The organism is Rugamonas sp. GW822-FHT03B10, assembly GCF_058801745.1.
In genome coordinates this window covers 150,292-205,995 of sequence record NZ_JBXANP010000002.1, presented here as the reverse complement: position 1 = coordinate 205,995, position 55,704 = coordinate 150,292, and the positions used below count along the sequence as shown (strand labels likewise).

At 68.6% G+C, this 55,704-nt stretch carries 54 protein-coding genes (1 of these 54 only partly in view); 23 read left to right on the top strand and 31 right to left on the bottom strand.

Features of this window, described 5'->3' with window-relative positions:
- On the top strand, positions 1–174 hold the 3' end of the coding sequence (locus tag AC1RQG_RS04155; RefSeq protein WP_493128594.1) for a sulfatase family protein. Its footprint begins 2,244 nt before the window's first position; 174 of the gene's 2,418 nt are visible here — the last part of the coding sequence; the start codon falls outside the window, past its left edge; its stop codon occupies positions 172–174.
- Positions 175–247: 73 nt separating this feature from the next.
- Here the strand turns inward: AC1RQG_RS04155 and AC1RQG_RS04150 are convergent, their stop codons facing one another.
- The 4 genes from AC1RQG_RS04150 to AC1RQG_RS04135 all read right to left on the bottom strand — a co-directional run bounded on the left by AC1RQG_RS04150 (position 248) and on the right by AC1RQG_RS04135 (position 5,021).
- On the bottom strand, positions 248–1,948 hold the full coding sequence (locus tag AC1RQG_RS04150) for a lactate permease LctP family transporter (RefSeq protein WP_493128592.1): 1,701 nt from the start codon (positions 1,946–1,948) through the stop codon (positions 248–250).
- Between the two features lie 101 nt (positions 1,949–2,049).
- The gene (locus tag AC1RQG_RS04145) at positions 2,050–3,498 is read right to left on the bottom strand and encodes a LutB/LldF family L-lactate oxidation iron-sulfur protein (protein ID WP_493128590.1); all 1,449 of its coding nucleotides are present in this window, start codon (positions 3,496–3,498) and stop codon (positions 2,050–2,052) included.
- A gap of 4 nt (positions 3,499–3,502) precedes the next feature.
- Complete coding sequence (locus tag AC1RQG_RS04140; RefSeq protein WP_493129279.1) at positions 3,503–4,192, bottom strand: LutC/YkgG family protein; 690 nt, start codon at positions 4,190–4,192, stop codon at positions 3,503–3,505.
- 19 nt (positions 4,193–4,211) lie between these two features.
- Positions 4,212–5,021 carry a (Fe-S)-binding protein gene (locus tag AC1RQG_RS04135; RefSeq protein ID WP_493128588.1) on the bottom strand — a complete coding sequence of 270 codons (810 nt, stop codon included), beginning with the start codon at positions 5,019–5,021 and terminating at the stop codon, positions 4,212–4,214.
- A 121-nt stretch (positions 5,022–5,142) separates the two neighbouring features.
- Between AC1RQG_RS04135 and AC1RQG_RS04130 the strand changes: the two genes are divergently transcribed.
- Positions 5,143–5,856 (top strand): FadR/GntR family transcriptional regulator, encoded by a 714-nt coding sequence (locus AC1RQG_RS04130; RefSeq protein WP_493128586.1) that lies wholly within the window; start codon positions 5,143–5,145, stop codon positions 5,854–5,856.
- Between the two features lie 110 nt (positions 5,857–5,966).
- On the opposite strand, the gene AC1RQG_RS04125 is transcribed toward AC1RQG_RS04130, so the two are convergent.
- Positions 5,967–6,791 carry an AraC family transcriptional regulator gene (locus AC1RQG_RS04125; RefSeq protein WP_493128584.1) on the bottom strand — a complete coding sequence of 275 codons (825 nt, stop codon included), beginning with the start codon at positions 6,789–6,791 and terminating at the stop codon, positions 5,967–5,969.
- A gap of 152 nt (positions 6,792–6,943) precedes the next feature.
- Here AC1RQG_RS04125 and AC1RQG_RS04120 point away from each other — a divergent pair, with 152 nt between their 5' ends.
- From AC1RQG_RS04120 to AC1RQG_RS04100, 5 genes are read left to right on the top strand one after another with little or no spacing between them, the layout of a single operon-like run.
- On the top strand, positions 6,944–7,882 hold the full coding sequence (locus tag AC1RQG_RS04120; protein WP_493128582.1) for a 4-hydroxyproline epimerase: 939 nt from the start codon (positions 6,944–6,946) through the stop codon (positions 7,880–7,882).
- Positions 7,882–9,015, top strand: a complete 1,134-nt coding sequence (locus AC1RQG_RS04115; protein ID WP_493128580.1) for an NAD(P)/FAD-dependent oxidoreductase — start codon at positions 7,882–7,884, stop codon at positions 9,013–9,015. The genes AC1RQG_RS04120 and AC1RQG_RS04115 overlap by 1 nt, the downstream gene beginning before the upstream one ends.
- A complete protein-coding gene (locus AC1RQG_RS04110) occupies positions 9,008–9,271 on the top strand; it encodes a (2Fe-2S)-binding protein (protein ID WP_493128578.1) in 264 nt (87 codons plus the stop codon). The genes AC1RQG_RS04115 and AC1RQG_RS04110 overlap by 8 nt, the downstream gene beginning before the upstream one ends.
- Complete coding sequence (locus AC1RQG_RS04105) at positions 9,268–10,533, top strand: FAD-dependent oxidoreductase (protein WP_493128576.1); 1,266 nt, start codon at positions 9,268–9,270, stop codon at positions 10,531–10,533. The genes AC1RQG_RS04110 and AC1RQG_RS04105 overlap by 4 nt, the downstream gene beginning before the upstream one ends.
- A gap of 46 nt (positions 10,534–10,579) precedes the next feature.
- Positions 10,580–11,491, top strand: coding sequence for a dihydrodipicolinate synthase family protein (locus AC1RQG_RS04100; RefSeq protein WP_493128574.1), 912 nt, complete (start codon positions 10,580–10,582; stop codon positions 11,489–11,491).
- Between the two features lie 18 nt (positions 11,492–11,509).
- Here the strand turns inward: AC1RQG_RS04100 and AC1RQG_RS04095 are convergent, their stop codons facing one another.
- Positions 11,510–11,839 (bottom strand): thioredoxin family protein, encoded by a 330-nt coding sequence (locus AC1RQG_RS04095; protein ID WP_493128572.1) that lies wholly within the window; start codon positions 11,837–11,839, stop codon positions 11,510–11,512.
- 206 nt (positions 11,840–12,045) lie between these two features.
- Between AC1RQG_RS04095 and AC1RQG_RS04090 the strand changes: the two genes are divergently transcribed.
- Positions 12,046–12,423, top strand: a complete 378-nt coding sequence (locus AC1RQG_RS04090) for a hypothetical protein (RefSeq protein WP_493128570.1) — start codon at positions 12,046–12,048, stop codon at positions 12,421–12,423.
- Positions 12,424–12,532: 109 nt separating this feature from the next.
- On the opposite strand, the gene AC1RQG_RS04085 is transcribed toward AC1RQG_RS04090, so the two are convergent.
- On the bottom strand, positions 12,533–12,703 hold the full coding sequence (locus tag AC1RQG_RS04085) for a hypothetical protein (protein WP_493128568.1): 171 nt from the start codon (positions 12,701–12,703) through the stop codon (positions 12,533–12,535).
- A gap of 83 nt (positions 12,704–12,786) precedes the next feature.
- Positions 12,787–14,379, bottom strand: coding sequence for a sensor histidine kinase (locus tag AC1RQG_RS04080; protein WP_493128566.1), 1,593 nt, complete (start codon positions 14,377–14,379; stop codon positions 12,787–12,789).
- Between the two features lie 275 nt (positions 14,380–14,654).
- On the opposite strand from AC1RQG_RS04080, the gene AC1RQG_RS04075 reads away from it, so the two are divergent.
- The gene (locus AC1RQG_RS04075; RefSeq protein ID WP_493128564.1) at positions 14,655–14,996 is read left to right on the top strand and encodes a hypothetical protein; all 342 of its coding nucleotides are present in this window, start codon (positions 14,655–14,657) and stop codon (positions 14,994–14,996) included.
- A complete protein-coding gene (locus AC1RQG_RS04070; RefSeq protein ID WP_493128563.1) occupies positions 14,993–15,838 on the top strand; it encodes an HDOD domain-containing protein in 846 nt (281 codons plus the stop codon). Before AC1RQG_RS04075 ends, AC1RQG_RS04070 begins: the two co-directional genes overlap by 4 nt.
- 140 nt (positions 15,839–15,978) lie before the next feature.
- On the opposite strand, the gene AC1RQG_RS04065 is transcribed toward AC1RQG_RS04070, so the two are convergent.
- Entirely contained in the window at positions 15,979–16,314 is a 336-nt protein-coding gene (locus AC1RQG_RS04065; protein WP_493128562.1) for a hypothetical protein, read from the bottom strand.
- 359 nt (positions 16,315–16,673) lie between these two features.
- On the opposite strand from AC1RQG_RS04065, the gene AC1RQG_RS04060 reads away from it, so the two are divergent.
- The 9 genes from AC1RQG_RS04060 (at position 16,674) to AC1RQG_RS04020 (ending at position 26,239) form a co-directional block, all read left to right on the top strand.
- Positions 16,674–17,720 (top strand): PhoH family protein, encoded by a 1,047-nt coding sequence (locus AC1RQG_RS04060; protein ID WP_493128560.1) that lies wholly within the window; start codon positions 16,674–16,676, stop codon positions 17,718–17,720.
- Positions 17,704–18,171, top strand: coding sequence for an rRNA maturation RNase YbeY (ybeY, locus tag AC1RQG_RS04055; RefSeq protein WP_493128558.1), 468 nt, complete (start codon positions 17,704–17,706; stop codon positions 18,169–18,171). The genes AC1RQG_RS04060 and ybeY overlap by 17 nt, the downstream gene beginning before the upstream one ends.
- A gap of 92 nt (positions 18,172–18,263) precedes the next feature.
- On the top strand, positions 18,264–19,142 hold the full coding sequence (locus AC1RQG_RS04050; protein ID WP_493128556.1) for a CorC family transporter: 879 nt from the start codon (positions 18,264–18,266) through the stop codon (positions 19,140–19,142).
- 1 nt (position 19,143) lies between these two features.
- Positions 19,144–20,739, top strand: coding sequence for an apolipoprotein N-acyltransferase (lnt, locus tag AC1RQG_RS04045; protein WP_493128554.1), 1,596 nt, complete (start codon positions 19,144–19,146; stop codon positions 20,737–20,739).
- Between the two features lie 91 nt (positions 20,740–20,830).
- The gene (glyQ, locus tag AC1RQG_RS04040; protein ID WP_493128552.1) at positions 20,831–21,742 is read left to right on the top strand and encodes a glycine--tRNA ligase subunit alpha; all 912 of its coding nucleotides are present in this window, start codon (positions 20,831–20,833) and stop codon (positions 21,740–21,742) included.
- 22 nt (positions 21,743–21,764) lie between these two features.
- Positions 21,765–23,873: a glycine--tRNA ligase subunit beta gene (gene glyS, locus AC1RQG_RS04035; RefSeq protein ID WP_493128550.1), complete on the top strand. Its 2,109-nt coding sequence runs from the start codon at positions 21,765–21,767 to the stop codon at positions 23,871–23,873.
- On the top strand, positions 23,874–24,452 hold the full coding sequence (gene gmhB, locus AC1RQG_RS04030) for a D-glycero-beta-D-manno-heptose 1,7-bisphosphate 7-phosphatase (RefSeq protein WP_493128548.1): 579 nt from the start codon (positions 23,874–23,876) through the stop codon (positions 24,450–24,452). It begins immediately after the preceding gene.
- A gap of 42 nt (positions 24,453–24,494) precedes the next feature.
- A complete protein-coding gene (locus AC1RQG_RS04025; protein ID WP_493128546.1) occupies positions 24,495–25,235 on the top strand; it encodes a lysophospholipid acyltransferase family protein in 741 nt (246 codons plus the stop codon).
- Positions 25,181–26,239 (top strand): M48 family metallopeptidase, encoded by a 1,059-nt coding sequence (locus AC1RQG_RS04020; RefSeq protein WP_493128544.1) that lies wholly within the window; start codon positions 25,181–25,183, stop codon positions 26,237–26,239. The genes AC1RQG_RS04025 and AC1RQG_RS04020 overlap by 55 nt, the downstream gene beginning before the upstream one ends.
- Positions 26,240–26,358: 119 nt before the next feature.
- On the opposite strand, the gene AC1RQG_RS04015 is transcribed toward AC1RQG_RS04020, so the two are convergent.
- From AC1RQG_RS04015 to rfbB, 10 genes are all read right to left on the bottom strand, one after another.
- Positions 26,359–26,637 carry a type II toxin-antitoxin system RelE/ParE family toxin gene (locus AC1RQG_RS04015; protein ID WP_493128542.1) on the bottom strand — a complete coding sequence of 93 codons (279 nt, stop codon included), beginning with the start codon at positions 26,635–26,637 and terminating at the stop codon, positions 26,359–26,361.
- Entirely contained in the window at positions 26,634–27,080 is a 447-nt protein-coding gene (locus AC1RQG_RS04010; RefSeq protein WP_493128540.1) for a hypothetical protein, read from the bottom strand. The genes AC1RQG_RS04015 and AC1RQG_RS04010 overlap by 4 nt, the downstream gene beginning before the upstream one ends.
- Before the next feature lie 127 nt (positions 27,081–27,207).
- Positions 27,208–28,497: a lipid IV(A) 3-deoxy-D-manno-octulosonic acid transferase gene (gene waaA / locus AC1RQG_RS04005; RefSeq protein WP_493128538.1), complete on the bottom strand. Its 1,290-nt coding sequence runs from the start codon at positions 28,495–28,497 to the stop codon at positions 27,208–27,210.
- Between the two features lie 2 nt (positions 28,498–28,499).
- A complete protein-coding gene (gene waaC / locus AC1RQG_RS04000; protein ID WP_493129277.1) occupies positions 28,500–29,507 on the bottom strand; it encodes a lipopolysaccharide heptosyltransferase I in 1,008 nt (335 codons plus the stop codon).
- 4 nt (positions 29,508–29,511) lie between these two features.
- Positions 29,512–30,894, bottom strand: a complete 1,383-nt coding sequence (locus AC1RQG_RS03995) for a phosphomannomutase/phosphoglucomutase (protein WP_493128536.1) — start codon at positions 30,892–30,894, stop codon at positions 29,512–29,514.
- 65 nt (positions 30,895–30,959) lie between these two features.
- Positions 30,960–32,057, bottom strand: a complete 1,098-nt coding sequence (locus AC1RQG_RS03990; protein ID WP_493128534.1) for an MraY family glycosyltransferase — start codon at positions 32,055–32,057, stop codon at positions 30,960–30,962.
- A gap of 164 nt (positions 32,058–32,221) precedes the next feature.
- Entirely contained in the window at positions 32,222–33,079 is an 858-nt protein-coding gene (rfbD, locus tag AC1RQG_RS03985) for a dTDP-4-dehydrorhamnose reductase (RefSeq protein WP_493128532.1), read from the bottom strand.
- A complete protein-coding gene (rfbC, locus tag AC1RQG_RS03980) occupies positions 33,076–33,621 on the bottom strand; it encodes a dTDP-4-dehydrorhamnose 3,5-epimerase (RefSeq protein ID WP_493128530.1) in 546 nt (181 codons plus the stop codon). The genes rfbD and rfbC overlap by 4 nt, the downstream gene beginning before the upstream one ends.
- Positions 33,618–34,520 carry a glucose-1-phosphate thymidylyltransferase RfbA gene (gene rfbA / locus AC1RQG_RS03975; protein WP_493128528.1) on the bottom strand — a complete coding sequence of 301 codons (903 nt, stop codon included), beginning with the start codon at positions 34,518–34,520 and terminating at the stop codon, positions 33,618–33,620. Before rfbA ends, rfbC begins: the two co-directional genes overlap by 4 nt.
- Positions 34,517–35,590 carry a dTDP-glucose 4,6-dehydratase gene (rfbB, locus tag AC1RQG_RS03970; protein ID WP_493128526.1) on the bottom strand — a complete coding sequence of 358 codons (1,074 nt, stop codon included), beginning with the start codon at positions 35,588–35,590 and terminating at the stop codon, positions 34,517–34,519. The genes rfbA and rfbB overlap by 4 nt, the downstream gene beginning before the upstream one ends.
- A gap of 144 nt (positions 35,591–35,734) precedes the next feature.
- Between rfbB and AC1RQG_RS03965 the strand changes: the two genes are divergently transcribed.
- A complete protein-coding gene (locus AC1RQG_RS03965) occupies positions 35,735–36,589 on the top strand; it encodes a symmetrical bis(5'-nucleosyl)-tetraphosphatase (RefSeq protein WP_493128524.1) in 855 nt (284 codons plus the stop codon).
- Positions 36,590–36,674: 85 nt separating this feature from the next.
- On the opposite strand, the gene AC1RQG_RS03960 is transcribed toward AC1RQG_RS03965, so the two are convergent.
- From AC1RQG_RS03960 to AC1RQG_RS03935, 6 genes are all read right to left on the bottom strand, one after another.
- Entirely contained in the window at positions 36,675–37,463 is a 789-nt protein-coding gene (locus AC1RQG_RS03960; protein WP_493129275.1) for a lysophospholipid acyltransferase family protein, read from the bottom strand.
- Between the two features lie 107 nt (positions 37,464–37,570).
- On the bottom strand, positions 37,571–38,881 hold the full coding sequence (locus AC1RQG_RS03955; protein WP_493128522.1) for a dihydroorotase: 1,311 nt from the start codon (positions 38,879–38,881) through the stop codon (positions 37,571–37,573).
- On the bottom strand, positions 38,878–39,843 hold the full coding sequence (locus AC1RQG_RS03950; protein WP_493129273.1) for an aspartate carbamoyltransferase catalytic subunit: 966 nt from the start codon (positions 39,841–39,843) through the stop codon (positions 38,878–38,880). Before AC1RQG_RS03950 ends, AC1RQG_RS03955 begins: the two co-directional genes overlap by 4 nt.
- Positions 39,836–40,360 (bottom strand): bifunctional pyr operon transcriptional regulator/uracil phosphoribosyltransferase PyrR, encoded by a 525-nt coding sequence (gene pyrR, locus AC1RQG_RS03945; RefSeq protein WP_493128520.1) that lies wholly within the window; start codon positions 40,358–40,360, stop codon positions 39,836–39,838. The genes AC1RQG_RS03950 and pyrR overlap by 8 nt, the downstream gene beginning before the upstream one ends.
- 5 nt (positions 40,361–40,365) lie before the next feature.
- On the bottom strand, positions 40,366–40,695 hold the full coding sequence (ruvX, locus tag AC1RQG_RS03940; protein WP_493129272.1) for a Holliday junction resolvase RuvX: 330 nt from the start codon (positions 40,693–40,695) through the stop codon (positions 40,366–40,368).
- 96 nt (positions 40,696–40,791) lie between these two features.
- Positions 40,792–41,442: a YqgE/AlgH family protein gene (locus AC1RQG_RS03935; RefSeq protein ID WP_493128518.1), complete on the bottom strand. Its 651-nt coding sequence runs from the start codon at positions 41,440–41,442 to the stop codon at positions 40,792–40,794.
- Between the two features lie 192 nt (positions 41,443–41,634).
- Between AC1RQG_RS03935 and AC1RQG_RS03930 the strand changes: the two genes are divergently transcribed.
- On the top strand, positions 41,635–43,143 hold the full coding sequence (locus AC1RQG_RS03930; protein ID WP_493128516.1) for a cryptochrome/photolyase family protein: 1,509 nt from the start codon (positions 41,635–41,637) through the stop codon (positions 43,141–43,143).
- A 55-nt stretch (positions 43,144–43,198) separates the two neighbouring features.
- Here the strand turns inward: AC1RQG_RS03930 and AC1RQG_RS03925 are convergent, their stop codons facing one another.
- The 6 genes from AC1RQG_RS03925 to AC1RQG_RS03900 form a co-directional block, all read right to left on the bottom strand.
- Positions 43,199–49,348 carry a hybrid sensor histidine kinase/response regulator gene (locus AC1RQG_RS03925; protein WP_493128514.1) on the bottom strand — a complete coding sequence of 2,050 codons (6,150 nt, stop codon included), beginning with the start codon at positions 49,346–49,348 and terminating at the stop codon, positions 43,199–43,201.
- A gap of 34 nt (positions 49,349–49,382) precedes the next feature.
- On the bottom strand, positions 49,383–51,722 hold the full coding sequence (locus AC1RQG_RS03920; RefSeq protein ID WP_493128512.1) for a methyl-accepting chemotaxis protein: 2,340 nt from the start codon (positions 51,720–51,722) through the stop codon (positions 49,383–49,385).
- Positions 51,723–51,786: 64 nt separating this feature from the next.
- On the bottom strand, positions 51,787–52,344 hold the full coding sequence (locus AC1RQG_RS03915; RefSeq protein WP_493128510.1) for a chemotaxis protein CheW: 558 nt from the start codon (positions 52,342–52,344) through the stop codon (positions 51,787–51,789).
- A 1-nt stretch (position 52,345) separates the two neighbouring features.
- Entirely contained in the window at positions 52,346–52,711 is a 366-nt protein-coding gene (locus AC1RQG_RS03910) for a response regulator transcription factor (RefSeq protein WP_493128508.1), read from the bottom strand.
- 18 nt (positions 52,712–52,729) lie between these two features.
- Positions 52,730–53,140 (bottom strand): response regulator, encoded by a 411-nt coding sequence (locus AC1RQG_RS03905; RefSeq protein ID WP_493128506.1) that lies wholly within the window; start codon positions 53,138–53,140, stop codon positions 52,730–52,732.
- An 89-nt stretch (positions 53,141–53,229) separates the two neighbouring features.
- Positions 53,230–53,382 (bottom strand): rubredoxin, encoded by a 153-nt coding sequence (locus tag AC1RQG_RS03900; RefSeq protein WP_128143240.1) that lies wholly within the window; start codon positions 53,380–53,382, stop codon positions 53,230–53,232.
- 96 nt (positions 53,383–53,478) lie between these two features.
- Between AC1RQG_RS03900 and thiD the strand changes: the two genes are divergently transcribed.
- On the top strand, positions 53,479–54,336 hold the full coding sequence (thiD, locus tag AC1RQG_RS03895) for a bifunctional hydroxymethylpyrimidine kinase/phosphomethylpyrimidine kinase (protein WP_493128504.1): 858 nt from the start codon (positions 53,479–53,481) through the stop codon (positions 54,334–54,336).
- Between the two features lie 4 nt (positions 54,337–54,340).
- Positions 54,341–55,630 (top strand): glutamate-1-semialdehyde 2,1-aminomutase, encoded by a 1,290-nt coding sequence (gene hemL / locus AC1RQG_RS03890; RefSeq protein WP_493128502.1) that lies wholly within the window; start codon positions 54,341–54,343, stop codon positions 55,628–55,630.
- Positions 55,631–55,704 lie beyond the last annotated feature (74 nt).

Below are 55,704 nucleotides of genomic sequence, written 5' to 3'. Positions count from 1 at the left end.
GCCGAGGTGGCCAGGGGCACGGCGCCCTACACGGCCGCCCTCACCTTCAGCGCCGCCGAGACGCTGGACGTGGGCACCGACCGCGGCTCGCCCGTCTCGCTCGACTACTTCGAGCAGGCGCCGTTCACCTTCCACGGCACCATCAACGACGTGCACATCGCGTATCGCCCATAGGCCGGCCATAAGCCGATCATTAAGCCGATAAGACGGCGGGCCGGCGATCCCGGCCCGCCGCCGAAGTCACCGCTTAGTGCGGGATCATCCCCGCCAGCACATAGGCTTGCAGCGTGGTGATCACCCCCACCACCGCCGCGAACAGCAGGCTATGCTTGAGCGTGAAGCGGAACAGTTCCGACTCCTTGCCCACCAGGCCCGTCGCCGCGCACGCCACCGCGATCGACTGCGGCGAAATCATCTTGCCCGTCACACCGCCGGTCGTGTTGGCCGTCACCAGCAGCGTGTCGGACACGCCGATCTGGTGCGCCGTCGTGTTCTGCAGCGAGCAGAACAGGGCGTTGGACGAGGTGTCCGAGCCGGTCAGGAACACACCGAGCCAGCCGAGGAACGGCGAGAAGAACGGGAACGCGGCGCCCGTGCCGGCCAGCACCAGCGCCAGCGTGGACGACATGCCCGAGTAGTTGGCCACGAAGGCGAACGCCAGCACCAGGCCGATCGACAGGATGGGGCGGCGCAGTTCCAGCACCGTCTGGCCGAAGGCGGCGACGGCGGCGCGCGGCTTCATGCGCAGCAGCGCGGCCGAGATGATGGCCGTCAGCAGGATGGCCGTGCCCACGGCCGACACCAGGTCCAGCTTGAACAACGCCTCATACGCCTTGGGCGCCGTCACGATCGGGGTGGTCTTGATCACCAGCTGGTCCAGGAACGGCACGTGGATCTTGATGATGGTGGACGCCAGCGCGCCCTTGGGGCCGAACATGGCCTTGAACTGCGGCAGGCTCCACACGGTGACGATGGCCGTCAGGATCAGGAACGGGGCCCAGGCGCGTGCGGTCTGGCCCAGCGTGTACGGCGAGGCCGCGCGGCTGGTCTGGCGGGCGCCGCCGGTGGCCACGCCGCCGAAGCCGGTCATGGCGGCGGCGCCGCCGCCCACGCGCACGGTGGCCTTGGCGCTGGCTGGCTGCCACACCTTCAGGAACACGGTCAGCGAGATCAGGCACACCAGGGCCGAGGTGATATCGGGCAGTTCAGGGCCGATGAAGTTGGAGGTGAAGTACTGGGTGAAGGCGAAGCTGCCGCCCGTGACCAGCGCGGCCGGCCACACTTCACGGATGCCGCGCATGCCGTCCATCATGAACACCAGCCAGAACGGCACCAGCAGCGACAGCAGCGGCAGCTGGCGGCCGGCCATGGCGCCGATCAGCATCGGGTCGATGCCCGTCACCTGGCCGGCCACGATGATGGGGATGCCCATGGCGCCGAAGGCCACCGGCGCCGTGTTGGCGATCAGGCACATGCCGGCCGCGTACAGCGGGTTGAAGCCCAGGCCCACCAGCAGCGCGGCCGTGATGGCCACCGGCGCGCCGAAGCCGGCCGCCCCTTCCAGGAAGGCGCCGAAGGCGAAGCCGATCAGCAGCATCTGCAGGCGCTGGTCGTCCGTGATGGACAGCACCGAGGCGCGGATGATGTCGAGCTGGCCCGTCTTGTCGACGATCTTGTACAGGAACACGGCCGTGATGATGATCCACGCCACCGGCCACAGGCCGTAGGCGAAGCCGAAGCCGGCGGCGGCCAGTGCCTGCTGCACCGGCATACCGTAGGCGAAAATGGCGACGGCCAGCGCCAGCAACAGCGTGACGGCGGCCGCGATGTGGCCCTTGATGCGCAGCACAGCCAGCGCGACAAAGAAGAAAATGATGGGGACCGCGGCGACCAGGGCCGACAGGCCCAAGCTGCCTAGCGGCGTGTAGATCTGATTCCAGGCTTGCATGGTGACTCCTCCAAGGTGGTACTCGTTAAAATCTTTTTATGGGTGCTGCGCTGGTGGCCGGCGTGTCCACGCCGGCCTTTGCTGCCCTGCCCTGCTCTGTTCTATTCCGGCTGGCCCTTCGCCTTCAACAAATCGGCCAGGCTGCGCGGCGCCGGCTTGAGCGGCGCGCGGTGCTGGGTCCAGCCCATCTGCTGCGCCGGCGTGAACGCCCGCAAGCGCGTGGCGGCCCAGCGGAAGGCGCGGTAGGCCGTGGGGCTGGCGTAGGCGCCGCTCCAGAAGCGCCACACCATCTTGTCCATGCGGCTGTATTGGGCGCCCTGGCCGCGCAGCGGGTTGTCCACCTGCTGCGCGGGATCGCGGTTCGCCTCCGTGCGCAGCCGGATCAGCAGCTGCGGAATGGGGATGCGCACCGGGCACACCTCGCCGCAGGCCCCGCACAGGCTGGAGGCCGTGGCCAGGTCGGCCGTCGCCTCCAGTCCCAGCAGGTGGGGCGAGATGATCTTGCCGATCGGGCCCGGATAGGTGGTGCCGTAGGCGTGCCCGCCCACGCGCGCGTACACGGGGCAGTGGTTCATGCACGCGCCGCAGCGGATGCACTGCAGGGTGGCGCGCAGCTGCTCGTCCGCGTAGGCCTGGGTGCGGCCGTTGTCGAGCAGGACCAGGTGCACGGCGCGCGGGCCGTCCATTTCACCGGGCCGGCGCGGGCCGGAGATCAGGTTGAAGTAGGTGGTGATGGCCTGGCCCGTGGCCGAGCGCGTGAGCAGGCTGGCCAGCGGCACGATGTGCTCCAGCTTGGCCACCACCTTTTCCATGCCCATGATGGCGATGTGCACGTCCGGCACCGTGGTGCTCAGGCGGCCGTTGCCCTCGTTCTCCACCAGCCACAGGGTGCCCGTGTCGGCGGCCGCGAAGTTCACGCCGGACAGGCCGATGTCGGCGTCCACGAAGGCCTGGCGCATGGCGCGCCGGCCGGTCTGGATCAACTGGTCCACGTCCTCGGTGTACGGCGTGCCGGGGATGTGCTGCTCGAACAGGGCGGCGATATCGGCCTTGGTCTTGTGCACGGCCGGCATCACGATGTGGGACGGCTTCTCGCCGGCCAGCTGGACGATGTATTCGCCCATGTCCGACTCCAGGCAGTGCACGCCCCGCGCTTCCAGGTAGTGATTGAGCTCGATCTCCTCGCTCGCCATCGACTTGCCCTTGATGACGCGCTGGGCCTGGTGCGACTGGGCGATGCGGTGGATGATGGCGTTGGCCTCGTCGGCCGTGGCGGCCCAGTGCACCTGCACGCCGGCCGCCGTCAACCTGGCTTCCAGCTGCACCAGCAGGTCGGGCAGATTGGCCAGCGCGTGCTGGCGGATCGCCTCGCCCAGGTCGCGCATCTGTTCCAGCTCGTCGCCGTCGGGGAACTGGACGCTGCGCTTGGTCTGCAGGAAGTCCATGGCGCCGCGGAAGCTCTTGCGCAGCTTGGGGTCGTCCAGCGCGGCGCGCGCGCGGGCGCGGAAGTCGGCCGACGGCATGAATTGCAGTGGGGCGGTGGTGCTCATGGCTTTACTCCTGCGCCGGGCGGTCGGTGACGATGATGACCCACATCCAGCGCGGACCGTGGGCGCCGTAGGCCAGCGTCTGCTGGATGTCGGAGGTTTTGGACGGGCCGGACGCCAGCACCACGTTGGTGGGCATGCCGTCGCCCCAGCGTTCGGCCTGGGCCGCCGATTGCAGGTCCACGTGCAGCGTGTCCGCGTACACCAGCGCCACGTGCAGCGGCGGCACCAGCGACACGGTGCGCGGCGTGCCGGCGTCCGGCGCCAGCACCAGCGTGCCGGTGGCGGCGATGCCGGAGCGGGCCACGGTGAAACCGGCGTCCACGCTGTCGAACAACTCGGCCTTCCACGCTTCGAGCGGACGGGCGAACGGCAGCGCCTCCACGGCCGCCGGCAGCGATTGCTTGAGGGCCGCGCCCTCGGCGGCGGCAGGGTCCAGCAACAGGCGCCGCACGCCCTGGGTCGCAAGGCGGCCGGCCAGCTGGGCCGGCCATTCGGCGCTGGTGGCGCACCACACGTCGGCGTGGGAGGCCGTCAGCGCGGCCTGCATGGCGGCCACGCGCTCGGCCGGGGTTTGTTCGGCGCGGCGCTGCTCGTAGTGGGCGCGGATGCGCTGATCGAGTTCGTCGGCGTGCAGCTGCGCGGTGGCGGGGGCGGCCGCGCGCAGGCGGCCCAGCATCAGTTCGCGGGCATTCATGGTGCTCATGGGGGATTCCTCAGGCTTGTTTCAACGCCGGTTCCAACGTCGCCGCCTCGTCGCCGCCGGTGCGGCGCCACAGGAAGCTGGCCAGGTGTTCGACCGGCAGCGGCGCGTCCATGTGGCGCGCCGCGTGGCCGATGTTGAGCAGGCAGCCGCAATCGGCCGACACCAGCCGGTCGCAGCCCGTGGCGCAGGCGGCGGCCACCTTGTCGCGCACCATGGCGCCGGAAATGTCGGGATGCTTGAGCGAGAAGGTGCCGCCGAAACCGCAGCACTCGGACTCGTGTTCATGTTCGGCGCGGGTCACGCCGGGCAGCGCGTCCACCATGGCCACGCCGTGGGCGCGGGTGCCCATCTCGCGGCGCGCGCCGCACGAGGTGTGCAGCACCACGCGTTCCGGGGCCTGCCCGGCGGGGGCGGTCGCGGGGATGGCCAGCTTCAGCACATGCAGCAGGAATTCGGTCAGCTCGTAGACGCGGTTGGATAAATCCAGCGCCTTGGCGTGGGCCACCGGGTCGTCCTCGAACAGGGCGGGCCAGTGGTGGCGCATCATGCCGGCGCAGGAGCCGGACGGCACGATCACGGGCCACGGCTGGGCGAACAGGTCGAGCTGGGCCAGCGCCACGGCGCGCGCCTGTTCCGGGTTGCCGCTGCTGTAGGCGGGCTGGCCGCAGCAGCTCTGGCCGCGCGGGAAGTGGACGGTCAGCCCCTCGCGCTCGAGAAGGCGCACCGCATCCAGCCCGGCCTCGGGCATGAACAGGTCGATCACGCAGGTGCCGAACAGGTACACCTGCTCCGGTTTGGCGGGGTAGTCGCGGTCCTTCATGATGTCTCCTCGTTGGCGGCGCGGTTTGCGGTTTGGTTTTATAGCGCCCATAATCCCAGCGACGGCGGGGCTGCACAAATTGGTTGGGCCAGTGCCTGTTTTACGTGCAGAGGAGGCAAACATGCGGGAAAAGCAAACCGGCGGACGGGTGGAAACGGTGCTGCGCAAGCTGGAACAGGCGCTGCTCGACGGCAGCCTGCCGGCCAACGCGCGCCTGCCGGCCGAGCGCGTGCTGGCCGAGCGCTACGACGTGTCGCGCAACACGATACGGGAAGCCATCCAGCGCCTGAGCGCGCGCGGGCTGGTGCGCAGCCGGCCCGGCGCCGGCGTCTATGTGACCGACCAGCTGCGCACCGGCATGTCGTCCTCGCCGTGGGGCCAGCTGGTGGCCGACCACCCGGCCGTGCGCGACGACATCCTGGAGTTCCGGCGCGTGCTGGAAGGGGCCACCGCCTACTTCGCGGCCATGCGGGCCGACCCGCAGGAACGGGCCCGCATCGCCGAGCTGATGACGCAGCTGGAGCAGGCCCGCGCCGTGGACGACAAGGTGGTCGAGGCGGCGGTGGACGCGCAACTGCACGAGCAGATCGCGCTGGCCTCGCACAACTCCATGTTCCTGCACCTGCACACCAGCATCATCAGCATGCTGCGCGAGCACATCACGCTCAACGGCACGGGGCTGCGCGAGCTCAGCCCGGCCACCTCGGACCAGCTGCTGCAACAGCACCGCAGCGTGTGCCTGGCCATCTGCGCCAGCCAGCCGGAGGAGGCCCGCACCGCCATGCAGACCCATATCGACTTCGTGCGCACGCACGTGGCGCAGGGGGCGATCTAAAGGCTGGAATTGGTCGGACCAGTGGTCTGGTGGAGCGCCGCGGCGGCCAGCGCTGACGCGCCGTTACAACAAATTATTTTGCGCCAGGCTTGATATGGCGGTGGTTCCGCTCACGCCCGCAGCATGTGCCGGTACTGGCTGGGCGTGACGCCCACCGTGGCCTTGAACTGGCGCGTGAAGGCGCTGTGGTCGCCGTAGCCGCAGGCCTGGGCGATGTCGGCCACGCTGTCGGGCCCGGCCAGCAGGCGCGAGGCGGCGTCGAGCCGGGTCTTGATGATCATCTGGCGCGGCGTCAGGTGGAAGATGCGTAGGAAGTAACGCTCGATCTGCGCCACCGACATGCGGGCCGTGCGCGCCAGTTCGGGCAGGTGCAGCGGCTGGTCGTAGTGCTCGTGGATCAGGCGCACCGCGTCGGCCACCTTGCCGTAGGCGGGATTCTTCTGGTCGGCCATGGCCAGGTCGCGCGACACGCCCGTCAGGCCGACGATGGCGCCGTCCGCATCGCGCAGCGCCGTCTTGCGGGTCAGGCACCAGCCGGGATCGCGCGTGGGATACAGGTGCAGCTCCAGCTGGTCCTCGATCTGGGCGCCGCCGGCCAGCACCGCCAGATCCTGCGCCAGATAGGTCTGGCCGAACGGATGGGCGAACACCTCGGCCGGCGTGCGCCCGATCAGCGCCGCCTTGTGCTTCACGCCGCAGCGCTGGACCAGCGTCTGGTTGACCACCACGTAACGGCCCGCCACGTCCTTGACGAAGAACACCACGTCCGGCAGCGCGTCGAACAGCGGTTCGGCGAAGAACACATCGGCGATGCGCGCGCCCAGCGCGGCCCGCGCGTCATGGTCCGCGCCGCGCGCCTGTGCTCCCTGTGCTCCCTGTGCTCCCTGTGCTCCCTGTGCTCCCTGTGCTCCCTGTGCTCCCCGCGCTCCATTCATCCGCCGCCTCCCGCGCCGCTTCCCATGCGGCCCAGCCCCGATTGTCGCACAGGCGCAAGCCCGGCGCCGGCCGAACAATTGTGCAGATTTCGTCATCTTCGATGCGCAGCTTGTGCAAGACAACAGCGCGGCCCGGGCATAAGATTCGATGCATGAAAACCATCTCCATCATCGACTCCCACACGGGCGGCGAACCGACCCGGCTGGTCACGGCCGGCGGCCCGGAACTGGGCACCGGCCCGCTCAGCGAACGGCTCGCCACGCTGCGCCGCGAACACGACGCCTTCCGCTCCGCCGTGGTCTGCGAACCGCGCGGCTCGGACGTGCTGGTGGGCGCGCTGCTGTGCGCGCCGCACGCTCCCGGTTGTGCGGCGGGCGTCATCTTCTTCAACAACGTCGGCTACCTCGGCATGTGCGGCCACGGCACCATCGGACTGGTGGCCTCGCTGGCCTGGCTGGGCCGCATCGGCGTGGGCCGCCATCGCATCGACACGCCCGTGGGCGTGGTGGAGGCGCAATTGCACGCGGACGGCAGCGTCACCGTCGACAATGTGCCGGCCCACCGCAGCCGCCACGCCGTGACGGTCGACGTGCCGGGCCACGGCCCCGTGACGGGCGACGTGGCCTGGGGCGGCAACTGGTTCTTCCTGGTGGCGGAGCACGGCCAGCAACTGCGCATCGACAACGTGGACCAGCTGACGGCCTACACCGTGGCCGTGCGCGCCGCGCTGGCGCAAGCCGGCGTGACCGGCGACGACGGCGCCGAGATCGACCACATCGAACTTTTCGCCCCCTCGCGCGCGGGCGCCGACAGCCAGAACTTCGTGCTCTGCCCCGGCAAAGCCTACGACCGCTCGCCGTGCGGCACCGGCACCAGCGCCAAGCTGGCCTGCCTGGCGGCCGACGGCAAACTCGCCGAAGGCGCGCTGTGGCGCCAGGAGAGCATCGTCGGCAGCGTGTTCGAAGGCAGCTACCGCCACGCCGCCACGGACGGCCGCGTGCTGCCCAGCATCCGTGGCCAGGCCTGGGTCAACGCCCAGTCCACCCTGATCCTCGATCCCAGCGACCCGCTGGTGTGGGGCATACGCTGATGTCCTCCCCGTCCTGCCAGACCGCCATCGTGATCGGCGCCGGCATCGTCGGCGCGGCCTGCGCCGACGCGCTGGCCGCCCGCGAGCTGCGCGTGACGGTGATCGAGCAGGACGCGATCGGCAGCGGCGCGACCGCCGCCGGCATGGGCCACCTGGTGGTCATGGACGACAACGAGGCCGAACTGGCGCTGACGGCATGGTCGCTGGCGCTGTGGAAGGAACTGGCCGCGGCCGAGCCGCGACGCCACGAATACAGCAACTGCGGCACCATCTGGATCGCCGCCGACGAGGAGGAACTGGCGGCCGCGCGGGCCAAGGCGCACACGCTGGCCAGCCACGGCGTGGCCTGCGAACTGCTGGACCCGGCCGCCCTGTATGCGCGCGAGCCTGCATTGCGCCCCGGCCTGGCGGGCGGCCTGCTGGTGGCCGGCGATGGCCTCGTCTATCCGCCCAAGAGCGCCCGCATCCTGCTCGACCGCGCGCAATCCAATGGCGCCGTGCTGGTGGCCGGCAGCGTGGTCCGCATCGAGGACAACAGCGTGCTGCTGGCCGACGGCAGCCGCCACCAGGCCGACATGGTGGTGCTGGCGGCCGGCTCGCGCTCCACTACCTTGCTGCCGGAACTGCCGGTGCAACCGAAGAAAGGCCATGTGGCCATCACCGACCGCTATCCCGGCTTCATCCGCCACCAGCTGGTGGAACTCGGTTATATCAAGAGCGCCCACGCCGCCAGCGGCGCGTCGGTCGCCTTCAACCTGCAACCCCGTCCAACAGGACAAATCCTGATCGGCTCCTCGCGCCAGTTCGACACCATCGACCTGGCCGTGGAACCAGACATGATGCGGCGTATGCTGCGTCATGCCGCCAGCTTTACCCCCGGGCTGGCCCAACTGAATCTGCTGCGTTGCTGGACCGGCCTGCGCGCCGCCAGCAGCGACGGCCTGCCCCTGATCGGCCCTTGCCCCGCGCGGCGCGGCCTGTGGCTGGCCACCGGCCATGAAGGCCTGGGCATCACCACCTCGCTCGCCACGGCGCAGCTGCTGGCCGACCAGGTGGTGGGCGCCCGCAGCGCCATCGCCTGCCAACCCTATCTGCCCGGCCGCTTCGACCGCCCGGCCCGCGCCCATGCCTGACGCCATCGTCCTCACCATCGACGATCTGCCGGTCCAGGTGGCGCCGGGCACCAGCGTGGCGGCCGCCGTCGCCATGGCGGGCAGCATGGTCACGCGCCGCTCCGTGACGGGCATGGCGCGCGCGCCCCTGTGCGGGATGGGCGTCTGCCAGGAGTGCCGGGTGACGATCGACGGCCGCCCGCACCAGCTGTCGTGCCAGACCCCGTGCGCGCCCGGCATGCAGGTGCGCACCGCGCGCGACGGAGCACAGCCATGAAGCGCAGCTTCGACGTGCTGGTGATCGGCGCCGGCCCGGCCGGCATGGCGGCGGCGCACGCGGCGGCGGCCCATGGCGGCAGCGTGGGCGTGGTGGACGACAACCCGCAAGCGGGCGGCCAGATCTGGCGCGGCGGTCCCGCGCAGCAGGCCGACGCGCGCGCGCGCGACCTGTGGCATACGCTGAGCAACGCCCCCAACGTCACCGTCCTGCACCAGTGCCGCGTGGTCTGTCCGCTGGAGGGCAGGCTGCTGCTGGCGCAAACGCCCGCCGGCGCCATCGAACTGAACTACGGAAAACTGATCATCGCCACCGGCGCGCGCGAACTGCTGCTGCCCTTCCCCGGCTGGACCCTGCCGGGCGTGACGGGCGCCGGCGGCCTGCAGGCGCTGGTCAAGGGCGGCTATCCGGTGGCCGGCAAGCGCGTGATCGTGGCCGGCTCCGGCCCGCTGCTGCTGGCCGCCGCCGCCACGCTCAAACAACAGGGCGCGCACGTCGCCGCCATCATCGAACAAGCGGCGTGGCCACGCCTGGCGCGCTTCGCGCTGGGCCTGGCGGCCACGCCGGCCAAGGTCACACAGGCGCTGCAACTGGCTTGCCGGTTGCGCGATGTGCCCTATCTGCGCGAAAGCTACGTGCTGTCCGCCCACGGCGGCGACGCGCTGCGCGCCGTCGTGCTGCAGCGCGGCGCCCGCACCGAACAGCGGGACTGCGACCTGCTGGCCTGCGGCTATGGCCTGCTGCCGAATGTGGAGCTGGCGCTGGCCCTGGGCTGCGCCGTGGATGGCGGCGGTGCGCAAGCGCCGGCCGTGCGGGTGGACCCGTGGCAGCGCACCAGCGTGGCGGACGTGCTGTGCGCCGGCGAAGGCACGGGCGTGGGCGGCGTGGACCTGGCGCTGGCCGAGGGCCGCATCGCCGGCCTGGCCGCCACAGGCCATACGCAAGCGATGCCGGCGCTGTTCGCCGAACGGGCGCGCTGGCGCAAGTTCGCCGCGCGCCTGGCGCACGCGTTCGCGCCACGCCCCGAACTGGCCCGGCTGGCCGACGACGACACCATCGTCTGCCGCTGCGAGGACGTGCCGCACGGCGCATTAAGACAACACACGGGCTGGCGCAGCGCCAAGCTGCACACGCGCTGCGGCATGGGCCCGTGCCAGGGCCGCGTGTGCGGCGGCGCCACGGGCCTGCTCTACGGCTGGCGGCCAGACGCGGTGCGCGTGCCGCTGTCGCCGGCGCGCATCGACAGCTTCATCGCAAGATAAAGGGACACTTCGTCCGTTTGTAACGCTAGTCACCAAGGAGAACAGCATGGCCGCAGCAAAATGGGAAGGGGTATTCCCCGCCGTCACCACCAAATTCAAACCGAACGAGGAGCTGGACCACGCCGCCATGGAGCGCCACTTCGCGTTCCAGATCGACAGCGGCGTGAACGCCCTGCTGACCTGCGGCTCGCTGGGCGAGGCCAGCACCCTGTCGTTCGAGGAAAAGCTCGACGTGACCCGCACGGCGCTGCGGGTGGCCGCCGGCCGCGTGCCGGTGCTGGTCAACGTGAGCGAGACGCGCACGCTGACGGCCTGCCGCTTCGCCGAGCAGGCGCATGAACTGGGCGTGCAGGGTTTGATGGTGATGCCGTCCGTGCTGTACGCGGCCGACGCGCGCGAGGCGCGCGACAACCTGCGCACCATCGCCCAGGCGGCGCAGCTGCCCATCATGGTCTACAACAATCCCGTGTCGTACAAGGTGGACCTGACGCCGGACGACTTCAAGGAGCTGGCCGATTGCGAATGGATCGTGGCGATCAAGGAATCGACCGACAACGTGCGCCGCATCACCGACCTGCGCAACGCCGTCGGCCATCGCTACCAGCTGTTCATGGGCGTGGACGACCTGTCGTTCGAGGGCCTGGCGGTGGGCGCGGACGGCCTGCTGGCCGGCCTGGTGGTGGCGTTCCCGAAGGAGACGGTGGCCCTGTACAAGCTGATGAAGGCCAAGCGCTGGGACGAGGCGCTGGCCCTGTATCAGTGGTTCATGCCGCTGATGCACCTGGACGTGTCGAACAAGCTGGTGCAGAACCTCAAGCTGGTGGAAACCCTGGCCGGCGTGGGCAACGAGAACGTGCGCCGCCCGCGCCAGCCGCTGCAAGGGGCCGAGCGCGAGCGCGTGACGGCCATCGTGCGGCACGCGCTGGCCAACCGGCCCGACGTCAGCGCCCTGTTCTGACGCGGCGCGGCGCCGGCTTCATGGCGGCGGAGGGGCTATGCGGGCCAGCGCGTCGGCGATCGGCGCGGCCGCCAGCGGCCGCACCAGCCGCTCCACCTCCTGGCCGTCGCGCAGGAAGATCAGCGTCGGCCACAGCTTGACCCGGAACGAGCGGCCCAGCGGGCGCCCCGGTCCATCCTCGACCTTGATATGGGTCAGCGCGCCATGGCCGGCCAGTGCCTGCGCCAGCGGCGCCTGGGCCGCCATGCAATGGCCGCACCAGTTGGCGCCGAATTCAAGCAACACGGCACCCGGCATGGCGTCGATCTGCGCGCGCGTCGGCGCGTCTGTCCGATAGTGTGTTTCCATTGTCACTCCCCGGCCCGCCCCCGGCATAGCCACAACCGCTGGACGGGCGCTGTTGCATAGAAAAAATATATGGTGATATTTTGCAATTTTTAGTGTTATTTTGAAACCGCTTGTGCTTTAATGGTAAACAGAAAAACGCAATCGTGTTTCACATTTGCACCAGCCCATCAGGCAGCGCCGGGCTGGCCCGTTCACCAGGAGCTGACATGAAAATCCATCTGCCCATCCTGCTCGCCATGTTGCTGACTGGCGCGGGCGGTGCCGCGCAGGCGGCCGCCGTGCCGGTGGTGACGATGGAAGCGCCGCAATGCCTCGCCGCCATCAAGGGCGCGCCATGCCGCGCCGCCGACCTGTCGCCGGCGGTCAGCCATGCCGGCGGCGCCCTCGATGGCGGGTTCCAGCAGCCGGGCGACGACCTGCAGGCGCTGGACGATTACGCCCCCACGCCGGTGTCGATGCAAACAGCGGCCACCGACGCCGCGCCGGTGCCCGAACCCGCGCAATTCCTGATGCTGGTGGCCGGCGTGATCTTGCTCGGACTGCGTTCGACCCGGCAGGAAAAGTACGACAAATTCTCCGACTGAGCAGCGCGACCGCCAACCGCATCCCGCCGCGCGCGGGATTTTTTTTATTTGGGGACCTAACACATTTGTCGATTCCAGGAGCCGACCAACATGTCACGTCCCCAATTTCCTAAAGGCCGCAGACGGCGTGGATGTTGGTCAGCGAAACGCCATGCAGCACGGCCCGGCCCATGCAGCTGAGCTTCTGGAGGCCGTCTTCGGTGGCGGCCGTGGCGAAAATGGCCACCGCCAGCAGCACGCCAACGAGGATCAGGATGCCTTTGATGAGGTCTTTGTTCATGGGGCGGACAAGGCCAGGTGGATGCGGGTGGCCATTCTAGCGTGCGCCGGCGCGCGCGCGCAATGGCCGCCACCGCCGCGCCGTCATGCGTGCAGCTGTCCGTCCGGTTGGGCCGGCAGGGCCGGATGGGCGTCGTCCACCGGCGTCACCACCGGGATGCGCAGCACGAAGCTGGCGCCGTGGCCCAAGGTGCTGCTGACGGTGATGGTGCCGCAGAACTGCTTGGCGATCAGGTTGAACACGATGTTGAGCCCCAGCCCAGTGCCGCCCTGCCCGCGCCGCGTGGTGACGAACGGGTCGAACACCTTGTCGATCATGTCGGGCGCGATGCCCTTGCCATTGTCGACCACCTGCATCTCGATCCAGTCGCCGTCCCGCGCCACGTTGATGGCGATGGTGCCTTCCGCGTCCGGCTCGAACGCGTGCTCCACGCAGTTGAGCGTGAGGTTGGTGATGACCTGGGCCAGCGCGCCCGGATAGCTGTCGAGCACAATGTCGGGCGGGCAGGCGATGGTGACGTGGATGTGGGTCTTCTTGAGCTTGGGCTGCAGGCTGGCCACCACCTCGGTGATGTAGTCGCGCAGCTCGAAGCGGCGCCGCGCCTCGCTCACCTGGTCCACCGCGATCTGCTTGAAGCTGTGGATCAGGTGCGCGGCGCGGTAGGCGTTGTTCATGATCAGGCGCGTGCTCTCGCCGGCCGTCTCCACGTAGCGCGTGATGTCGGATTTCTTGATGTTGCCGCCCTCGATGGCCTGGTGCACCTTCTCGGTGGCCTCCAGCAGCACCGAGGCGCTGGTGAGGGCGATGCCGACCGGCGTGTTGATCTCGTGCGCGACCCCGGCCACCAGGCCGCCCAGCGACGCCAGCCGCTCGGCCTGCAGCAGCGATTCCTGGGTGCGGCGCAGGTCGTCGAGCGCCCGGGCCGTCTCCTGGGCCGACTTGCGGGCCTCGTCCTCGGCCTCGCGGATGCGGGCGATGATCGATTTCACGCGGCGCTGGATGGCGTTGAAGCCGCGGATCACCTCGCCCAGCTCGTCGTGGCGGTTGTCGGCCAGTTCCTCGACCTCGTCGCTGCCGCGCGTGGCCAGGTCGAACAGGCCGTCGCGCAACTGCTTGAGCGGCTCGAACACGATGCGCAGCGACATCGCCAGCGCCGCCACCAGGATCAGGTCCAGCAGCAGCACTTCCGTCACCTTGCGCCGCACCTCGGCCGCCAGCGTGGCGTCGATCTGGGCCCGGCTGAAGTTGACCACCACCCGGCCCACGATGACGGGCTTGAGCGAGGCGCCGGCCGCGCCCGAATCGCGGTAGGCCAGGTCGGCCACCACGGGCGCGCCGGCCACGGGGGCGTCGTTCTCGATCGACACCACGCCGCCGGCGTCGTTGCGCAGCTTGCCCGAGAACAGGCCGACCGAGGTGTCGTAGACGCGGATGGCCACCAGTTCCGGCGGCAGCATCTCGGCCGCCACGATGTTGTCGACCTTGGCCTTGTCCAGGTCCCACAGGGCCGATGGCAGGCTGGTCTGGAGCCGCGTCAGCACCCCCTGGCGCAGCCGCTGGTTGCTCACCTCCAGTTCATGACCAAGGCTGTACTGGGCGTAGGTGCCGGAGATGGCCAGCACCAGCGTGACGATGACCACGAACAGCGCCGTCAGCCGACCTTGGATACCAAACATCTACACCCCTCCCCTGAACGCCGCGCTCCGCGCGGGCGGAGCCGGAAACTGGATTTGACGGCAACGCCCCAATGTACGGTATGACATGCGTCTTGGCAAGAACTGCCCGGCGCCAGCCCGGCCGCCGCCCCCGTTTGCCGCCGTTTTTGCGTTGTTCCGGCCCGTTTCGGGCTGTTTTCCGCGCGGCCGGCGCGCGCCGCTCGGCCCGGCGGGCCGGCGGCACACAGCGCCCCGCGACGATGGTAAGATCGGGGCAACAGAATGCCGGAGGCGCCATGACTGCCACTTACCATCACATCCCGCTGGCCCAGGTCGAACCGGGCATGGTCCTGTCGGACGAACTGCTCGATGTGCAGGGCCAGGTGCTGCTGCCGCAGGGCACCGTGCTGACCGAGGCCATGCTCGACCTGATGCCGCGCCACGGCATCGCCGTGCTGCCCATCGCCACGCCGCCCGTGTCGCAGGACGAACTGGCCGCCACCCGCGAACATCACGAACAACGCATCAACCACCTGTTCCGCAAGCACGATCCGGACAACGACGCCGACTGGGCCACCGGCCTGCTGCGCCATTACGTGACGGACTTCCGGTTGGGCATGGAGGACCTCCCCGAATGAGCACGCCCCTGACCTACGACGACATCGTCAAGAACCTGGACGACCTGCCCTCGCTGCCGGCGGTCGTGATGGAGCTGCTCAACAGCATAGACCAGGAGGATGTCGACATCTCCGTGCTGGCGAAAAAAGTGTCGCACGACTCGGCCCTCACGGCCAAGACGCTGCGGCTGGCCAACTCCTCGCTGTACGGCCTGCAGGTCAAGGTGACGACGATCCAGCAGGCGATCACCTTCCTCGGTTTCCAGACCACGCGCAACCTGATCACGGCGGCCGCCGTCACCGGCTGCTTCGCCGAGGGGCGCTGCGAGGGCTTCGACCACAAGCGCTTCTGGCGCCACTCGATCGCCACGGCCGCCTGCGCCAAGGTGCTGGCGCGCCAGATGCGCTTCAACCAGGACTACGCGTTCACGGCCGGCCTGCTGCACGACATCGGCCGGCTGGTGCTGGTGGCCTGCTTCCCGCAACAGTACGCGCAGGCCATCGCGCACCGCGCCGCGCACGACTGCACACTGCTGGAGGCGGAACGGACCGTGCTGGGCATCGACCACGTGGACGCCGGCATGGCGCTGGCCGAACACTGGAATTTCTCGGACACCATGCGCCTCGCCATCGGCGGCCACCACGACCCGGAGACGCCGGGCGCCGGCTTCCTGGCCGCCATCATCCACGTGGCCGACGCCATGGTGCACGCGCTGGACCTGGCGCAGATGCCGGACGGCCTGGTGCCGCCCGTGTCGACCGTGGCCTGGACGGCGCTGGCCCTGAATGAGGAGACGTGCCTGCAGCTGTTCCGCGAGACGGAGCTGCAGTTCGGGGAGATCGCGATGGTGCTGCTGAACTGATGCCAACGTGGCCGGCGGCGTGATGGCCGGCTGTGGCGTGGAATGAGTTGGCGCGACGGCGCGCTGGCGCCGGATCGGCGCGCACGGACCGCCTCAGGCCCGCCGGCGCCGGTCGGGCGCGGCAGGCAGGGGCGGCGCCATCAGTGGCGCGCGTAGCCGCTGGTGGTCACCGGGCGGTCGCCGCGGTCTTCCGGCTTGGGGCGGCCCTGGGCGTCGGACAAACGGTACTTGGTGCGGCGGTCGCCCATCAAGTCGCGCAGGTCGCGGATGCTCATGCCCGTCACCTCGTGCATGCGGATCAGCAGCGAGGCGCCCACCGGCAGCCGGTGGTGGCGGATCTTGCTGATGACGGGCGGCGCCACTTCAAGCAGGCGCGACAATGCGGCGTCGTTCTTCAACTGCATCTTGCCCAGCAAAATGTCGAGCAGATGGTTGGGGTTGTAGCTTTCCTGGGAAGCGAGAGCGTGGTGTGCCATGATGTTCCTCGTCTGTGATGATGATGAAATGGTGCTGCTACGAACTTAAGGCACGCTTAGCGAACCGCAAGTTCCGAAGGCGTCAGACTGCTTGCCTTTCATGCAATATCTTATGCCCAAACTCCAGCATTCCAGCCGCCCGGGGGGGCGCGAAGATTGTTTGACCTCAACCATCGGCCGGAAAACTTAGCAACATGGCCATTTCATCACACAAAGCAAAATTGCGGCGCACGAAAGTTGACAGAAGGATTGACCGCGCGGGCTGCGATGCGCGCCGTGATTTACTGTAAACTAGCGCCTGTATGCCCGGCGCGCCTCCCGGCCCGGTCCGCCATCCCGCCACACGACGAAGCGATCCATTGAAAACCAAGACCCCCGTCCAGCCCTTCTACTTCATCCCCGAGCCGCTCGATAACGTCCGGCTGGCCCACCTGTGCGGCCCGCTCGACGAGAACCTGCGCCAGATCTCGGCCGCGCTGGACGTCACCATCTTCCGCCGCGGCGAGAAGTTCATCGTCAGCGGCAGCAACGCCGAACGGGCCGTGCAGATCCTCGAACAGTTCTACGCCGTCGCCAACAAGGTGGTGCCGATCGAGGAGGTGCAGCTGGCCCTGGTCGAGCAACGGGCCGGCCTGGCCGGTGTGGTGGAGGAGCATCCGGAGGCGCCGTTCGTGGAACCGGACATCGCCAGCCCCGTGCTCAAGACGCGCCGCAGCGACCTGCGCGGGCGCACGCCGCACCAGATTCGCTACCTGCGCAACATCCTCGAACACGACATCAGCTTCGGCATCGGCCCGGCCGGCACCGGCAAGACCTACCTGGCCGTGGCCTGCGCCGTGGACGCGCTCGAACGCGACGCCGTCAAGCGCATCATCCTGACCCGTCCCGCCGTCGAGGCCGGCGAGCGGCTGGGCTTCCTGCCCGGCGACCTGACGCAGAAGGTCGATCCCTACCTGCGCCCGCTGTACGACGCGCTGTACGACCTGCTGGGCTTTGACCGCACGCAGAAGATGTTCGAAAAACAGGTGATCGAGATCGCCCCGCTGGCCTACATGCGCGGCCGCACCCTGAATCACGCCTTCGTGATCCTGGACGAGGCCCAGAACACCACGGTCGAGCAGATGAAGATGTTCCTGACCCGCATCGGCTTCGGCAGCAAGGCCGTGGTCACTGGCGACGTGACCCAGGTCGACCTGCACAAGACCCTCAAGAGCGGCCTGGTGGACGCGGTGCAGGTGCTCAAGGATGTGCGCGGCATCGCCTTCACCCAGTTCACCAGCGAGGACGTGGTGCGCCATCCGCTGGTGGCGCGCATCGTCGACGCCTACGAGACGGCGCACGCGCACCACGCCGAAATCGCCCCCTTACTCAAAGCCACCGCCATTAAAAATGTCCGAAAAAAATAAACTGAGCCTGTCGGTGCAATATCCCGATCCCCGTCTGCAAGAGAGCATCACCCGTCCCAAAGTGCGGCGCTGGGTCCAGGCCGCACTGCTGGCGCCGGCCGAACTGACCATCCGCTTCGTCGACGCCGAGGAGGGCCGCGCCCTGAACCGCGACTACCGGGGCAAGGACTACGCGACCAACGTGCTGACCTTCGCCTACAACGAGGGCGAGGAGGATCTGCCCGACGACGCGCCGACCCAGGCCGACATCATCCTGTGCACGGACGTGCTGGAACGCGAGGCGGCCGAGCAGAAGAAGACGGTGGAGCAGCACACGGCCCACCTGATCGTGCACGGCGTGCTGCACGCCCAGGGTTACGACCACCTGGACGACGAGGAAGCGGCCGAGATGGAGGGGCTGGAAACGGCCATCCTGGCCAGGCTGGGCGTGGCCGATCCCTACGCGGAATAAGCCGGCGCGGGCCGTGCCAAAATGGCAAAATCGGCCCCGCCGGTCCGTTTGGTGTATCCTATATCCCTTCGAAACAACGGCTCACGCCTCCTATGCAAGAGCACTCTAGTGGCGTCAAGTCTGACGCCAAGCCCCATCGGTCACTGTTTGAACGCCTGACCGCCCTCATCTCCCCCGAGCCCGAGAACCGCGCGGAACTGCTCGACGTCCTGCATGACGCCCACGAACGCAACCTGATCGACGCCGACGCCCTGTCGATGATCGAAGGCGTGTTCCAGGTGTCGGACCTGTCGGCGCGCGACATCATGATCCCCCGTTCCCAGATGGACGTGATCGACATCTCCAAACCCATCGAGGAATGGATGCCGGCCGTGCTGCAGACGGCCCACTCGCGCTTCCCCGCCATCGAGGGCGAGCGCGACAAGGTGATCGGCATCCTGCTGGCCAAGGACCTGCTGCGCTACTACGCCGAGGAATCGTTCGACGTGCGCGACATGTTGCGCCCGGCCATCTTCATCCCCGAATCGAAGCGCCTCAATGTGCTGCTGCGCGACTTCCGCGCCAACCACAACCACATGGCGATCGTGGTGGACGAATACAGCGGCGTGGCCGGCCTGATCACCATCGAGGACGTGCTGGAGCAGATCGTCGGCGACATCGAGGACGAATACGATTTCGACGAGGAAGAGGACAACATCCTGTCGATCAAGGAAGGCCAGTTCGGCCCGCGCTGGCGCATCAAGGCGCTGACCGAGATCACCCAGTTCAACGAGGCACTCGACACCGCCCTGCCCGACGACGACGTCGACACCATCGGCGGCCTGGTGGCCAAGCACCTGGCCCGCATGCCGCACAAGGGCGACGTGTTCGACCTGGACGGCCTGCGCTTCGAGGTGCTGCGCGCCGACGCGCGCCAGATCCACGTGCTGCTGGTGGAAAAACTGCCGGCCACGCCGGAGCAAGACGCGTAACATGCGTTTTCGCCGCACCGATCCCAACGCCCCACCCAAACCCCAGCGCAGCACCCGCGGCCGGATGACCATCACGGCCGCCGCCGGCGCGGGCGCCGTGTTCGCGTTCGCCCCGTTCGGCTGGTGGCCGCTCGAAATCATCAGCCTGGCCATCCTGTTCTACCAGGTGCTGCGCAGTTCCAGCGTCAAGGGCGGCGCCCTGATCGGCTGGGCCTACGGCTTCGGCTGGACGGCGGCCGGGGTCTGGTGGCTGTACGTGTCGCTGCACACCTACGGCGGCATGCCCGCGCCGCTGGCCGCCGCCGCCGTGGCGCTGCTGGCTTGGGGCATGGGCGCCTACGTGGCGCTGGCCATGGCCGGCGCCTCGTGGCTGCGCCAGCGCTGGACGCTGCCGCTGCCCGCTTCCAACCTGCTGCTGCTGCCGGCCATGTGGTCGCTGTGCGAATGGCTGCGCGGCTGGCTGTTCACGGGCTTCCCGTGGCTGTCGGCCGGCTACGCCCACAACCACGGCCCGCTGGCCGGCTATGCGCCGGTGGTCGGCGTGTACGGCCTGGGCTGGCTGGCCGCCGTGTGCGCGGGCGCCCTGCTGCTGCTGATGCACCGCAGCCGCTGGCGCGCGCTGGCGCTGGTGGCGGCCATCCTGGCCGGCGGCGGCGCGCTCACCCAACTGCACTGGACCTACGCGCAAGGCAAACCGCTCTCGGTGCGCCTGATCCAGGGCAACGTGCCGCAGGACGAGAAATTCAACGGCGCCCACGTGCTGGCCGCGCTCACGCAATACCGCGACGCCATCATGGCCGCCCCGGCCGACCTGATCGCCACGCCGGAGACGGCGGTCGTGATGCTGCCGCAGCAGCTGCCGCCCGACTACCTGCCCGCCATCAGCCTGTTCCTGCAGCGCACCGGCAGCAGCCTGGCGCTGGGCATCCCCATGGCAGACAGCCAGACCGCCTACTTCAACAGCGTGCTGGGCATGACGCCCGTGCCCAACGCCGCCTACTACCGCTACGACAAGCACCACCTGGTCCCGTACGGCGAATTCATCCCGCTCGGTTTCCGCTGGTTCGTCGATCTGATGAACATTCCGCTGGGCGACCAGACCCGCGGTCCGGCCATCCAGCCGGCGTTCATCGTCAAGGACCAGCGCGTGCTGCCCAACATCTGCTACGAGGACTTGTTCGGCGAGGAGATCGCGGCCCAACTGCACCACCCGGCCGGCGGCCAGGAGCCGGCCACGCTGCTGCTCAACGAATCGAACCTGGCCTGGTTCGGCGACACCATCGCCATCCCGCAGCACCTGCAGATTTCGCAGATGCGCACGCTGGAGACGGGCCGTCCCATGCTGCGCGCCACCAACACCGGCGCCACGGCCGTCATCGACGGGCGTGGCAACGTGGTGGCGCGGCTGGCACCCAACACCACCGGCACGCTGGCCGCCACCGTGCAGGGCATGGCCGGCAGCACGCCCTACATCCTGTGGGGCAACAAGCTGGCGCTGGCGCTGTGGACGCTGGCCCTGGCGGGCGCCTGGCTGTGGGGGCGGCGCGTGACAAATTCGGCAAAAAATCAGCCTAAAGTAGGCCAACCAGCGCCCTAATCTCTACAGCTGCCCCCAAAACCCGCTAAAATTAGCCGCTTTAGCGAAACTGCAACCGTTGCGCCCCGCTGCGCGCCACCGACCAAACACGATGCTCACATTTCAACAAATTATCCTGACCTTGCAAACCTACTGGGACAAGCAAGGCTGCGCCCTGCTCCAGCCCTACGACATGGAAGTGGGTGCCGGCACCTTCCACACCGGGACGTTCCTGCGCGCGATCGGCCCCGAGCCATGGCGCGCGGCCTATGTGCAGCCATCGCGCCGCCCCAAGGATGGCCGCTACGGCGAGAACCCGAACCGCCTGCAGCACTACTACCAGTACCAGGTGGTGCTCAAGCCGGCGCCGGAAAACATCCTCGACCTGTACCTCGGTTCGCTCGAAGCGCTGGGCCTGGACCTGAAGCAGAACGACGTGCGTTTCGTCGAGGATGACTGGGAAAGCCCGACCCTGGGCGCCTGGGGCCTGGGCTGGGAAGTGTGGCTGAACGGCATGGAGGTGACCCAGTTCACCTACTTCCAGCAAGTGGGCGGCCTCGATTGCAAGCCCGTGCTGGGCGAGATCACCTACGGCATCGAGCGCCTGGCCATGTATCTGCAGGGCGTGGAGAACGTCTACGACCTGGTCTGGACCGAGTGGCAAGAGAACGGCGTGACCAAGAAGCTCACCTACGGCGACGTGTTCCACCAGAACGAGGTCGAGCAATCGACCTACAACTTCGAGCACGCCAACACGGAACTGCTGTTCGCCCAATTCGCCAACCACGAGTCGGAAGCCAAGCGCCTGATCGAACTGCAACTGACGCTGCCGGCCTACGAGCAGATCATGAAGGCTTCGCACAGCTTCAACATGCTGGACGCGCGCGGCGCCATTTCCGTGACCGAACGCGCCGCCTACATCGGCCGCGTGCGCACGCTGTCGCGCCTGGTGGCGCAAGCCTACTACGACTCGCGTGAGCGCCTGGGCTTCCCCATGCTGCCCGCCTCCGCCACCGCCGCCTGAGCCGAACCAGAATAGAAACGATATGAACCAGACTCTCTTAATCGAACTGCTGACCGAAGAACTGCCGCCCAAGGCGCTGGCCAAGCTGGGCGCCGCCTTCGCCGCCGGCATCGTCAACGGCCTCAAATCGCGCGACTTCCTGGAAGCCGACAGCGTCGCCACCACCTATGCCACGCCGCGTCGGCTGGCCGTTTCCATCACCGGCGTGCGCGCCACCTCGCCCGATAAATCGATCCGCGAAAAAGTGCTGCCCGTGAGCGTGGCGCTGGACGCCAACGGCAACGGCACGGCGCCGCTGGCCAAGAAACTGGCCGCGCTGGGCTTCCCCGACCTGACCGTGGACCAGCTGGAGCGGGCCCAGGACGGCAAGGCTGAAAGCTTCTTCTACACCTACACCGCCACCGGCAGCGCGCTGCAGGCCGGCCTGCAGGCCGCGCTGGAGGAATCGGCCGCCAAGCTGCCGATCCCCAAGCTGATGAGCTACCAGCGCCCGGACGGCGCCACCGTCAACTTCGTGCGCCCGGCCCACAGCCTGATTGCGCTGCACGGCGCGACCGTCGTGCCGCTCACGCTGCTGGGCCTGACGGCCTCCAACACCACGCTGGGCCACCGCTTCCTGATGGCCGACGGCAGCCGCAGCATCACCATCGCCAACGCCGACAGCTACGCCGCCACCCTGGCCGAACAGGGCAAAGTGATCGCCGGCTTCGACGCGCGCAAGGAACAGATCCGCGCGGCCCTGCTGGCCAAGGCCGGCGCCGACCAGGTGCTGATGCCCGAGGCGCTGCTGGACGAAGTGACGGCGCTGGTCGAATGGCCGGTGGTCTACGAGTGCCATTTCGAGGAACAGTTCCTGGCCGTGCCGCAGGAATGCCTGATCCTGACCATGCAGACCAACCAGAAATATTTCGCGCTGACGGACGCGCAAGGCAAGCTGCGTTCGCGCTTCCTGATCGTCTCCAACATCGCCACCGCCACGCCGGACGCCATCGTTGGCGGCAACGAGCGCGTGGTGCGCCCGCGCCTGTCGGACGCCAAGTTCTTCTTCGAGCAGGACAAGAAGAAGACGCTCGGCTCGCGCCTGCCGCTGCTGAAGAACGTGGTCTACCACAACAAGCTGGGCACCCAGGCCGAGCGCAGCGAGCGCGTCACCGCGCTGGCCGCCGCCATCGCCCGCGCGCTGGGCGCCGACGTCCAGCTGGCCACCCGTGGCGCCCTGCTGGCCAAGGCCGACCTGCTGACCGACATGGTGGGCGAGTTCCCTGAGCTGCAAGGCATCATGGGCACCTACTACGCGCGCCACGACGGCGAGCACGAGGAAGTGGCGCTGGCCGCCTCCGAGCACTACCAGCCGCGCTTCGCCGGCGACGCCCTGCCCACCACCGCCACCGGCACCGCCGTGGCGCTGGCCGACAAGCTCGAAACCCTGGTCGGCATCTGGGCCATCGGCCTGCAGCCGACCGGCGACAAGGACCCGTTCGCGCTGCGCCGCCACGCGCTGGGCGTGCTGCGCATGCTGGTGGAGAAGCGCCTGCCGCTGGCCATCAGCGCCATGCTGGCCGACGCCGCCGCCGAATTCGTGGCCGTCCCCGGCTTCAAGAACCCGGCCGCCGAGGTGACGGCCTTCATGCTCGACCGCCTGCGCGGCATGCTGCGCGAGCGCGGCTTCTCGCCCAACGAGATCGAGGCCGTGGTGGCCCAGAACCCGGACCGCCTGGACGACATCGTGCAGCGCCTGGAGGCCGTGCAGGCCTTCGCCGCGCTGCCGGAGAGCGCCTCGCTGGCCGCCGCCAACAAGCGCATCACCAACATCCTGAAGAAGAACGAGGAGGCGCTGGCGCAAAGCGGCAACGCGGGCGTCAACCCCGCCCTGCTGCAGGACACGGCCGAGAAGAACCTGGCCGCCGCCGTCACCCGCGTGCAGCCCGACGTGGACGCGGCGTTCGCGCGCGGCGACTTCGCCGGCACGCTCAAGACGCTGGCCCAGCTGCGCGACGACGTGGACGCCTTCTTCAACGACGTGATGGTGATGGCCGACGATGTCGCCCTGCGCAACAACCGTCTGGCCCTGCTGTCGTCACTGCACGGCATGATGAACCGCGTGGCCGACATTTCCAAGCTGGCGGCGTAAATGGGAAGCCCGGCACTCAAACTGATCATCCTCGACCGCGACGGCGTGATCAACCATGACTCGCCGGACTTCATCAAGTCGCCGGCCGAGTGGCACGCCATCCCCGGTTCGCTGGAAGCGATCGCCCGCCTGAACCAGGCCGGCTACCGGGTGGTGGTGGCGTCGAACCAGTCGGGCATCGCGCGCGAGTACTTCGACATGACGGTGCTCAACGCCATCCACCAGAAGATGCACATGCTGGCGCAGCAGGTGGGCGCCACCATCGACGCCGTGTTCTTCTGCCCGCACGCGGCGGCCGACAGCTGCGACTGCCGCAAGCCCAAGCCCGGCATGTTCGACGAAATCGCCAAGCGCTACCAGGTGAGCCTGAAGGGCGTGCCGACCGTGGGCGACTCGCTGCGCGACCTGCAGGCCGGCTACGAACGCGGCTGCGTGCCGTTCCTGGTCTTGACCGGCAAGGGCGAGAAGACCCACGGCACGGGCGGCCTGCCGCCCGGCACCCTGGTGTTCCCCGACCTGGCGAGCACCGTCAGCCACCTGCTCAAGACGGCATCGGCCAGCGCGCCGGCCGCCGACTGATCATCACCACATCCATCCAAGTTTCGAGTTCTGGAGACCGCATTGCGTAATACCGTTTTGTTCCTGCGTTCTTTGCTGTTCATGACCATCATGGTCGTTTCGACCATCGTCTGGGCCTGCGTCTGCTTCCTGGTCGCGCCCCTGCCCTACAACAAACGCTTCTGGGTCACGGCGCGCTGGAACGTGTTCATGATCTGGTGCGCCAAGGTGATCTGCGGCATCCGCTACCAGGTCAAGGGCGCCGAGAATTTCCCGGACGCGCCGGCCGTGGTGCTGTCGAAGCACCAGTCGGCATGGGAGACCATCTTCCTGCTGCCGAACATGCCGCGCCCGCTGGTGTTCGTGTTCAAGAAGGAGATCCTCTACATCCCGTTCTTCGGCTGGGCCATGGCGCTGCTGCGCATGATCCCCATCGACCGCAAGAAGGGCAAGAACGCGTTCAAGGATGTGGTAAGGCATGGTAAACGCCGCCTGAAGGACGGCCAATGGATTATCATGTTCCCCGAGGGGACCCGCATCCCGGTCGGCCAGACGGGCAAGTACAAGAGCGGCGGTACGCGCCTGGCCATCGCGACCGGCGCCGTGGTGGTGCCGATCGCGCACAACTCCGGCGAGTGCTGGCCCAAGAACTCGTTTATCAAACGTCCGGGCCTGATCACGGTATCGATCGGCAAGCCGATCTCGCCGGAGGGACAGACGCCGGACAGCATGATGCAACAGGTGGAAAATTGGATAGAATCAGAAATGCGCGTCATTTCGCCCCACGCCTACAGCGCTGGCTAGACGACCTGGCCACCGCCGTCAAACCGGCGCCGCAGGACGCGGCGTCGGACCCGGCGCGCCAGCAGCTGGACCTGTTCGGGCAGGAGGCTGCTTCACAGGCCACCTCGCCGGCTACCACGCCCCACAGCGCCAATCTGCTGCGCACGCCGGAGACGGCCAGCCCGCCCGCGCGCACCGGCGCACCGCCATGGACGCCGCCTGTCACCATCACACCCACCGCATCGCCCACCGCCATCCCCGTCCGGCCGCCCGCGCCACCTCCATCCGAACCGCCCCCCAAGCGCCAGCTGCTGGTCGGCCAGTTCGTGCTCGAATACACGCTGCGCCGCTCCACCCGCCGCTCGATCGGCTTCATGATCGACGACGACGGCCTGCGCGTGACGGCGCCCAAGCGCATCTCCATCACCGAGATCGACAACGCCATCCGCACCAAGCAGCACTGGATACTGAGCAAGCTGCACGAACGGCGCGAACGGCGCGCCGCGCGCCTGGAAAAGCCGCCGATCGAATGGGTGGACGGCGCCCAGCTGCCCTACCTGGGCGGCGACGTCACGCTGCGCCTGCTGGTGGGGGGGCGCAACCGCAGCAGCTACAACCCGGCCACGCGCGAGCTGGCCATGGTGCTGGTCCCGGGCGCCACCGAACTGCTGCTCAAGGAACGGGTGAAGGCGTGGATGCAGCAGGAAGCCAAGTTGTTGTTCGAACAGCGGCTGGACCTGTACGCGGCCCGGCTGGGGGTGCGCTACCACTCGTTCGCGCTGTCCTCGGCCGGCACGCGCTGGGGCTCATGCACGGTGGAGCGCAAGATACGGCTGAACTGGAAGCTGATCCACTTCTCGCTGCCGCTGATCGACTATGTGGTGGCGCACGAACTGTCGCACCTGCTGGAGATGAACCACAGCGCGCGGTTCTGGAACACGGTGGGCTTGATCTACCCGGAATACGAGGAGGCGCGCAACCTGCTGCGCAAGCGCGCGCAGGAGTTGCCGGTGTTGTTCGGGTAAGAAATTAGTTCAAAAATGACCATGACCATGACCATGGCCAGGCATGGCGCCGAAAGCTGTGTGTTTGCACGGCAGGGCGCCATAATGCCACCATGTTTTTTTGGAACGAATTCCAAGCGCTAGGGATAGTTTCGGCGCGTGTGAACCACGCGAATGATTTCAATCATGTTCAACCTTGGACGAATCCGATAAAGCAGTCTGACGTTGCGCGTTACGAGAAACTCCAGTATCTCACCTTCATTCCGGCGATGCCCCAAATAAGGATACTTTTCCAATAGCGCGACAGTTTGCTCGATCTCCATGTCGAGTTCCAATGCCGCTTGAATATTGTGCAGAGCTATATACCGGATCAGTCCGTCCAAGTCGCGCTCAGCGCGTGGACGCCAACTGGCGATCATGATGCCTCTTTTGTCAGCCTCGCCATCAACTCGGCGCGCCGGGCGGCCGAACGTTCCTTAACTTCAGAATTGGGGATGCTTGGGCCGGGATCGTCGAGTGCCTCTTGCACTTGCTGTCGCATCCATTTATCGCGTTCAACTACTTCTCGCGCCTCACGCATTCTGTCCAAGGTCTCTGGATCATTGGCGGACACATCAAGTGCGCTGAGGTCAGTCAAAAAGAACGGGACCGCGATGGAATGGAGGTAGTCCTGTAAGTCCTGTAAGGTTGGAAATATTCGGACAGCGTCATTCTCATCGACCAGGACCAAATCGGTTTTCCCGTTCCGTATGACGATGCGCCACCCACTCTTGCCGGCGCAGGCATGCACCCGTTGACTCCGCTTGGCGGCCAACAGGGCAATCAGTGTCCGTTGAACAATTGGCTGGGATCCGGTGTCCATACAGCTTCAGAAGGGCGATCGTCACAAGGCTTCAAGTATATCAAGAAGCCTCGACCGGCCCCCGATCCGCATCAAGGGTACCACGCGATGCCAGGCGATTATCGCGGGACGAAAGAACCGCCAGCGACTAAACGTGACGTATTGCTGGCAGCAGCGCCAGCGTGCGGGCCGTGGCGCCGCGGTGCTGGTTGGCGAAGGCCAGCGCGTGGGCGCCCATGGTGTCGCGGGCGGCGCGGTCGGCCAGCAGGCGGGCCGCCTGCGCCATCAGCTCGGCCGCGTCGGCCACGCGCGCGGCGCCGCCTGCGGCCAGCGCGTCTTCCGTCACCAGCGCGAAATTGAAGGTATGCGGTCCGATCAGCACGGGCTTGCCCAGCGCGGCCGGCTCGATCAGGTTCTGGCCGCCCAGCGGCAGCAGGCTGCCGCCCACGAACGCGCAGTCGCACGCCGCGTAATAGGCGAACATCTCGCCCATCGAGTCGCCCAGCAGCACGTCCACCGAGGCCGGCAGGCCGTCGTTCCCGCCCAGTTGCAGACGGCTGCGCCGTTGCACTTGCAGGCCGCGCTCGGCGACCAGCTTGTCCACTTCATCGAAGCGCTGCGGATGGCGTGGCACCAGCAGCAGCAGCACGTCGGCCGGCAGCGCGGCGCGCGCCTGCTGGAACGCGTCGAGGATCAGCACTTCCTCGCCCTCGCGCGTGCTCGCGCACAGCAGCACGGGACGCGCGCCGATGTGGGCGCGCAGGGCGGCCCCCGTGTCCAGCGCCGCCTGCGGCACCACCACGTCGAATTTGATGCTGCCCGTGACGGCCACGTTGGCCACGCCCAGCGCGCGCACACGGGCCGCGTCGGCCTCGGTCTGCGCCGCCACCAGCGAGATGCCGCGCGCGGCGTCCACCAGCAGGCTGCCGAAGCGCGAAGCCTTGCGCAGCGACCGTTCCGACAGGCGGGCATTGGCCAGCACCACCGGCACCTGCGCGCGCACGCACTGGCCGATCAGGTTGGGCCACACTTCCGTCTCCATCAGGATGCAGATGCGCGGCTCGAAATGGCGGATGAAACGGCGCACCATGGCGGCCGTGTCGTAGGGCAGATACGATTGCACCAGCCGCGCGCCATGTTTGGCGAACAGCGCCTTGCCGGTGGCGCGGCCGGTCGGGGTCATGTGGGTCAGCACGATGCGGCTGGACGGATACCGCGCCAGCAGCGCATCGACCAGCGGTTCGGCCGCGCGCGTTTCGCCGACCGAGACGGCGTGCACCCAGATCGACAGCGGCGCGTTCCCCTGGCGGGCGCCGTAGAAGCCCAGCCGCTCGCCCCAGTGCTGGCGGTAGCCCGGCTCCTTGCGGCCCCGCAGCCACAGGCGCAGCAGCACCAGCGGCAGCGCCAGCGTCCACATCACGGCATAGAAAATACGCATGGTCAGGCCAGCAGCGTGCGGGCGGCGGCCAGCACCTCGGCCACCGATGGCGGCGCGCCACGGTCGCCCAGGTTGATGATCCGGGGCGACCAGTTACCCTCGGTCTTCCAGCGCGGCGAATCGGCATAGATTTCCACCGTCGGCACCGTGAAGGCGGCGGCGATGTGGGTCAGGCCCGTGTCGACGCCGATCGCCAGCGCCGCGTGGCGCGCCAGCAGCGTGGCGTCGGCCATCGACAGCTTGGGCAGCACGCGCGCGTTGGGCAGGCCGGCGGCCAGGTGTTCCGCTTCCGCCTTCTCCTTGTCCGAACCCCACGGCAGCAGGATGGGCATGGGCGCCAGCTGGCGGCCCAGTTCTATCCAGTTCTGCGGCGCCCATTTCTTGGCGTCGCGCGCGGTGCCGTGGAAGTAGACGGCGTACGGCGTGGCCGGCATCCAGTCCGGCTTCGCTTCGTCGGGCGAGACGGCCGGCAGGCCGAAGTCGGCCGGCGTGTCGACCGGGTAGCCGAGGGCGGCGCCGGCCACGATGCGGCCGCGCGCCACGGCATGGGTGCGCGGGTCGGTCGGAATGCTGTCGGTGTGGAACCAGCGCGAGATGCCCTCGTAGCCGGAGCCTTCGCTGCCGTTGGCCAGGCCGACCTTGTGGCCGCCTTTGACGATGCGCGCCGCGCCCATGATGATGCCGGTCTTGAGCAGGCCCTGGGTGTCGAACACGTAGTCGTACTGTTGCTGGCGCAGCGTGCGGAAGAAGGCGCGGAGCTCGGCCCGCGTCTCGGGCTTGCCCAGGCTCTTGCGCCAGCGCCGCAGCGCGAACGGGATGATGGTGCGCACGCGGGCGTTGAGCCGCACCAGGCTCACATAGCCCTCCTCCACCACCCAGTCGATGTTGGCGTCCGGGTAGTGGCGCGCGATGTCGGCCACCATCGGCAGGTTGTGCAGCACGTCGCCCAGCGACGAGACGCGCACCAGCAGGATGTTCAGCGGCCGCTTGCCGCCCGCTTGCGCGCCCACCACGTCAGAACGGCAGGACCGCGTCCGGCTTGGCGGCCAGGATCACGCTCTTGAACTGGCCCTGGATGCGCACCAGCGCGTCCGGCGTCTCCGCCTCGAAGCGCATCACGATCACGGGCGTGGTGTTGGACGAGCGGGCCAGGCCGAAGCCGTCCGCGTATTCCACGCGCAGGCCGTCGATGGTGATGATCTGCTCGTGGCCGGGGAACACGGCGTCGCTGCGCAGCTTGTCCATCAGCGCCACGTTCTCGCCCTCCTTCAGTTCCAGGTGCAGTTCGGGCGTGCTGTCGGACTGCGGCAGGGAGTTCAGCAGGGCCGACGGATCGGCCTCGCGGGTCAGGATCTCCAGCAGGCGCGCGCCGGCGTACAGGCCGTCGTCGAAACCGTACCAGCGGTCCTTGAAGAAGATGTGGCCGCTCATTTCGCCGCCCAGCGGGGCGCCCGTCTCGCGCAGCTTGGCTTTCACCAGCGAGTGGCCGGTCTTGTACATCAGCGGCTGGCCGCCGCTCTTGGCGATGAACGGCGCCAGGTGGCGCGTGCATTTGACGTCGAACAGGATCTGCTGGCCCGGATGGCGGGTCAGCACGTCGGCCGCGAACAGCATCATCTGGCGGTCCGGATAGATGATCTGGCCGTCCTTGGTGACCACGCCCAGGCGGTCGCCGTCGCCGTCGAAGGCCAGGCCGATCTCGGCGTCCGTCTCCCGCAGGCAGCGGATCAGGTCCTGCAGGTTCTCCGGGTGGGCCGGGTCGGGATGGTGGTTGGGGAAGTTGCCGTCCACCTCGCAGAACAGTTCGATCACTTCGCAGCCCATGCCGCGATACAGGTCGCCCGCGAACGCGCCGGCCACGCCGTTGCCGCAGTCGACGGCGATCTTGATCGGGCGCGCCAGCTTGACGTCGCCGATGATGCGCTCCAGGTAGGCGGCGCGGATGTCGTGGGTGCGGTAGCTGCCCGGCGTGGCGGCGCTGGCGCCGTCATGGTCGACGATGCGCTGGTACAGCGAGGTGATGGCCTCGCCGTGGATGGCCTCGCCGGCCAGCACCATCTTGAAGCCGTTGTAGTCGGGCGGATTGTGGCTGCCCGTGACCATGATGCCCGAGCGCGCGTCGAGCGCGTGGGTGCCGAAATACACCATCGGGGTGGCCACCACGCCCAGGTCGATCACGTCCACCCCGGCCGCCTGCAGGCCCTGGGCCAGCGCGGCCGCCAGTTCCGGGCCGGACAGGCGCCCGTCGCGCCCGATCACCACCGCGCGCTCGCCCTTGGCCAGCGCGGCCTGGCCGAAGGCCTGGCCGATCTGGCGGGCCACGCCCGCATCCAGGGTTTTACCGATGATGCCGCGGATATCGTAAGCTTTGAAAATCGTTTTTGACAGGGAAACCATAGTGTGGGTATGCGTGGTTAGAGGGGGCCGGCAAGGCCGACATGATACCGCAGCCGGGACGGGAGCTAGTGCTTCTTATGCCGTATCATCCAGCGCGGCGCCTTGAAGCGCACGATGCGCACGTAAATCCAGATGTAGCTGGTGACGAACAGGATGCAGAAACACATCAACACCCAGGTGTAACGCCAGAAGATCGTGGCCGGCACCACGGCCATCAGCGAGAACAGCCACAGGTAAGGCGATGTGAGCGAATTGCGGCGCATCAGCGCGCGCGCCTCCTTGCGCCCCACGGCCCATTGCACGATGCGGCGGAAGATCAGGCTGTGCAAATGGATGCCATCGGGCATGGTCGGCGACTTGCCGCGGACGAACAGGCGGCGGTAGGCCGAGAACAGGGTTTCAAACGCCGGATAGATCAGCAGCAGGGCCGCGTACCAGGTCGACACCTGCGGATTGCGCATCACCAGCAGCAGGGCCAGCTCCCCCAGCATGAAACCGATGAAATAGGCGCCGCCGTCACCGAGGAAGATCAGGCCGACCGGATAATTCCACACCAGGAAACCGGCCGTGGCGCCGGCCACCATCAGCGCCGCCACCAGCACGAACATGTCGTTGACCTGCAGCGCCACGTAGCCAAGCGACAGCAGCATGCAGATGGTGACCACGCTGGCCAGGCCGTTGAAGCCGTCGATGATGTTGACGGCGTTGGCGATGCCGGCCACGGCCAGGATCGTCAGCGGCAGGGTCAGCCACATGTAGGGCAAGGGCCAGGCGGCGAAATAGGCCCAGTCGATGCGGTCGATGCGCGCGTCGAGCAGGAAATAGCCCATCAGGGCGGCCGCCATGGTCAGCACCAGGCGCCGCGCGGCGCTCACGCGGCCCGTGTAGTCCTCCGCGATGCCGCCGGCGAAGGCCACGGCCGAGCAACCGAGCAGCGCCAGCAGCCAGTTGCCCATGACGGGCACGCGCCAGATGGAGATGCAGGAACTGAGCGCCACGGCCACGAAAATGGGCAGGCCGCCGATGCGGGCCACCGTATGCGCGTGGACCTTCTGCACGCCGTCGAAATCGGCATCGAGGGCCGGCCCGTGCAACCGGGCCTCTTTAATGACCAGCAGAGTCAACAGCGTGGACGCGATGAAGCTCAGTAAAAAGGAGAACATTAATTTTTTTTATTCGTACGAAAATATCAACGGGGCCACGCGCCCGCTGATCCGGCTGTTATCAGCTCGCCAATCGACGATTGTACCGGATTACCTGCGACGCCCGGAATTCTAGCAAGCGGCGGCCGGCAGGGGGCCGCCGCTTACATCTGGCTACATGGCCGTCATTGTTGCAGGCACAGCCGCAACGCCTCCTGCCATTGCGGCAGGCGGCAATGCGCCATCAGGCGCGCGGACGAGAGGACGGAATGGGTCGGGCGGCGCGCCGGCACCGGATATTCGGCGCTGGAGATCGGCAGCACGCGGCAATCGATGCCGGCCGTCTCCAGGATGGCGCGGGTGAAGTCGTACCAGGTGGTCTGACCCTGGCTGCTCAGGTGGTGGATGCCGCCGTGCTGTTGCCACCACGCGCTGTCGGGCGCGCCGGCCTGGGCCAGCACCAGCGCCGTCGTGTCGGCGATGGTGCGGCTCCACGTGGGCGCGCCGTGCTGGTCGTTCACCACCCGCAACTCGTCGCGCTCGCGTCCCAGGCGCAACATGGTCAGCAGGAAGTTCTTGCCGCGCATGCCGTACACCCAGCTGGTGCGGAAGATCAGATGGGGGATGCCGGCCGCCGCGATGGCTTGCTCGCCGGCCAGCTTGCTGGCGCCGTACACGTTAAGCGGGCCGGTGGCGTCGCCCTCCACGCGCGGCAGCGGATCGCTGCCGTCGAACACGTAATCGGTCGAATAGTGGACCATGGCCGCGCCCAGCAGCTTCGCTTCCTCGGCCATCAAACCGGGCGCCTCGGCGTTGACGCGGTAGGCCAGTTGCGGCTCGCTCTCGGCCTTGTCGACGGCCGTGTAGGCGGCCGGGTTGACGATCAGGCCGGGCCGCACGGCGCGGATCACGCTACGCACCTGGTCCAGGTCGGCCAGATCCATGCGGCCGCGGTCGACCGCCACCACCTCGCCGATGCCCTGCAGGCTGCGCTCGAGCTCGTAGCCGACCTGGCCCGTGCTTCCCGTCAGCAGGATCTTCATGGATAGACTTCCGCGTCGGCCAGCAGCTTGCCGGCCTGGTCCTTGCCCGACAGCAGCGGTTCGCCGTCCAGCGGCCACACGATGCCGACGGCCGGATCGTTCCACAGGATGGCGCGCTCGTGCTCGGGCGCCCAGTAGTCGGTGGTCTTGTAGAGGAATTCGGCGGCCTCGCTGGTGACCACGAAGCCATGCGCGAAGCCGGCCGGGATCCACATCTGGCGCTTGTTCTCGGCCGACAGCTCGGTGCCGTACCACTGGCCGAAGGTGGGCGAGCTCTTGCGCAAGTCCACGGCAACGTCGAACACGGCGCCGGCCGTCACCCGCACCAGCTTGCCCTGCGCCTGCTGGATCTGGTAGTGCAGGCCGCGCAGCACGTTGCGGGCCGAACGCGAATGGTTGTCCTGCACGAACGGGGCCGTCACGCCGGTCAGCTCGGCGAAGCGGCGCGCGTTGAAGCTTTCAAAGAAAAAACCGCGATCGTCGCCGAACACGCGCGGCTCCAGCACCAGCAAGCCTTCGAGCGGAGTGGTAACGACGTTCATCGTGGCACGACCTTGTCTTCGAGGATCTGCAGCAGGTACTGGCCGTACTGGTTCTTCTTCAGCGGTTCGGCCAGGCGGCGCAACTGGTCCGCGTCGATATAGCCCTTGCGGTAGGCGATCTCCTCCGGGCACGCCACCTTCAAGCCCTGGCGGCGTTCGATGGTGGCGATGAACTGCGACGCGTCGAGCAACGATTCATGGGTGCCGGTGTCGAGCCAGGCCATGCCGCGCCCCATCACCTCGACGTCGAGCTGGCCCGCTTCCAGGTAGGCCCGGTTGACGTCCGTGATCTCCAGTTCGCCGCGCGCCGACGGCTTGATCCTGGCCGCGATGTCGCACACCTGGCGGTCGTAGAAATACAGGCCGGTGACGGCGTAGTTGGACTTGGGCTGGAGCGGCTTCTCCTCGATGCTGACGGCGCGCCGCTGGCCATCGAACTCGACCACGCCATAGCGTTCGGGGTCGGTCACGTGGTAGGCGAACACGGTGGCGCCCTCGTCGCGGCTGGCGGCGTGGCGCAGCAGCGCGTCCAGGTCGTTGCCGTAGTAGATGTTGTCGCCCAGGATCAGGGCCGACGGCGAGTCGCCGACGAACTCCTTGCCGATGATGAACGCCTGCGCCAGCCCGTCCGGCGACGGCTGCACCGCGTACTGCAGGCGGATGCCCCACTGGCTGCCGTCGCCCAGCAGGTCCTGGAAGCGCGGCGTGTCCTGCGGCGTGGAGATGATGAGGATGTCGCGCATGCCGGCCAGCATCAGCGTGGTCAGCGGATGGTAGATCATCGGCTTGTCGTAGATGGGCAGCAGTTGCTTCGACACGCTCATCGTGACCGGATAGAGCCGGGTGCCGGAGCCGCCGGCCAGGATGATGCCTTTACGGTTTTGGATCGGATCGCTCATTGGGCGCCTTCGCGGTTGAAGTAATTGGTTTCCACCCAGCTCGCATAGCTGCCGGACTGCACGTCGGCCACCCAGTCCTGATGGTCGAGGTACCACTGCACGGTCTTGGCGATGCCGCTCTGGAAGGTCTCGGCCGGCTTCCAGCCCAGTTCCCGCTCCAGTTTGCGCGCGTCGATCGCGTAGCGGCGGTCGTGGCCGGGACGGTCCTTGACGTAGGTGATCTGGGCCCGGTAGCTGGCGCCGTCCGCGCGCGGCTTGAGTCGGTCGAGCATGTCGCACAGCGTGTGCACCACGTCCAGGTTGGTCATCTCGTTCCAGCCGCCCACGTTGTAGGTCTCGCCCAGGCGGCCGGCGTCCAGCACGCGGCGGATGGCGGCGCAGTGGTCGCTCACATACAGCCAGTCGCGCACCTGCAGGCCGTCGCCGTAGATGGGCAGCGGCTTGCCGGCCTGGGCGTTGGCGATGATCAGCGGGATCAGCTTTTCCGGGAAATGGTAGGGGCCGTAATTGTTGGAGCAATTGGTGGTCAGCGTCGGCAGGCCATAGGTGTGGTGGTAGGAGCGCACCAGATGGTCGGAGGCGGCCTTGGACGCGGAATACGGGCTGTTGGGCGCGTAGGCCGTGGTCTCGCTGAACGGCGCGTCGTCCGGTCCCAGCGTGCCGTACACCTCGTCGGTCGACACGTGCAGGAAGCGGAACGCCGCCTTCTCCTCGCCCTCCAGGCCGCCCCAGTAGGCGCGGGCCGCTTCGAGCAGGCTGAAGGTGCCGTTGATGTTGGTCTGGATGAAGGCGCCGGGGCCGTGGATGGAACGGTCCACATGCGATTCGGCCGCGAAGTGCACGATGGCGCGCGGCCGGTGCTGTTGCAGCAGCGCCTCCACCTGGGCCTGGTCGCAGATGTCGCCGCGCACGAACACGTGGCGGCCGTCCTGCTTGAGCGAGGCCAGGTTGTTGAGGTTGCCCGCGTAGGTCAGCTTGTCATAATTGAGGACGGGCTCATCCGATTGCGCAAGCCAGTCCAGTACGAAGTTCGAGCCGATGAAGCCGGCGCCACCTGTCACAAATATCATCGGGATTCATCCTGTGCTGAGCACCACATTAGTCATGAGCATGATTTTATGTGAAACTCGTGGGTCTCCGGGCAAAATTTACAGGCCCGCCGCGAGAACACAGCATAGTTGACCCCGTACGACAACGATAAGCCAAACACCACCATGAAAACCTATGTCATCGGCGATTTACAAGGCTGCCACGAACAGACCGTGGCCCTGCTCGACCGCATCGCCGGCCGCGAAGCGGACGCGGCCGAATCGCCCGCCATCCTGTTCGCGGGCGACCTGATCAACCGCGGTCCCGACTCGCTGGCCACGCTGCGCCACGTGAAGGCGCTGTGCGAAGCGAGCGACGGCCGCGTCAACAGCGTGCTGGGCAACCACGACCTGCACCTGCTGGCCGTGGCCCACGGCATCCGCCCCGAGCACGGCAGCGACACGCTGCGCCCCATCCTGGAGGCGTCCGACCGCGACGAGCTGATCGCCTGGCTGCGCCGGCGGCCGCTGATGTTGCAGGCCGAGGGCCACCTGCTGGTGCACGCCGGCCTGCTGCCGCAGTGGAGCGCGCGCCAGGCGCTGGAACTGGCCGACGAGGTGGCCGCCATGCTGCGCGGCCCCGACCTGCCGGCCTTCCTGGCCCGGATGTACGGCAACCAGCCCGACCGCTGGGACGACGGCCTGCGCGGCGCCGACCGCCTGCGCTGCGTGATCAACGCCATGACGCGGCTGCGCTTCTGCACGGCCGACGGCGTGATGGATTTCACACTGAAGGAAAGCGGCACGGCCGATCCGGCCTCGGGCCTGATGCCGTGGTTCGAGGTGCCGGGCCGGCGCAGCGCCGACCACACGGTCGTGTTCGGCCACTGGTCGGCGCTCGGCCTGCTGCGGCGGCCGCACCTGATAGGCCTCGACAGCGGCTGCGTGTGGGGCGGCCAGCTGACGGCCATCTGCCTGGACGACCACACCCTGCTGCAAGAGGACTGCCCGTGCTACCAGCAGCACGGCGGCAAGAAGTAAGGTTCAGCACGCCACCGGGGACCGGCCCCGCTTACCGGGGGCAGTGCCGACAATCGTACACGCCCCCATCCATGCATGTGTATGCCTACGGCTGCGCCTGTGTATGAATGTCGGCACTGACCCCGGTTGCTCCCGCCGCCGGCGTAGTCGATACGCCCAGGGCGGCGGCCACGGCCCGGTGGGCCGCCTCGGCCAGCTCGCGCCGGTGGGCGCCCACGCTGGCCAGCGCCGGCAACGGATGCACGCGCGCATGCACGCGCGGCCCTTTGAGGATGGCGATCATGCTGTCCACAAAACTCATCTCGCCCACGAAATCGACGGCGGGGTGGGTCGCGCCGCGCCCGTCGCCATAGGACAGCGCGAACGGCTGCACGTCCACCTTGGCGTCGATGGCCGCCTCGAACAGGTTGGCGTGGAACGGCAGCAGCGTGCCCTGGGCCGCCGTGGTGCCCTCGGGGAAGAAGGCGACCCGTTCACCGGCCTGCAGATTGTGCACCAGCCCCTTGAAGATATGGCGCAGATCGCGCCGGTTGCCGCGCGCGATGAACACGGTGCCGGCCTGGTGCGCCAGCCAGCCGGCCAGCGGCCACGCGCGGATCTCGGCCTTGGCCACGAAGCGGCACGGATAGAGCGCGTTGATGACGAAGATGTCGAGCCACGACACATGGTTGGCCACCACCATCGCCTGCGCCAGCACGGGCGCGCCATCGGCCGCCAGTTCCACCGTCACATTGCACATGGCCAGCAACTGGCGCGACCAGCGCCGGATATGGCCGTTGCGGGCCGCGCCGCCTATCCACGGAAACACCAGCGCGCACGTGGCCATGCCCGCCAGCAGATGAAGCACCACCCGCACCAGGCGGAACACAAGCAGAATGTTCAAATATCACCGCATCATCAAAAGAAATTGCAAAAACCGGGGTCAGGTCATGAATTCATGCAAGTTGCATGACCGCATGACCTGACCCCGGTTTTATCCGGTCAGCGGGCTGGCGCGCGCTGGTAGGCCACGTGGCCGGCCACGATGGTCGCCTGCACCTGGCCGGCCAGCTCGTAGCCGAGGAAGGGCGTGTGCTTGCCCTGGCTGGCCAGGGCGTTGGCGTTCACGGTCCAGCGCGCCGTCGGGTCGAACAGGCACAGGTCGGCCGTGCTGCCCACGCCCAGCGTGCCGCAGTCCAGACCGGCCACGCGGGCCGCGTCGGCCGTCACCTTGGCCACGGCCCGCACCAGCGGCCGCACGCCGCCGTCGGGCTGGCCGGCCGCGTAGTCGTCGGCCCACTTGAGGGCCAGCGACAGCAGCAGTTCCAGGCCGGTGGCGCCGGGCGAGGCTTCGCCGAACGGCAGCAATTTTTCATCGTCGTCGACCGGCGTGTGGTCCGAGCACAGCGCGTCGATGGTGCCGTCGAGCAGGGCGGCGCGGATCGCGTCGCGGTCGCGCTGGCTGCGGAACGGCGGCGTGACGCGCGCGTTCGGATCGAAGAAGCCGATGTCGGCGTCCGTCAGGTGCACGTGGTGCACGCCCACGTCGCAGGTGACGGGCAAGCCTTCGCGCTTGGCGGCGCGCACCAGCTCCAGGCCGGCGGCCGACGACAGCCGGCACAGGTGCACGCGCGCGCCGCTGGCGCGCATCAGTTCGAAGATCGTGTGCAGCGCGATGGTCTCGGCCATCACGGGCACGCCCGACAGGCCCAGGCGCGAGGCCAGCGGGCCGCTGGCGGCGATGCCGCCGCGGCCGATGTGGGCGTCCTGCGGGCGCAGCCACACGGTGTAGCCGAAGGTGTTGGCGTACTGCAGCGCGCGCAGCAGCACGTTGGTGTCGAGGATAGGTTCCTCGGCCTGGGCGAAGCCGATGCAGCCGGACTCCGTCAGCTCGGCCATCTCGGTCAACGCCTCGCCCTTCAGGCCCACCGTCAGCGCGCCCAGCGGGTGCACGTGGGCCTGGTTCAGGGACTTGGCGCGGTGCTTGAGCATCTCCACCAGACCCGGCTCGTCGAGCACGGGGTCGGTGTCGGGCGGGCACACCAGGCTGGTGACGCCGCCCTGCATGGCCGCCTGCAGTTCCGATTCCAGCGTGGCCTTGTATTCGTAGCCGGGCTCGCGCAGGCGGGCCGACAGGTCCACCAGGCCGGGCGCCACCACCAGGCCGGTGGCGTCGATGGTGCGCTCGGCCACGAAGCCGTCCGGCGCTTTGCCCACCGCCACCACCTTGCCGGCGGCGATGTACAGGTCGTTGATGGCGTCGATGCCGTTGGCCGGGTCGATCAGGTGGCCGTTCTTGATATGTAATTTCATGCTTGCGTTCCTGCCAAAATGCTCATCACTGCCATCCGCACGGCGATGCCGAAGGTCACCTGCGGCAGAATCACGGCCTGCGGGCCGTCGGCCACGGCCGAGTCGATCTCGACCCCGCGGTTCATCGGGCCCGGGTGCATGACGATGGCGTCCGGCTTGGCCAGCGCCAGCCGCTCCGGCGTCAGGCCGTAGCTCTTGAAGTATTCCTGGGCCGACGGCAGCAGCGCGCCGCTCATGCGCTCGTTCTGCAGGCGCAGCATGATGATCACGTCCACGCCCTTCAAGCCCTCCTCCATGTTGGTGAAGGTGCGCACGCCCATCTGCTCCAGGCCGCCCGGCAGCAGCGTGTGCGGGCCGATGGCGCGCACTTCCGGCACGCCCAGCGTGGTCAGCGCGTGGATGTCGGAGCGGGCCACGCGGCTGTGCAGGATGTCGCCCACGATGGCCACCGTCAGGTTGGTGAAGTCCTGCTTGTAGTGGCGGATGGTGTACATGTCGAGCAGGCCCTGGGTCGGGTGCGCGTGGCGGCCGTCGCCGGCGTTCACCACGTGCACGTGCGGCTGGCGCGTGTCGATCAGGTGCTTGGCGATCAGGTAGGGCGCGCCCGACTGCGCGTGGCGCACCACGAACATGTCGGCGTGCATGGCCGACAGGTTGTCGATGGTGTCGAGCAAGGACTCGCCCTTGCTGGTCGAGGAGGCCTGGATGTTCAGGTTGATCACGTCGGCCGACAGGCGCTTGGAGGCGATCTCGAACGTGGTGCGGGTGCGCGTGGAGTTTTCAAAGAACAGGTTGAAAACGGATTTGCCGCGCATCAGCGGCACCTTCTTGACGTCGCGGTCGGAGATGCCGACGAAGGAGGAGGCGGTGTCCAGGATGTGGTTGACGATGGACTTGGGCAGGCCCTCGATCGTCAGCAGGTGCTGGAGTTCGCCGTGTTTATTCAGTTGCGGATTAAGCATGGTCGTCATCTATGGTTAGCGTAAATTGTCCGTCGGCGGCGCGCTGCAGCACCAGCGCCTGCTGCGGTGCCAGCGCCACGGTGGTGGCCACGAAGTCGGCCGCCACGGGCAGCTGGCGCCCGCCGCGGTCGGCCAGCGCGGCCAGCATGACGCGCGCCGGGCGGCCGTAGTCGAACAGTTCATTGATGGCCGCGCGCGTGGTGCGGCCCGTGTACAGCACGTCGTCCACCAGCAGGATGGTGGCGCCGTCCACGTCGAACGGGATGCGGGTCGATTTGACGCCCACGTGCAGGCCCTTCTTGGCGTAGTCGTCGCGGTAGAACGAGACGTCGACGAAGCCGAGGCGGGCCGACAGGCCGAGGTCGGCGGCCAGCCGTTCGGCCAGCCAGGCGCCGCCCGAGTAGATGCCGACGATGGCCGGATCGGTGGCGCCGGCCAGGCCGGTTTTCACTTGCTGCAGCAACCTGGCGTACAGCGCTTCCGCATCGAGCTGCGGGGAGTTGGAGGTGGTAGGCATGGTGGTCAGAGAGCGTCGAAATATTGTTGCAGGATGATGGCGGCGGCGCGGTCGTCGATCACCTCGCCGCGTTTGGCGGCGATCACGGCCGACGAATAGCGCTCGTCGACCAGCTCCACGGGCAGGTCGAAGCGCCCGTGCAGCTGGTTGGCGAAGCGGCGGCAGCGGGCCGTCATCTCATGTTCGGCGCCGTCCGGATGGCGGGGCAGCCCCACCACCAGACGCGCCGGCGTCCATTCCGCGATCAGCGCGCCGATGGCGGCGAAGCGGGCCGTGTTGTCGAGCGCGCTGATCACTTTTAAAGGCTGGGCCTGGCAAATCATGGTGTTGCCCATGGCCACGCCGATACGTTTGATGCCGAAGTCGAAAGCGAGGACGGTGACCGCGCTCACAGCACCGGCCCCGCCATGGCGACGGTGGAGCGGCGCAGGTCACGCATGGCCGGCCTCGGAGGTCAGCATCAGCGGGTCGATGCCGAGCAGCTTCATGGCCGCCGTGTAGCGTTCCTCGATGGGCAGGTCGAACAGGATGTGGGCGTCGGCGCCCACGGTCAGCCAGCCGTTGCGGCTGATCTCCTCCTCCAGCTGGCCGGGGCTCCAGCCCGCGTAGCCGATCGACACCAGCATGCGCTGCGGCCCGGTGCCGGCCGCCACCGCCTCCAGCACGTCGATCGAGGTGGTGAAGGCCACCTCGTCGGTCACCGTCAGCGACGACGAGTAGCGCGCGCCCGGCGTGTGCAGCACGAAGCCGCGGTCGTCCTGCACCGGGCCGCCGAACATGATCGGTTCATCGGTGTGGGCGCCGGGGCTGTCCTCCAGCTTGAGGTCGATGCGCTCGAACAGCACCTGCATCGTCATGTCGGTGGGCTTGTTGATGACCACGCCCAGCACGCCGTTCTCGTTGTGCTCGCACACATAGACGACGGTGCCGCCGAACACGGGGTCCTCCATGGCCGGCATTGCTATTAGGAAATGATTCGCCAGGTTCAGTGCGGCGCTGGCGCCGGCCTGGGCCAGCGCATCGGTCGATTCTTGCATCATGCCGGGCAAAGCCAGAGTCTTGCCAATTTTGCTCTTCTTCATACGCGGTGCTCTCTCTGCTGGGCTGCTTGCTGATCATTCAACGCGGTGTTTTGCTGTATTTTTTGCTGTAAGATTCGCACGGATAGCGGATTTGCCTGCTTAGTCTCAGATAGCGATAGTTTACACTGAATTGCCGCCGCGGCCATGCCCGGCCACTTTCCCCGTACACGAACTTGATGGTGGACACGAATTTTGACAGCCGCCCCACGCCCCGGCACGCCCCCGCACTCCCCTGCCGCCCTGGTCTGGTTCCGCCGCGATCTGCGCAGCTTCGACCACGCCGCCCTGCACCACGCGCTGCGCGCCCATGACCGGGTTTATTGTGTTTTTATCTACGACCGCAGCATCCTCGACAACCTGCCCCGCAGCGACCGCCGCGTCGATTTCATCCACGCCAGCGTGGCCGAACTGGCGGCCGACCTGGAGCGGCTGGGCGGCCACCTGACGGCGCTGTATGGCGACCCGGCCGTGGCGATTCCGCAACTGGCGGCGCAGCTGAACGCCACCGACGTCTATTGCAACCATGATTACGAGCCGCAGGCCATCGCCCGCGACGCCACCGTGGCCGCCGCGCTGGCCGGCGCCGGCCGCCGCCTGCACAGTCACAAGGACCAGGTGATTTTCGAGCGCGACGAGGTGCTGTCGCAGGCGGGCAGCCCGTTCTCCGTCTACACGCCGTACAAGAACGCGTGGCTCAAGCGGCTGCGCGAGGAACCGGGCGCGCTGGCGCCCTACCCCGTCGACGAACTGGCGGCGCGGCTGGCGCCGGGCGGGTCCCGCCTGCCCACGCTGGCGCAACTCGGTTTCACGCCCAGCAACCTGGCCGCGCTGGCCATTCCCACCGGCATGACGGGCGCGGCGCGGCTGTTCGACGACTTCCTGCCACGGCTGGCCAACTACGGCGCGGCGCGCGACTTCCCGGCCGTCAAGGGGCCGTCGTACCTGTCGCTGCACCTGCGCTTCGGCACGTTGTCGATCCGCCAGCTGGTGCGCACGGTGTGGGAGCTGATGGCGCGCGGCGCCGGTGGCGAGGGCGCGGCCGTGTGGCTGGCGGAGCTGGTCTGGCGCGAGTTCTACGCCATGATCCTGTTCCACCACCCGCACGTGACGACGCGCGCGTTCAAGCCGGCCTATGACGCCATCGCATGGGAAACGGGGCCGGACGCGGACGCCGCGTTCGCGGCCTGGTGCGCCGGCCGCACCGGCTATCCGCTGGTGGACGCGGCCATGGCGCAGCTGAACCAGACCGGCTACATGCACAACCGCCTGCGCATGGTGACGGCCTGCTTCCTGATCAAGGACCTGGGCATAGACTGGCGCCGCGGCGAGGCCTACTTCGCGCTGCACCTGAACGACTTCGACCTGGCATCGAACAGCGGCGGCTGGCAATGGGCCTCCTCGTCCGGCTGCGACGCGCAGCCTTACTTCCGCATCTTCAATCCCATCACGCAGTCGGAGAAGTTCGATCCGGCCGGGCGTTTCATCCGGCGCTACCTGCCGCAACTGGATGGGCTCGACGACAAGGAGATCCACGCGCCGTGGCTGGTGCCGGCCATGCTGCTGGCGCAGAAAGGCATCACGCTCGGGCGCGACTACCCGGCGCCGCTGGTGCGCCACGACGCGGCGCGCGAACGCACGCTGGCGCGCTACAGCGTGGTGAAAGCGCCTGCCGGAGAAAAAGGAGCCGCCCCCCGGGTCTGACCCTGGTTTTGAACGTCGCCCATTCCACCACCGCCGCCACTGCGCGACGCGAGGATCAGCCTTGCAGCAGGCCTGCGATGGCGTCCAGCAGCACCGGCTCCTGGAACGGCTTGCCGAAGTAAGCGTTCACGCCCAGCTGCAAGGCATAGTTGCGGTGCTTGTCGGCGCTGCGCGAGGTGATCATGATGATGGGGACGGCGCGCGTGCGCTCGTCGCCGCGCACGTTGCGCGTGAGGTCGAAGCCGTCCATGCGCGGCATCTCGATATCGACCAGCATCAGGTCAGGCACCTGGCCCTGCAACTGTTCCAGCGCGTCCACGCCATCCTTGGCCAGCATCACGTGGTAGCCCTCGCGCTCCAGCAGGCGCTGGGTCACGCGGCGCACCGTCATCGAATCGTCCACCACCATGATGACCTTGTCGCGCGCCGCCGCGACGGCCGCGCCCACGGCCGGCGCCGCGTGGCGCGCGCGCGCCTGCGGCTGGTGCGCCAGATGCTGCGCCATCGCCACCGGGTTCAGGATCAACACGATCTCGCCTGAACCGAGCACGGTGGCGCCGGCGATGCCGGCCATGCGCGACAGCTGCGGTCCGATGTTCTTGATCACCACCTCGCGGTTGCCCAGCACCTCATCGACCTGCACCGCCAGCCGCTCGTTGCCGTTCTTGAGCAGCATCACGGGACTGGAGCGCGGCACGGCCGGACGGGCCGCCGCTTCGCCCAGCAATTCAGGCAGATAGTGCAGCGCGGCCTGCTGGCCCAGCATCGTCACGTGGCCGTGGCGGTAGGCTTCGGCCAGCGGCCCCTCCTTCATCTGCAGCACCTGCTCGACGAGGATGGACGGCATGGCGTAGGTGCGCCCGCCCGCGCCCAGCAGCACCACCTGGGTCACGGCCAGCGTCAGCGGCAGACGGATGGTGAAGCGGGCGCCCTTGCCGAGCTCACTCTCCGTGTCGACCCGGCCGCCCAGCGCCTGGGCCTCCGACCGCACGATATCCATGCCCACGCCGCGCCCGGCCAGTTCGGTCAGCCCGTCGGCCGTGGAGAAGCCCGGTTCGAAGATCAGCTCCATGGCCTGGGCGTCGCTCACGTCCTCGTCCTCACCCAGCAGGCCGTTGCTGCGCGCCTTGGCGCGGATGCGCGCCAGGTCCAGCCCGGCGCCATCGTCCGAGAACGCGATCACCACCTCATTGCCTTCCTGCGTCACCTGCACCAGCAGTTCGCCGGTCTCGCTCTTGCCGGCGTCCGCGCGCGCGGCGCGCGGCTCGATGCCGTGCGCGATGGCGTTGCGCAGCAGGTGTTCGAACGGCGCGGCCATGCGTTCCAGCACGCTGCGGTCGATTTCCACGGTGCCGCCCCGGATGTCGAGGTTGACGCGCTTGTCCACTTCCTTGGCGCTCTGGCGCGCCACCCGGAACAGCCGCTCGGAGATGCTGGCGAACGGCACCATGCGCACCCGCATCAGGTCGCGCTGCAGGTCGCGCGTCTGGCGTGCCTGCTGGCCCAGATCGTCGCTGGCGTTGTCCACGCTGCGGGTCAGGGTGTCGTGGAACGAGGCCACGTCGTTGACGCTTTCGGCCATCATGCGCGTCAGCTCCTGCAGGCGCGTGAAGCGGTCGAATTCCAGCGGATCGAATTCGCGCTCGCTGGAGATCGACATGCGCGAGGCGATCTGCGATTCGGCCTGCATCTCCACCTCGCGCAACTGGCGCCGCAGGCGGGTGAGGTTTTCCGAAAAATCGAACAGCGAGGAACGCAGGGTGCCGATCTCGTTCTCCAGCTTGGAGCGCGAGATCGACACTTCGCCGGCCTGGTTGACCAGCCGGTCCAGGATGTCGGCCCGCACCCGCACCAGCGGCGACTTGGCGGCCTGCGCTTCCTCGTCGGCGGCGGTGGCGGGCGCGCTGGGCAAGGCCGGCGCCAGCGGCGCGGCGGATGCGGGGACCGGCGCCGCCGGCGATACGCCCGGCGCGGCAACCGCTTCGGCCACGGCCTCGGGCTGCGCCGGCGCCGCCGCAACGGCCGCCGCTTCCTGCCACGCGGCCGGATTCTGCAATTGCTCGAACAGCAGCAAGGCGTGGTCGTAGTGGGCCAGCAATTCCTCGAACGCGTGGGGCGAGGCCGACCCGGCGTGCACCATGTTCTCGATGTGGGTTTCGATCTCGTGCGCGTGCTGGCCCAGGCGCATGGCGCCGGCCATGCGCGCGCTGCCCTTGACCGTGTGCAGCACGCGCAGCAGGTTCTTGGCGTGGCTGGTGTCGGCCGGCGCATGCTGCCAGGCGCGCAGCGACTGGCCCACCTGCGGCAGCAGATCGGCGCCCTCCTCCAGGAACACGGGCAGCAGGTCGGGGTCCAGCTCGTCGTGGAACACGGCCGGCGCGGTGGCCAGCAATTCCGGTTCAGCCGGCGCCAGCGCGATCACGTCCGCTTGCAGTTCCGGTTCCGCTTCCACTTCAGCTTCAGGGGCCGCCGGCCCGGCGTGCTGCGCTGGCGCGGCTTCCTGTGCGGATTCCGGCGCAGCCTGCGGCGCAGGCTCTGGAGCAGATTCGGGCGCAGATTCGGGGGCAGGTTCGTGCGCCGGCGCGTCGGGCGGCGCGGGCGACAGCAATTCCACTTGCGCCTCGGCCTCGGCTTCCAACGCCATCTCCGCCGCCTCCGCCTCGGCCGCGACACCGGCCAGCGCTTCCGGCGCCAGCGCCATCGCGTCCTCGTCCACGCGCGGCGCAGCGGTCGCGGCTTGCGCGGGTTCAGGTTCCGGTTCGCCCAGCCCGGGCGGCGCCATCTGCGTCAGCGGCGGCTCGGCGAACGTGTCGTCGAAGGCCGCGTTGAACAGGTCGTCGATGTCGTCGGCCTGCGCCTCGTATTTCTTGCGCTTGGGCGGCGGCGGCTCGGCCGCCTCGGGAATGGTGCCGCTCAGGCCATCGTAGGCGTCGCGGAACAACTGGTCCAGCGGCGCCGCGTGGGGCGGCTCGGCCGGCTGCGCCGCGCCACCGCCCCTGGACGGCGCCGTGACGGCGATGTTGTCCAGCGTCTCGGCCAGCAGCGTGTCGAGGCGGGCCTCGATCGCGTCGCTGGCGGCGGGCGGCGTGGCGGCCAGCACCTCGCGCAAGTCATGCAGCGCGGCGATCAGTTCCGGCTGCGCGGACGGCATGTCGCCCTGCGCGAAGCTTTGCAGCATCTGGCGGATGCGTTCGATCGTGAAGTCCAGCAGATCGTGCTGCGCCGGATCCAGGTGGGCCGCCGGCGGCTGCAGCGATTGCAGCGTCATTTCCAGCGCATGGGCCAGTTCGCGCAGCACGGCAAAGCCCACCGTGCCCGAGGTGCCGGTCAGCGTGTGCGCCGCGTGCAGCGCGTCGGGCGAGACGGGCCGGCGTGGCTCGTGGCGCCACTCGCCGAAATCGCGCGCCAGCAGGCGCACCAGTTCGTCCGTCTCGGCCAGGTAGATGTTGTACAGCGGCAGCGGGATATCGACCCCGCCGATGTGCTTCATGTTGTCGTCCGGCGGCACCAGCGGCGCGGCCACGGTGGGGAACTCGATCACGTTGCCCGACACGGACGGACGGCGCGGCGCGGCGCCGGCCTCGCTGCCCGCCAGCGCATCCTTCTGCGCGCCGCTCTGCGCCTCCTTCCGCGCCGCCTCCTGTGCCGCCGCTTTCGCCGCCTCGGCCGCTTGGTTCGCCTCCGCCTCGGCCATGGCGGCCGCCTCGATGGCCGCTGCTGCGGCCGCGTCGGCCGCCTGCGCCGCAGCCGCTTCCGCCGCCGCTTCCTCGCGCGCCTGTTCCGCGTGCGCGTCCGGCGCCAGGCTGGCGGCCGCCTGCTCCTGCGCCGCCGTGTCGTCGGCCAGTTCCGCCGCTTCAATCTGCTCGACCAGGCCGGCCGCTTCCGCCACGGACGCGAACTCCAGCGCCTCCATCGTGTCGTCCGCTTTGGCTGCCGCTTGCTCGGCGTTGGCCGTCGGCGGCTGCGGCCGCGGCTCCGGCTCGGACTCGCCACCCTCGCGCAAACGGTCGGCGGCCGCGATCAGCGCTTCGCCGCCGCCGGCCGGCATGGCGCCGCCGGCCAGCTGGTCGACCCATGCGCCCAGTTCGCGCGCGGCCCGCTCCAGCAGTTCAAACAACGGTTCGGAGGCCGGCCGCAACTCGGCCAGCCACACATTCATCACTTTTTCGATGCTGTGCGCGGCGTCGGCGAAGCGGTTCAAGCCCACCATGCGGCCGCTGCCCTTGAGCGTGTGGAAGCAGCGCCGCAGCATGGTCAGGTTGTCCAGCGTGCCCGCCTCCGCGCGCGGCAGCGCCAGCGTGGTGCCGACGAACTGCAGCACCTCCTGCGCCTCGGCGATGAAGATCTCCAGCAGCTCCGCCTCCACGGCGGCCTCGCTCGGCGGCGGCGCCTCGGCCACCGGCAACGGCGGCGGCGCCGGCGGCGGCATCTCCTCGTCGAGCACGGGGATCGATTCGGCCGCCGCCATCTTGCGGAACGGGACGGCGCGGAAGGTGCCATGCTCGGCGTCGAAGGTGAAGCGTTCGCGCGCGCTGGCCGGGTTCTGCGCCAGCATGTCGACGAAGAAGCCGAGCGCACCCACGTTCTGCGCGATGTCGTCGAGCGCCTTCGGCTCCAGGGCCGGATCGCCGCTGCCGTCTGCCAGCGCGGCGATCGCTTGCTGCACGTGGCCGGCCGCCTCCATCGCGTGGTCCTGGTCGAGGATGGACAGCGCGCCATGCAGCTGGTGCATCACGCCCACCAGCTCCCTGAGCGCGGGCCGCCGGGCCGGGTCGAGGTAGTAGTCGTCGAGCACCTTCTCCACCTGACGCAGGCCGGTCTTCATTTCCATCGCCAGCGCCACCACCGTGTCGTCCTGCTGCATCTGGCGCGCCAGGCCGCCCTGCCATTGGGCCGGCGCCGGCGGCACCTGGCCCGACACCAGCGCCTGCAGGCGCGCGGCGATGGTGTCGGCGTGCGCCGCGAAGTCGCCGGTCAGGTGGCGGATCTGCTGCAGGCCGTGTTCCGCGAACAGCAGCGCCGTCGTCATCTCCAGCGCCAGTTCCTCGCTGCGCCCGGCCGTCACGGCCCGCGCGGCCACGTCGGCCAGCTGGCGCAGCAGCACGCCCAACGCGGGCAGGTTCAGGGCCGCGCTCTCGTCGGCCGCCTGCGTCAACGCGCGGCCGAACGCGGCGTCCAGCGCCGGATCGAGGTCCGCGTTCGACAGCCGGTCCCAGCATCCCTTGGCCTGCGCCATGGCGGCCTTGGCCCGCTCCAGCGCGGCCGCGTCGATCTGGCCATAGCGCGGGGTCTCGTAATCGGGCGGCACCAGGCCGTCGAGCATGAAGATGCGGCGCAGGCGCTGCGCCAGCGGCGGCGCGCTGGCCGCGTCCTGGGCCGCGATGAAGAACAGCGCGTCGCGCAGCATGGCCTCCGGCTGCGCCGCCTCGCCCTGGCTCAGACGGCGGATCTGCTGGTTGATCAGGCCGAACAACTGCTTGACGGGCACGCCGCCGGCCAGCAGGCCGTCGGCCACCAGTTCCGCGAAACTCTGCATGGCCAGCCAGAACGCGCGCGCCCGCGCATCGTGCTGGGCGTCGGCCACCAGCGCCACCGTGTCGCGCAGGACGGCCGCGTGCTCGCGCTGGAGCGCCGGGTCGGCGCTTTTCATGTAGGCCAGCAGCGATTTCTCGTAGCGCTGGCGCCAGGCCGGATAGTCGGCCGGCGGCACGCTGGCCGCCAGCGGCATGGCCGGCTGGTGCGACAGATCGGGGAAGAACAGGTCGGCCGGGTGCACGCGCTCGGCGCCCACCATGCGCAGCAGGTCGCGGTAGTACGGATACAGCCGCAGCGGCTGCGACGGCGCCCCTTCCAGCAGCTCCTCCAGGTATTCGACCAGCGCCTGGTACAGCCGCGCCACCGCCTGCACGTGGTCGGTGCTGCATTTGAGGCTGCCGTCCTTGAAGCGCTCCAGCACCACCTCGGCCAGCGCCGTCAGGCGCGCCACGCCGTCCACGTCCACCATCTGCAGCGCGCCGTGCGCCTGGTGCAGATGGGACTTGGCGTGCTGCAGCTGGATCGCCTGGTCTTCCGCCTCGCGCCCGCCCGCCTCGAACAGGGCGGTGCGGGAACGGGCCAGCGCCTCGCGGATTTCCACCATGACCCAGGACAGGGGGCCGGTGTCCAGTTGCGCCGTCGCCGGGTGCGGAAAATCAGTCATGCTCATATAGCCTTGGCCTTTTCTAGGGGGCGCGCCCGCGTCAATGCGCGATGCGGAAGCGCGACACCGAATTTTTCAGTTCCTGCGCCAGCACCGACAGCTTGTGGATCGACTGCGCCGTCTGCTGGGTGCCGTCCTGGGTCTGCTCCGTCACGGCCAGGATGTGCTGGATGTTCTGCGCCACGCCGGTGGCCGACGTGGCCTGCTGGCCGGTGGCCAGCGAGATCTCGGAGATCAGTTCGGCCAGCCGGTTCGACACCTGCGAGATGTCGTTCAGCGCGGCGCCGGCCGCGTCGGACAGGCGCGCGCCCTCCACCACGCCCTGGGTCGACTTCTCCATCGCCGCCACGGCGTCGTGGGTGTCGGTCTGGATGGTGCGCACCAGCGCGCCGATCTGCTTGGCCGCCTCGGCCGAGCGTTCGGCGAGGCGCTGCACCTCCTCGGCCACCACCGAGAAGCCGCGCCCGGCCTCGCCGGCCGACGCGGCCTGGATGGCCGCGTTCAGCGCCAGCACGTTGGTCTGTTCCGTGATGTCCGAGATCAGCTCCGTGATCTCGCCGATCTCCTGCGACGACTCGCCCAGCCGCTTGATGCGCTTGGAGGTCTCCTGGATCTGCTCGCGGATCTCGTGCATGCCCTTGATGGCGTTCTCCACCGCCGTCGAGCCCTGGCGGGCCGCCGCCACCGACTGGCGCGCCACGTCGGCCGATTCGCTGGCCGAGCGCGACACGTCGGTGATCTCGTGCGCCATCTTGACGACGGTGGCGCTGGCGTCCTGGATCTCGCGCGACTGCTGCTGCGATGCCAGCAGCAGGTCGCTGGAGATGGTCTGGGCGTGGGTCGAGGCGCGCGTGACCTGCTCGGCGGTGGTGGTGACGCGTCCCACCAGCCCGCGCAACTCCTCGACCGTGTAGTTGACCGAGTCGGCGATGGCGCCCGTGATGTCCTCCGACACCGTGGCCTGCACCGTCAGGTCGCCGTCGGCCACCTCCTGCAGCTCGTTCATCAGGCGCAAAATGGCGGCCTGGTTCTGGTCGTTCATGGCCTTGGCCTCCTCCTCCTTGCGCTGGGCCTGCTGGCGCATGGCCTCGGCCTCCTGGCGCCGGCGGTCGGCGCCGCGGGTGCGGTTGTAGGAATCCTGCAGCAGCACGCGGCCGATGGCCGCCGCCGACAGCAGCGTGAGCATGCCGCCGGCCACCATCAGCCAGAACGTCAGGTCGAGCGCGTCCTGGTCCTCGCGGTAGGCCTGCTGCAGCGCGCCCAGGCGCTGGCGCAGCCCCTCGTTGTCGTTGAAGATCAGCTGTTCGGCGCTCTTGGCGGCCGTGAACTTGTCGAGCCGGCCGAGGATGGCGCCGACCAGCTTCTGGAACGCGTCGAACTGGGTTTGCAGGGCCGCCACCTTGTCGCGCAACTCCGCTTCGCGCGCGGCCGGCAGGCCCAGCGCGGCGCTGCCGTTCAACAAGCCGTCCAGCGTGCTGCGGAACACCGTGCTGTCGCGCCCCAGCTGGAACGCCGTCTCCGAGCTGATGCCGCCGGCCGTCATGAACTCGCTCACGCCACGGCTCATGCGCTGGCTCAGCATGGCCAGCCTGCCGATGGCGGCCAGCTCCTTCGCGCTGCCGCCGTGCTGCACCTTGAAGCTGGAGATGTCCTCGGCCTTGGCCAGCAGTTCCGGCGCCATCGCATTGATGGTGCGCAGGGTCTGGTCCACGCCGCTCAGATCGGCCTTCATCTGCAGGATGGTGCCGGCCGCCTTGTCCGACGCGGCCCATTGCTTGCGCGCGGCCGCCACCAGCGGCGCCAGGCCGGAACGGGTGGCGCCGATGTCGCGGCCCTGGTAGCTGCCGCCATCGTTCATCAGGGCGAAGTCGCGGTTCAGCTCATTGCGGCTCTGGTCGAGCTGGCGGAACGCCTCGGCGCTGCCCTGCACGGCGTTGGGCGCGGCCTTGCCGATGCGCTGCGAGTGCATCAGCGCGTCGCTGGCCACCTGGGTGCGGGTCGAGCGGCTGGCGCTGTTGATGGTGTTGAGCGCCACGAACAGCACGCTGACGGCCAGGCTGACGGCCAGCGTGGTGGTCAGGATGCTGAGCTGGCGCTGCGGCGGCAGGTGGCCGATCAGCGGCAGCTTGAACGCGCGGCCGGCGTCGGCCGGCGCCGCGTCGGCGCCGGCGCCCGTGCCCGTGCCCGTGCCACGGCGGCGCAGCGCGTCGCGCAGGCGCAGCGGCGCGCCCGCGTCGGCCTCGGGCGCCGGTGCGCCGGCCGCGCCGGCCGCGCCCACGCCGAGGAACTGCGAATCGCCGGCGTCGGCGAACTCCGAGTTGGGCGCCTGCTCCTTGCCTGCGGCCTTGTTGCGCGCGAAGATACCCATGTTGAATGCCATACCGCCGTCTCCCGATTGCCGAAGTGTGCTGCCAATGATGAGTGAGGTGTTGCCGGCGCGCCCGCTACAAGCCGACTTGCAGGAAGCGCGGATCGCGCACCAGCAGGGCCAGGTCGATGCGGGTCCAGCGCTGGCCCTCGCCGTCCTGGAACTGCTGGCCGCACCAGGGCGGCGCGCCATCGGGCGGCGCGGCCGGCGTCATGTCGGCCAGCTTGCGCAAGCCCAGCACCCGCTCCACCAGCAGCGCGCAGTTGAAGCCCAGCGCCGGCGCGAAGGTGACCATGCGGCTGTCGCCGCCGGCCGCCACCGCCCCCTGGCCACGGAAGCTGGCCAGGTCGATGATGCCCGTCAGGCCGCCGCGGATGCTGGCCAGGCCCAGGTACCAGGGCTGGGCCAGCGGCACCGGCGTGACCGGCTGCAGCGGCGCGATCTCGCTGACCTGGGTCAGGTCCAGCAAACAGGGCTGGCCGCCCAGCAGCACGCCCAGCTCGCGCCCGCCGGCGGCCGCGCCGCTCTTGGCCGCCTGCATGCGCTCGAGCAGCTGCACCTGGTACTGGCGCAGCCGGCTGCGCCGCTCGGCGCCGCCTTCCTGGCTTTCCTGTTCCTGGCCGGGGCGCGCCATGTCAGCCCAGCGCCGCGATCTGGGCCAGCAGTTCGGCCGCGTCCACCGGCTTGACCAGATAGGCCTTGGCGCCCTGGCGCATGCCCCAGATGCGGTCCGTCTCCTGGTTCTTGCTCGAGCAGATGATCACCGGCACGTCCTTCAGTTCGGGGTCGCGCGCGATCGCGCGCGTGACCTGGAAGCCGTTCGCGCCCGGCATCACCACGTCCATCAGGATCAGCTGCGGCTTGTCGGCCTTGATTCTGGCCAGCGCCTCCTCGCCGTTGTCGGCGGTGGAGACGGAAAAGCCGTTCTTGACCAGGATGTCGGTCAGGTAGTAACGCTCGGTGGGCGAGTCGTCGACGATCAGTATGCGTTGTATGGCCATGCTTCCCCCTGCTGCTTGCTAGGTGTTCGATGGGACAGCCGGCGCGCCGCCGGTGTGCTCGCGCACGGCGCTCAGCAGGCTGTCCTTGGTGAATGGTTTGGTCAGATAGGCGGCCGAGCCGACCATGGCGCCGCGCGCGCGGTCGAACAGGCCGTCCTTGGACGACAGCATGAGCACCGGCGTGGCGTGGAATTTGGCGCTCTTCTTGATCAGCGCGCAGGTCTGGTAGCCGTCCAGCCGCGGCATCAGGATGTCGCAGAAGATCAGCGCCGGGTGGTGGTCGTTGATCTTGGCCAGCGCGTCAAAGCCATCCTCGGCCAGCACCACCTGGTAGCCGGCCTGGGTCAGGAAGATCTCGGCGGAGCGGCGTATCGTGCTGCTGTCGTCGATCACCATGATTTTCAATGCGGTAGCTTGCGGCGTCGTCATAGTCGGTTCGCTGAAAAGTTGCTACACGATAACACAGAGCGGGGGATCGTGGCACACCGCGCCGCCGCCGGCCGATTAGAGTGCGCCGTCTACAACGCCACCATCTCGAAATCATCCTTGCGGGCGCCGCATTCGGGGCAGGTCCAGTTCATGGGCACGTCGGCCCAGCGTGTGCCGGGCGCGATGCCCTCATCCGGCAAGCCGGCCGCCTCATCATAAACCCAACCGCAAATGAGGCACATCCAGGTCTGGAACTCCTGCGTTGTTTCATTGCTACTCACGTTCTCTCATCCTTCAATCTAGTAAAATGCTGAATCAGGTATCTTAATCCACCCGTCGTGCAAAACCAAACTTCTCCCCTGATATTAAGCTTCGGCGCCTGCGACCCGGTTGGCGCCATGGGCGTGCAGGCCGACCTGGCCACTTTTTCCGCGCTCTCGTGCACCGGCCTGCCCGTCACCACGGCGTTGCTGATCGGCGACAGCGCCCGCATCGAGGACGTGCAGGAGGTGGACCCGGACTGGGTCTGCGACCAGGCCCGCGTGCTGCTGGAGGACATGACGATGGCCGGCTTCAAGGTCGGCGCGCTGACCAGCGTGGAGCAGGTGGCGGCCATCGCCGAGATCCTGTCGGACTACCCGGACGCGCCGCTGATCCTCGATCCCTTCAGTTCCCGCCTGCCGGCCCAGGGCGACGAGGCCCAGGACGAGCTGCTGACCGTGCTGCGCCAGCTGCTGGTGCCGCAGGCGTCGCTGCTGATGCTGTCGCAGGTGGAGCTGGGCCGGCTGGCCGAGACCTGGCGCGACGGCGAGGACGGCACGCTGGCGGCCGACATCGAACACCTGCTGGCCCTGGGCTGCGAATACGTGCTGGTGACGGGCACCGCCGCCACCGAGGGCCGGGCCGACGGCCACTACGCCAACACCCTGTACGGCGCCGACGGGCGCGTCAGCCACGACAGCTGGCAGCACCTGGCCGGCCCCTTCCTCGGCGCCGGCGGCACGCTGTCGGCCGCCATCGCGGCCCACATGGCGCGCGGCGCCGACGCCGCGCACGCCGTGCGCGCCGCGCAGCGCTACACGCAGGGCGCGCTCGCCCACGCCCAGCGCTACGGCATGGGCAAGCTGGTACCGAACCGATTCTTCGGCCTGGGCGCGGCCCCCTGCGCGCCCGGCCCCAACCCAACCCTGGATTGACACCATGACCATCTCGAACAACGACAAGCTGTTTGCCCGCGCCCAGAAAACCACACCGGGCGGCGTCAACTCGCCGGTGCGCGCGTTCCGCTCGGTGGGCGGCACGCCGCGCTTCATCACGCACGCCGAAGGCCCCTACTTCTGGGACGCCGACGACAAGCGCTACATCGACTACATCGGCTCGTGGGGCCCGGCCATCGTCGGCCACGCCCACCCGGAGGTGGTGCAGGCCGTGCAGCAGGCGGCCGCGCGCGGCCTGTCGTTCGGCGCGCCGACCGAGGCCGAGATCGACATGGCCGAGGAGATCTGCAAGCTGGTGCCGTCGATCGAGCAGGTGCGGCTGGTGTCGTCGGGCACGGAGGCCACCATGAGCGCGCTGCGCCTGGCGCGCGGCGCCACCGGCCGCGACAAGATCGTCAAGTTCGAAGGCTGCTACCACGGCCACGCCGACTCGCTGCTGGTGAAGGCCGGCAGCGGCCTGCTCACGTTCGGCAACCCCACCTCGGCCGGCGTGCCGGAGGACTTCGTCAAGCACACGCTGGTGCTCGACTATAACAACGTCGAACAGCTCGAGAACGCGTTCGCGGAGATGGGCGAGCAGATCGCGTGCGTGATCGTGGAGCCGGTGGCCGGCAACATGAACCTGATCCAGGCAGACCCCGCCTTCCTGCAGGCCATGCGCGCGCTGTGCACCAAGCACGGCGCGATCCTGATCTTCGACGAAGTGATGTGCGGCTTCCGCGTGGCCCTGGGCGGCGCCCAGCAGCTGTACGGCATCAAGCCGGACCTGACGGCGCTGGGCAAGGTGATCGGCGGCGGCCTGCCGGTGGCGGCCTTCGGCGGCAGCGCGGCCCTGATGGGCAAGATGGCGCCGCTGGGCGCCGTGTACCAGGCCGGCACGCTGTCGGGCAATCCGGTGGCCGTGGCGGCCGGCATGACCACGCTCAAGCTGATCCAGCAACCGGGCTTCCACGACAAGCTGAGCGCGACGGCCAAGCGCCTGGCCGACGGCCTGACGGCGGCCGCGCGCGAGGCCGGCGTGACGTTCTGCGCCGACGCCATCGGCGGCATGTTCGGCATGTACTTCAGCGCCACGCCGCCGCGCAACTACGCCGAGATGATGGCCGGCGACCGCGAGCGCTTCAACGTATTCTTCCACGCCATGCTGGACGAAGGCGTGTACTTCGCGCCGGCCGCGTTCGAAGCGGGCTTCGTGTCGGCCCAGCACAGCGACGCCGTGATCGACGAGACCATCGCCGCCGCGCGCCGCGTGTTCGCCAAGCTGGCCGCCTGAGGCCAGCCCGGCCAACGAACCGGGGTCAGGTCATGCCATCCCGCAACATGCCGCTGCATGTTGCGGGATGGCAT

Coding starts and splice junctions, on each gene's coding strand:
- AC1RQG_RS04150 (WP_493128592.1), bottom strand. CDS start 1,948: ATGCAAGCCTGGAATCAGATCTACACGCCGCTAGGCAGCTTGGGCCTG.
- AC1RQG_RS04145 (WP_493128590.1), bottom strand. CDS start 3,498: ATGAGCACCACCGCCCCACTGCAATTCATGCCGTCGGCCGACTTCCGC.
- AC1RQG_RS04140 (WP_493129279.1), bottom strand. CDS start 4,192: ATGAATGCCCGCGAACTGATGCTGGGCCGCCTGCGCGCGGCCGCCCCC.
- AC1RQG_RS04135 (WP_493128588.1), bottom strand. CDS start 5,021: ATGAAGGACCGCGACTACCCCGCCAAACCGGAGCAGGTGTACCTGTTC.
- AC1RQG_RS04130 (WP_493128586.1), top strand. CDS start 5,143: ATGCGGGAAAAGCAAACCGGCGGACGGGTGGAAACGGTGCTGCGCAAG.
- AC1RQG_RS04125 (WP_493128584.1), bottom strand. CDS start 6,791: ATGAATGGAGCGCGGGGAGCACAGGGAGCACAGGGAGCACAGGGAGCA.
- AC1RQG_RS04120 (WP_493128582.1), top strand. CDS start 6,944: ATGAAAACCATCTCCATCATCGACTCCCACACGGGCGGCGAACCGACC.
- AC1RQG_RS04115 (WP_493128580.1), top strand. CDS start 7,882: ATGTCCTCCCCGTCCTGCCAGACCGCCATCGTGATCGGCGCCGGCATC.
- AC1RQG_RS04110 (WP_493128578.1), top strand. CDS start 9,008: ATGCCTGACGCCATCGTCCTCACCATCGACGATCTGCCGGTCCAGGTG.
- AC1RQG_RS04105 (WP_493128576.1), top strand. CDS start 9,268: ATGAAGCGCAGCTTCGACGTGCTGGTGATCGGCGCCGGCCCGGCCGGC.
- AC1RQG_RS04100 (WP_493128574.1), top strand. CDS start 10,580: ATGGCCGCAGCAAAATGGGAAGGGGTATTCCCCGCCGTCACCACCAAA.
- AC1RQG_RS04095 (WP_493128572.1), bottom strand. CDS start 11,839: ATGGAAACACACTATCGGACAGACGCGCCGACGCGCGCGCAGATCGAC.
- AC1RQG_RS04090 (WP_493128570.1), top strand. CDS start 12,046: ATGAAAATCCATCTGCCCATCCTGCTCGCCATGTTGCTGACTGGCGCG.
- AC1RQG_RS04085 (WP_493128568.1), bottom strand. CDS start 12,703: ATGAACAAAGACCTCATCAAAGGCATCCTGATCCTCGTTGGCGTGCTG.
- AC1RQG_RS04080 (WP_493128566.1), bottom strand. CDS start 14,379: ATGTTTGGTATCCAAGGTCGGCTGACGGCGCTGTTCGTGGTCATCGTC.
- AC1RQG_RS04075 (WP_493128564.1), top strand. CDS start 14,655: ATGACTGCCACTTACCATCACATCCCGCTGGCCCAGGTCGAACCGGGC.
- AC1RQG_RS04070 (WP_493128563.1), top strand. CDS start 14,993: ATGAGCACGCCCCTGACCTACGACGACATCGTCAAGAACCTGGACGAC.
- AC1RQG_RS04065 (WP_493128562.1), bottom strand. CDS start 16,314: ATGGCACACCACGCTCTCGCTTCCCAGGAAAGCTACAACCCCAACCAT.
- ybeY (WP_493128558.1), top strand. CDS start 17,704: ATGTCCGAAAAAAATAAACTGAGCCTGTCGGTGCAATATCCCGATCCC.
- AC1RQG_RS04050 (WP_493128556.1), top strand. CDS start 18,264: ATGCAAGAGCACTCTAGTGGCGTCAAGTCTGACGCCAAGCCCCATCGG.
- lnt (WP_493128554.1), top strand. CDS start 19,144: ATGCGTTTTCGCCGCACCGATCCCAACGCCCCACCCAAACCCCAGCGC.
- glyQ (WP_493128552.1), top strand. CDS start 20,831: ATGCTCACATTTCAACAAATTATCCTGACCTTGCAAACCTACTGGGAC.
- glyS (WP_493128550.1), top strand. CDS start 21,765: ATGAACCAGACTCTCTTAATCGAACTGCTGACCGAAGAACTGCCGCCC.
- gmhB (WP_493128548.1), top strand. CDS start 23,874: ATGGGAAGCCCGGCACTCAAACTGATCATCCTCGACCGCGACGGCGTG.
- AC1RQG_RS04015 (WP_493128542.1), bottom strand. CDS start 26,637: ATGATCGCCAGTTGGCGTCCACGCGCTGAGCGCGACTTGGACGGACTG.
- AC1RQG_RS04010 (WP_493128540.1), bottom strand. CDS start 27,080: ATGGACACCGGATCCCAGCCAATTGTTCAACGGACACTGATTGCCCTG.
- waaA (WP_493128538.1), bottom strand. CDS start 28,497: ATGCGTATTTTCTATGCCGTGATGTGGACGCTGGCGCTGCCGCTGGTG.
- AC1RQG_RS03995 (WP_493128536.1), bottom strand. CDS start 30,894: ATGGTTTCCCTGTCAAAAACGATTTTCAAAGCTTACGATATCCGCGGC.
- AC1RQG_RS03990 (WP_493128534.1), bottom strand. CDS start 32,057: ATGTTCTCCTTTTTACTGAGCTTCATCGCGTCCACGCTGTTGACTCTG.
- rfbD (WP_493128532.1), bottom strand. CDS start 33,079: ATGAAGATCCTGCTGACGGGAAGCACGGGCCAGGTCGGCTACGAGCTC.
- rfbC (WP_493128530.1), bottom strand. CDS start 33,621: ATGAACGTCGTTACCACTCCGCTCGAAGGCTTGCTGGTGCTGGAGCCG.
- rfbA (WP_493128528.1), bottom strand. CDS start 34,520: ATGAGCGATCCGATCCAAAACCGTAAAGGCATCATCCTGGCCGGCGGC.
- rfbB (WP_493128526.1), bottom strand. CDS start 35,590: ATGATATTTGTGACAGGTGGCGCCGGCTTCATCGGCTCGAACTTCGTA.
- AC1RQG_RS03965 (WP_493128524.1), top strand. CDS start 35,735: ATGAAAACCTATGTCATCGGCGATTTACAAGGCTGCCACGAACAGACC.
- AC1RQG_RS03955 (WP_493128522.1), bottom strand. CDS start 38,881: ATGAAATTACATATCAAGAACGGCCACCTGATCGACCCGGCCAACGGC.
- AC1RQG_RS03950 (WP_493129273.1), bottom strand. CDS start 39,843: ATGCTTAATCCGCAACTGAATAAACACGGCGAACTCCAGCACCTGCTG.
- pyrR (WP_493128520.1), bottom strand. CDS start 40,360: ATGCCTACCACCTCCAACTCCCCGCAGCTCGATGCGGAAGCGCTGTAC.
- ruvX (WP_493129272.1), bottom strand. CDS start 40,695: ATGGGCAACACCATGATTTGCCAGGCCCAGCCTTTAAAAGTGATCAGC.
- AC1RQG_RS03935 (WP_493128518.1), bottom strand. CDS start 41,442: ATGAAGAAGAGCAAAATTGGCAAGACTCTGGCTTTGCCCGGCATGATG.
- AC1RQG_RS03925 (WP_493128514.1), bottom strand. CDS start 49,348: ATGAGCATGACTGATTTTCCGCACCCGGCGACGGCGCAACTGGACACC.
- AC1RQG_RS03920 (WP_493128512.1), bottom strand. CDS start 51,722: ATGGCATTCAACATGGGTATCTTCGCGCGCAACAAGGCCGCAGGCAAG.
- AC1RQG_RS03915 (WP_493128510.1), bottom strand. CDS start 52,344: ATGGCGCGCCCCGGCCAGGAACAGGAAAGCCAGGAAGGCGGCGCCGAG.
- AC1RQG_RS03910 (WP_493128508.1), bottom strand. CDS start 52,711: ATGGCCATACAACGCATACTGATCGTCGACGACTCGCCCACCGAGCGT.
- AC1RQG_RS03905 (WP_493128506.1), bottom strand. CDS start 53,140: ATGACGACGCCGCAAGCTACCGCATTGAAAATCATGGTGATCGACGAC.
- AC1RQG_RS03900 (WP_128143240.1), bottom strand. CDS start 53,382: ATGTGCCTCATTTGCGGTTGGGTTTATGATGAGGCGGCCGGCTTGCCG.
- hemL (WP_493128502.1), top strand. CDS start 54,341: ATGACCATCTCGAACAACGACAAGCTGTTTGCCCGCGCCCAGAAAACC.